Origin of the sequence: Corynebacterium sp. ES2730-CONJ (assembly GCF_024834055.1) — a bacterium.
Classification (GTDB): domain Bacteria; phylum Actinomycetota; class Actinomycetes; order Mycobacteriales; family Mycobacteriaceae; genus Corynebacterium.
In genome coordinates, this window is the sequence record NZ_JANUXZ010000004.1 from 230,687 (window position 1) to 288,357 (window position 57,671).

At 53.6% G+C, this 57,671-nt stretch carries 53 protein-coding genes and 1 tRNA gene (1 of these 54 cut by a window edge); 14 read left to right on the plus strand and 40 right to left on the minus strand.

The features are described 5' to 3' along the window. From pks13 to glf, 11 genes are all read right to left on the minus strand, one after another. Positions 1–2,584, minus strand: the 5' portion of a protein-coding gene (gene pks13 / locus NXS13_RS06540; RefSeq protein WP_259289530.1) for a polyketide synthase Pks13. Its footprint begins 2,147 nt before the window's first position; only the first 2,584 of its 4,731 coding nucleotides appear in the window; it begins with the start codon at positions 2,582–2,584; its stop codon lies beyond the left edge, outside the window. A 205-nt stretch (positions 2,585–2,789) separates the two neighbouring features. Then, positions 2,790–4,634, minus strand: coding sequence for a FadD32-like long-chain-fatty-acid--AMP ligase (locus NXS13_RS06545; protein ID WP_259289518.1), 1,845 nt, complete (start codon positions 4,632–4,634; stop codon positions 2,790–2,792). Between the two features lie 143 nt (positions 4,635–4,777). Then, positions 4,778–5,686 (minus strand): cutinase family protein, encoded by a 909-nt coding sequence (locus tag NXS13_RS06550; RefSeq protein ID WP_259078579.1) that lies wholly within the window; start codon positions 5,684–5,686, stop codon positions 4,778–4,780. Between the two features lie 18 nt (positions 5,687–5,704). Next, positions 5,705–6,190, minus strand: coding sequence for a DUF732 domain-containing protein (locus NXS13_RS06555; RefSeq protein WP_259078577.1), 486 nt, complete (start codon positions 6,188–6,190; stop codon positions 5,705–5,707). An 11-nt stretch (positions 6,191–6,201) separates the two neighbouring features. After that, the gene (locus NXS13_RS06560) at positions 6,202–8,130 is read right to left on the minus strand and encodes an alpha/beta hydrolase-fold protein (RefSeq protein ID WP_259078576.1); all 1,929 of its coding nucleotides are present in this window, start codon (positions 8,128–8,130) and stop codon (positions 6,202–6,204) included. Between the two features lie 302 nt (positions 8,131–8,432). Beyond that, entirely contained in the window at positions 8,433–9,449 is a 1,017-nt protein-coding gene (locus tag NXS13_RS06565) for an alpha/beta hydrolase family protein (protein ID WP_259078575.1), read from the minus strand. A 206-nt stretch (positions 9,450–9,655) separates the two neighbouring features. Continuing rightward, positions 9,656–10,624, minus strand: coding sequence for a decaprenyl-phosphate phosphoribosyltransferase (locus tag NXS13_RS06570; protein ID WP_259078573.1), 969 nt, complete (start codon positions 10,622–10,624; stop codon positions 9,656–9,658). A 6-nt stretch (positions 10,625–10,630) separates the two neighbouring features. After that, on the minus strand, positions 10,631–11,122 hold the full coding sequence (locus NXS13_RS06575; RefSeq protein ID WP_259158474.1) for a phosphatase PAP2 family protein: 492 nt from the start codon (positions 11,120–11,122) through the stop codon (positions 10,631–10,633). Then, positions 11,115–13,058, minus strand: coding sequence for a glycosyltransferase (locus NXS13_RS06580; protein WP_259078569.1), 1,944 nt, complete (start codon positions 13,056–13,058; stop codon positions 11,115–11,117). Before NXS13_RS06580 ends, NXS13_RS06575 begins: the two co-directional genes overlap by 8 nt. 264 nt (positions 13,059–13,322) lie before the next feature. Further along, positions 13,323–13,862 carry a phosphatase PAP2 family protein gene (locus NXS13_RS06585; RefSeq protein ID WP_259158475.1) on the minus strand — a complete coding sequence of 180 codons (540 nt, stop codon included), beginning with the start codon at positions 13,860–13,862 and terminating at the stop codon, positions 13,323–13,325. 100 nt (positions 13,863–13,962) lie between these two features. Continuing rightward, positions 13,963–15,129 (minus strand): UDP-galactopyranose mutase, encoded by a 1,167-nt coding sequence (glf, locus tag NXS13_RS06590; protein WP_259158477.1) that lies wholly within the window; start codon positions 15,127–15,129, stop codon positions 13,963–13,965. A 223-nt stretch (positions 15,130–15,352) separates the two neighbouring features. Here glf and NXS13_RS06595 point away from each other — a divergent pair, with 223 nt between their 5' ends. Beyond that, positions 15,353–17,230 (plus strand): N-acetylmuramoyl-L-alanine amidase, encoded by a 1,878-nt coding sequence (locus NXS13_RS06595; RefSeq protein ID WP_259289519.1) that lies wholly within the window; start codon positions 15,353–15,355, stop codon positions 17,228–17,230. A 305-nt stretch (positions 17,231–17,535) separates the two neighbouring features. Here the strand turns inward: NXS13_RS06595 and NXS13_RS06600 are convergent, their stop codons facing one another. Genes NXS13_RS06600 through serS form a run of 3 tightly spaced genes read right to left on the minus strand, consistent with a single transcriptional unit; the run spans position 17,536 to position 20,660 of the window. Beyond that, positions 17,536–18,348, minus strand: a complete 813-nt coding sequence (locus NXS13_RS06600) for an HAD family hydrolase (RefSeq protein ID WP_259158481.1) — start codon at positions 18,346–18,348, stop codon at positions 17,536–17,538. 44 nt (positions 18,349–18,392) lie between these two features. Continuing rightward, positions 18,393–19,382 (minus strand): 1-acyl-sn-glycerol-3-phosphate acyltransferase, encoded by a 990-nt coding sequence (locus NXS13_RS06605; RefSeq protein ID WP_259078561.1) that lies wholly within the window; start codon positions 19,380–19,382, stop codon positions 18,393–18,395. A gap of 18 nt (positions 19,383–19,400) precedes the next feature. Then, complete coding sequence (serS, locus tag NXS13_RS06610) at positions 19,401–20,660, minus strand: serine--tRNA ligase (RefSeq protein WP_259078560.1); 1,260 nt, start codon at positions 20,658–20,660, stop codon at positions 19,401–19,403. A gap of 102 nt (positions 20,661–20,762) precedes the next feature. On the opposite strand from serS, the gene NXS13_RS06615 reads away from it, so the two are divergent. Both NXS13_RS06615 and NXS13_RS06620 read left to right on the plus strand, forming a co-directional pair. Further along, positions 20,763–21,779 (plus strand): septum formation family protein, encoded by a 1,017-nt coding sequence (locus NXS13_RS06615; protein WP_259078558.1) that lies wholly within the window; start codon positions 20,763–20,765, stop codon positions 21,777–21,779. A gap of 16 nt (positions 21,780–21,795) precedes the next feature. Further along, on the plus strand, positions 21,796–22,140 hold the full coding sequence (locus NXS13_RS06620) for a metallopeptidase family protein (RefSeq protein WP_259078557.1): 345 nt from the start codon (positions 21,796–21,798) through the stop codon (positions 22,138–22,140). Positions 22,141–22,148: 8 nt separating this feature from the next. Here the strand turns inward: NXS13_RS06620 and NXS13_RS06625 are convergent, their stop codons facing one another. Together NXS13_RS06625 and pheA are read right to left on the minus strand one after the other, a co-directional pair. Continuing rightward, positions 22,149–22,814, minus strand: coding sequence for a histidine phosphatase family protein (locus NXS13_RS06625; protein WP_259078555.1), 666 nt, complete (start codon positions 22,812–22,814; stop codon positions 22,149–22,151). A gap of 52 nt (positions 22,815–22,866) precedes the next feature. Continuing rightward, positions 22,867–23,784 (minus strand): prephenate dehydratase, encoded by a 918-nt coding sequence (pheA, locus tag NXS13_RS06630; protein WP_396124763.1) that lies wholly within the window; start codon positions 23,782–23,784, stop codon positions 22,867–22,869. A gap of 82 nt (positions 23,785–23,866) precedes the next feature. Between pheA and NXS13_RS06635 the strand changes: the two genes are divergently transcribed. From NXS13_RS06635 to NXS13_RS06645, 3 genes are read left to right on the plus strand one after another with little or no spacing between them, the layout of a single operon-like run. After that, positions 23,867–25,027, plus strand: coding sequence for an amidase (locus NXS13_RS06635; RefSeq protein ID WP_259078551.1), 1,161 nt, complete (start codon positions 23,867–23,869; stop codon positions 25,025–25,027). Next, the gene (locus NXS13_RS06640; protein WP_259078549.1) at positions 25,024–25,764 is read left to right on the plus strand and encodes a CPBP family intramembrane glutamic endopeptidase; all 741 of its coding nucleotides are present in this window, start codon (positions 25,024–25,026) and stop codon (positions 25,762–25,764) included. The genes NXS13_RS06635 and NXS13_RS06640 overlap by 4 nt, the downstream gene beginning before the upstream one ends. A 37-nt stretch (positions 25,765–25,801) precedes the next feature. Next, positions 25,802–26,929, plus strand: a complete 1,128-nt coding sequence (locus NXS13_RS06645) for an LCP family protein (protein ID WP_259078546.1) — start codon at positions 25,802–25,804, stop codon at positions 26,927–26,929. A gap of 38 nt (positions 26,930–26,967) precedes the next feature. On the opposite strand, the gene NXS13_RS06650 is transcribed toward NXS13_RS06645, so the two are convergent. From NXS13_RS06650 to NXS13_RS06675, 6 genes are all read right to left on the minus strand, one after another. Further along, positions 26,968–28,473: a sodium:alanine symporter family protein gene (locus NXS13_RS06650; RefSeq protein WP_259158490.1), complete on the minus strand. Its 1,506-nt coding sequence runs from the start codon at positions 28,471–28,473 to the stop codon at positions 26,968–26,970. A 313-nt stretch (positions 28,474–28,786) separates the two neighbouring features. Beyond that, a complete protein-coding gene (locus NXS13_RS06655) occupies positions 28,787–29,692 on the minus strand; it encodes a DUF5926 family protein (protein ID WP_259078542.1) in 906 nt (301 codons plus the stop codon). A gap of 5 nt (positions 29,693–29,697) precedes the next feature. Continuing rightward, a complete protein-coding gene (locus NXS13_RS06660; RefSeq protein WP_259078541.1) occupies positions 29,698–30,423 on the minus strand; it encodes a glycerophosphodiester phosphodiesterase family protein in 726 nt (241 codons plus the stop codon). Between the two features lie 64 nt (positions 30,424–30,487). Continuing rightward, positions 30,488–31,438 (minus strand): L-lactate dehydrogenase, encoded by a 951-nt coding sequence (locus NXS13_RS06665; RefSeq protein WP_259078539.1) that lies wholly within the window; start codon positions 31,436–31,438, stop codon positions 30,488–30,490. A 343-nt stretch (positions 31,439–31,781) separates the two neighbouring features. Continuing rightward, a complete protein-coding gene (topA, locus tag NXS13_RS06670) occupies positions 31,782–34,703 on the minus strand; it encodes a type I DNA topoisomerase (RefSeq protein WP_259158491.1) in 2,922 nt (973 codons plus the stop codon). 230 nt (positions 34,704–34,933) lie between these two features. Beyond that, entirely contained in the window at positions 34,934–35,137 is a 204-nt protein-coding gene (locus NXS13_RS06675) for a cold-shock protein (RefSeq protein ID WP_259078531.1), read from the minus strand. 391 nt (positions 35,138–35,528) lie between these two features. Here NXS13_RS06675 and NXS13_RS06680 point away from each other — a divergent pair, with 391 nt between their 5' ends. Further along, on the plus strand, positions 35,529–37,874 hold the full coding sequence (locus tag NXS13_RS06680) for a DEAD/DEAH box helicase (RefSeq protein WP_259078530.1): 2,346 nt from the start codon (positions 35,529–35,531) through the stop codon (positions 37,872–37,874). Here NXS13_RS06680 and NXS13_RS06685 read toward each other — a convergent pair. The 7 genes from NXS13_RS06685 to ssd all read right to left on the minus strand — a co-directional run bounded on the left by NXS13_RS06685 (position 37,845) and on the right by ssd (position 42,216). After that, complete coding sequence (locus tag NXS13_RS06685) at positions 37,845–38,156, minus strand: Rv3654c family TadE-like protein (protein WP_259078528.1); 312 nt, start codon at positions 38,154–38,156, stop codon at positions 37,845–37,847. The genes NXS13_RS06680 and NXS13_RS06685 overlap by 30 nt on opposite strands. Then, positions 38,149–38,481 (minus strand): hypothetical protein, encoded by a 333-nt coding sequence (locus NXS13_RS06690; RefSeq protein WP_259078526.1) that lies wholly within the window; start codon positions 38,479–38,481, stop codon positions 38,149–38,151. Before NXS13_RS06690 ends, NXS13_RS06685 begins: the two co-directional genes overlap by 8 nt. Then, positions 38,456–38,638, minus strand: a complete 183-nt coding sequence (locus NXS13_RS06695; protein WP_259078524.1) for a DUF4244 domain-containing protein — start codon at positions 38,636–38,638, stop codon at positions 38,456–38,458. The genes NXS13_RS06690 and NXS13_RS06695 overlap by 26 nt, the downstream gene beginning before the upstream one ends. Before the next feature lie 23 nt (positions 38,639–38,661). After that, the gene (locus NXS13_RS06700; protein ID WP_259078522.1) at positions 38,662–39,231 is read right to left on the minus strand and encodes a type II secretion system F family protein; all 570 of its coding nucleotides are present in this window, start codon (positions 39,229–39,231) and stop codon (positions 38,662–38,664) included. Next, positions 39,228–39,863, minus strand: a complete 636-nt coding sequence (locus NXS13_RS06705) for a type II secretion system F family protein (protein ID WP_259078520.1) — start codon at positions 39,861–39,863, stop codon at positions 39,228–39,230. Before NXS13_RS06705 ends, NXS13_RS06700 begins: the two co-directional genes overlap by 4 nt. Before the next feature lie 152 nt (positions 39,864–40,015). Then, complete coding sequence (locus tag NXS13_RS06710; protein WP_259078519.1) at positions 40,016–41,167, minus strand: TadA family conjugal transfer-associated ATPase; 1,152 nt, start codon at positions 41,165–41,167, stop codon at positions 40,016–40,018. Further along, positions 41,164–42,216 (minus strand): septum site-determining protein Ssd, encoded by a 1,053-nt coding sequence (ssd, locus tag NXS13_RS06715; protein WP_259158494.1) that lies wholly within the window; start codon positions 42,214–42,216, stop codon positions 41,164–41,166. The genes NXS13_RS06710 and ssd overlap by 4 nt, the downstream gene beginning before the upstream one ends. 329 nt (positions 42,217–42,545) lie before the next feature. On the opposite strand from ssd, the gene NXS13_RS06720 reads away from it, so the two are divergent. Beyond that, a complete protein-coding gene (locus NXS13_RS06720; RefSeq protein WP_310470428.1) occupies positions 42,546–43,388 on the plus strand; it encodes an HAD family hydrolase in 843 nt (280 codons plus the stop codon). On the opposite strand, the gene NXS13_RS06725 is transcribed toward NXS13_RS06720, so the two are convergent. Further along, on the minus strand, positions 43,385–44,023 hold the full coding sequence (locus NXS13_RS06725; protein ID WP_259078514.1) for a hypothetical protein: 639 nt from the start codon (positions 44,021–44,023) through the stop codon (positions 43,385–43,387). The two genes, NXS13_RS06720 and NXS13_RS06725, sit on opposite strands and share 4 nt — an antisense overlap. A gap of 226 nt (positions 44,024–44,249) precedes the next feature. On the opposite strand from NXS13_RS06725, the gene NXS13_RS06730 reads away from it, so the two are divergent. After that, a complete protein-coding gene (locus NXS13_RS06730; protein ID WP_259158496.1) occupies positions 44,250–44,750 on the plus strand; it encodes a phage holin family protein in 501 nt (166 codons plus the stop codon). A gap of 84 nt (positions 44,751–44,834) precedes the next feature. Continuing rightward, the gene (locus NXS13_RS06735) at positions 44,835–45,746 is read left to right on the plus strand and encodes an alpha/beta fold hydrolase (protein WP_259078511.1); all 912 of its coding nucleotides are present in this window, start codon (positions 44,835–44,837) and stop codon (positions 45,744–45,746) included. Here NXS13_RS06735 and NXS13_RS06740 read toward each other — a convergent pair. Genes NXS13_RS06740 through nth form a run of 4 tightly spaced genes read right to left on the minus strand, consistent with a single transcriptional unit; the run spans position 45,743 to position 49,013 of the window. Continuing rightward, a complete protein-coding gene (locus tag NXS13_RS06740) occupies positions 45,743–46,954 on the minus strand; it encodes a MarP family serine protease (RefSeq protein WP_259078509.1) in 1,212 nt (403 codons plus the stop codon). The genes NXS13_RS06735 and NXS13_RS06740 overlap by 4 nt on opposite strands. Next, on the minus strand, positions 46,951–47,712 hold the full coding sequence (locus tag NXS13_RS06745) for a CoA pyrophosphatase (RefSeq protein ID WP_259289520.1): 762 nt from the start codon (positions 47,710–47,712) through the stop codon (positions 46,951–46,953). The genes NXS13_RS06740 and NXS13_RS06745 overlap by 4 nt, the downstream gene beginning before the upstream one ends. 6 nt (positions 47,713–47,718) lie before the next feature. Further along, on the minus strand, positions 47,719–48,273 hold the full coding sequence (locus tag NXS13_RS06750) for a TlpA disulfide reductase family protein (protein WP_259289521.1): 555 nt from the start codon (positions 48,271–48,273) through the stop codon (positions 47,719–47,721). A 2-nt stretch (positions 48,274–48,275) separates the two neighbouring features. After that, entirely contained in the window at positions 48,276–49,013 is a 738-nt protein-coding gene (gene nth, locus NXS13_RS06755; RefSeq protein ID WP_259078505.1) for an endonuclease III, read from the minus strand. Between the two features lie 442 nt (positions 49,014–49,455). Here nth and glxR point away from each other — a divergent pair, with 442 nt between their 5' ends. Continuing rightward, entirely contained in the window at positions 49,456–50,139 is a 684-nt protein-coding gene (gene glxR, locus NXS13_RS06760; RefSeq protein WP_259078503.1) for a CRP-like cAMP-activated global transcriptional regulator GlxR, read from the plus strand. Positions 50,140–50,173: 34 nt separating this feature from the next. Here glxR and NXS13_RS06765 read toward each other — a convergent pair whose 3' ends face one another. From NXS13_RS06765 to NXS13_RS06780, 4 genes are all read right to left on the minus strand, one after another. Next, positions 50,174–51,004, minus strand: a complete 831-nt coding sequence (locus NXS13_RS06765; protein ID WP_259078502.1) for an MBL fold metallo-hydrolase — start codon at positions 51,002–51,004, stop codon at positions 50,174–50,176. A 59-nt stretch (positions 51,005–51,063) separates the two neighbouring features. Further along, positions 51,064–51,519: a RidA family protein gene (locus NXS13_RS06770; RefSeq protein WP_259078500.1), complete on the minus strand. Its 456-nt coding sequence runs from the start codon at positions 51,517–51,519 to the stop codon at positions 51,064–51,066. Positions 51,520–51,522: 3 nt separating this feature from the next. Further along, a complete protein-coding gene (locus NXS13_RS06775; RefSeq protein WP_259078499.1) occupies positions 51,523–51,678 on the minus strand; it encodes a DUF4177 domain-containing protein in 156 nt (51 codons plus the stop codon). A 101-nt stretch (positions 51,679–51,779) separates the two neighbouring features. After that, positions 51,780–52,118 (minus strand): WhiB family transcriptional regulator, encoded by a 339-nt coding sequence (locus tag NXS13_RS06780; protein ID WP_259078497.1) that lies wholly within the window; start codon positions 52,116–52,118, stop codon positions 51,780–51,782. 183 nt (positions 52,119–52,301) lie between these two features. Between NXS13_RS06780 and NXS13_RS06785 the strand changes: the two genes are divergently transcribed. Beyond that, positions 52,302–54,686, plus strand: a complete 2,385-nt coding sequence (locus NXS13_RS06785) for a transglycosylase domain-containing protein (RefSeq protein WP_259289522.1) — start codon at positions 52,302–52,304, stop codon at positions 54,684–54,686. 31 nt (positions 54,687–54,717) lie between these two features. On the opposite strand, the gene NXS13_RS06790 is transcribed toward NXS13_RS06785, so the two are convergent. Continuing rightward, complete coding sequence (locus tag NXS13_RS06790; protein WP_259158503.1) at positions 54,718–55,179, minus strand: GatB/YqeY domain-containing protein; 462 nt, start codon at positions 55,177–55,179, stop codon at positions 54,718–54,720. Between the two features lie 71 nt (positions 55,180–55,250). Here NXS13_RS06790 and NXS13_RS06795 point away from each other — a divergent pair, with 71 nt between their 5' ends. After that, a complete protein-coding gene (locus NXS13_RS06795; protein ID WP_259289523.1) occupies positions 55,251–56,183 on the plus strand; it encodes a metallophosphoesterase in 933 nt (310 codons plus the stop codon). Between the two features lie 96 nt (positions 56,184–56,279). After that, positions 56,280–56,353: transfer RNA gene (locus NXS13_RS06800), tRNA-Pro, on the plus strand. Positions 56,354–56,787: 434 nt separating this feature from the next. On the opposite strand, the gene NXS13_RS06805 is transcribed toward NXS13_RS06800, so the two are convergent. Then, on the minus strand, positions 56,788–57,387 hold the full coding sequence (locus NXS13_RS06805; RefSeq protein ID WP_259289524.1) for a superoxide dismutase: 600 nt from the start codon (positions 57,385–57,387) through the stop codon (positions 56,788–56,790). Positions 57,388–57,671 lie beyond the last annotated feature (284 nt).

Sequence of the window (57,671 nt, forward strand, 5' to 3'; positions counted from 1 at the left end):
GTTCCACAGAACTGAAAAGGGGAATTGTGAGTGGACGAGGATTAATCGCTGATATTTCCGCAGCCAGTTCCCCCAGGATAGGATCGACGGCGCTGGTGTGACCTGCAGCATTAACGTTGAGTAATCGGGCGAATTTCCCTTCCTTTTGGCGCAAATCTACCAGCTTGATAACGGCATCTCGCGGCCCGCCAATAGTATTCATGCCGGGAGCGGCGTAGACGGCCGGCTCAATTGCCGCGAACTCAGGATGCTCAGCGCCAAGCTGCGCAATCTCCTCAGCACTATAATCAACAACTGCCATTGCGCCATAGTCTTCTTCGCTGAGGGATTTTTCCCCTTCACCCATGAGCCGCGAACGATGGCAGGCAATGAGCATGGCATCGTTAGCGCTCAAGCCGCCACAGGCATAGGCGGCAGCGATTTCACCCATCGACATCCCCACCACAGCGCGCGGGCGGGCACCGAGTGCGCTCAGATAGTCGGTGAGAGCGATCTGGATGGCCGTAATCGCAACCTGGGCGGTTTCGGTATCGTAGGTTTGGGAATCGTCGGCGACAATATCGAGGATCGACCAGCCTGATTCAAAACGCACCACCTCGTCTAATTCCGCTAAGCGCGCTTTAAATGAAGGTGCGATTGCCATTAGGTCTTTGGCCATCTTGCGGTGCTGGGACCCAAAGCCCGAGTAGATGAAAACGGGACCCTGGGTATCGGGGGCATCTTGAGCACACACATGCTGGGTAATCTTGCCGTCCGCAACCACACCCAGCCGCTTGATCGCCTCATCATATGTACGAGCGCTCACCACGGCGCGGGAGCGACCATGATTGCGACCTGCTAGGGAGCGTGCGAACTTTATGAGATCGGTTTTGGGATGCTGTTGCAGATAGTCCCTAACCGAGGCTGCCGCTTGCCGACGCCGCGACGGTAATAAACCCGACACCGGCAGTAGCGCTGGGGCGCCAAGGAGTTCTGGTTCCCGCGGACTCTCACTGAGTTGATAATCGCTCGCCTCAAAGGACGAGACCACGATATGAGCATTGGTTCCGCCAAAGCCGAAGCCGGAAATACCAGCGAGTTTACGGCCTGAATACTCAGGCCATTCGCGAGGGTCTTCTACCACTTCGAGATGTTCCCGCTCGAAGTCAACGTAGCGGTTCGGGGCAGAAAAATTCAGCGACGGCGGCAGGATATCATGCTCCATTGCCAGCGCCACCTTGATCACACCGGCAGCGCCCGCAGCGGCTTCGGTATGGCCAAAATTGGTTTTGGCAGACCCCAAAAGGGTCGGGTTATGCGGATCGCGCCCAGAACCTAAAACGGTGCCAATAGCGGTGGCTTCAATGGGATCACCTAAGATCGTGCCCGTCCCGTGGGCTTCAATATAGTCCACCTCCCGGGGATCAATCCCAGCATCAGCATAGGCGCGTTCTAAGACATCTATCTGAGCATCGGGATTGGGGGCGGTCAAACCATTGGAGTGTCCATCCGAATTCACGGCGGAGCCCTTAATCACGGCAACGATTTTGTCACGATCTTTGATTGCATCGGCTACTCGCTTGAGCACCACAACGCCAGCGCCATCGGCACGCACTAGGCCATCGGCATCATCAGAGAAGGCGTGAATCTTGCCTGTTGGGCTAAATACCCCGAGCTGCCCAAAGGCGGTAGAGGCAAAAGGCGCCGCCAGAATATTAACACCACCGGCAATCGCCATATCACAGGCTCCCTCACGGAGATCGCGCACAGCCTGATGGATAGCTACTAAGGACGAGGAGCAAGCAGTATCAGTACTAATAGAAGGTCCGCGGAAATCGAAGGCAAAAGATACGCGGTTCGGAATGATCGAACTCGAGGTTCCTGTAAGCGCATAGGGGTGTGACTCTGCAGGATCGGCAGCAATGAGCATGCCGTAATCGTTGTTCGTTGAGCCCATATACACGCCCACTGGGCTGCCTTTGAGCGATGACGGCGGGATATGAGCGTTTTCCAGAGCCTCCCATGTCAGCTCTAGGATGATGCGCTGCTGCGGATCAACATTAGCGGCTTCCAGGGGGGATAGCCCGAAAAATTCAGCGTCAAACGAGGCAATATCGTCGAGGTAGCCACCAGTCATATCGATATTCTCGATGAGCTCGGTAGTATGCTTATCAGCCGCGTACTCTGACCAGCGGCCTACCGGCAGTGGACCGATTCCGTCGCGGCCTTCGAGGAAGAGATCCCACATCTGCTGCGCATTCTCAGCCCCAGGGTAACGCCCTGCTAATCCCACAATGGCAATATCGTGAGTGGCAGGCTCTTGGATAATGGCGGTGGTTCGGGACTTAGAGGAGGGGCGCTCGTCAGTGCGGGGGCCATTGATCAGACGCTGTGCTAGGGCCGAGATCGTGGGATATTCATAAGCGATGGTTGCATCAAGTGGTACATCGAGGAGATTTTCTAGCTCGCCGGAGAGAATGACCACATCGCGCGAGGACAATCCGAAGGATTGCATCGATTGGGTATCAGAGATCTCCTCTTCAGGTAACCCCGTCGTGCGCATAATCCAATCACGCAACCAAACGCTGAGTTTGTCCACGCTCATCGGTTCACTAATCGTACCGTCAGCACCATGTTGATTAGTCAAAATCTACCCTTTGTCTCGTCTTTTCGCTCACACTGGGACGCCACCTTAGGACAGCGCCCAATCGCTCTATTTTATATCGCATATTGTTTAATAGCTGTTTCACACCTCAAGACCCCACGATCACTACCCATCATCGTGGGGTCTTGAGGAAACTGCGGAGGATTTAGGAATTCTCGTAGCGCTTTTTATTCACCCGGCGGGCAATCTTACCGGCAGACGAGCGCGCAATTTCATCTGGATTCAGGATCTGAATATCCGCCGGAACTACTCCATGAGCATCGGTTACAGCTTGTCTAATAGCCGCAATAGCGTGGGCGTCATACGCAGGATCGGCATCGAGATCTCGCTCGGCGAGAATAATGAGCTTTTCTACATCCTCACCTGTAGTGGCGAATGCGGCAACTGCGGTAGGGCGCACCTGAGAGCTGGCATGCTCAACGGTATATTCAATATCTTGAGGATAGTGATTCCTGCCTGCGACGATGATGAGATCCTTGAGTCGGCCGGTGATATAGACTTCGCCGTTGATAATGGTGGCGAGGTCCCCAGTAGCCATCCATCGATCATCATCAGGCGCCCCGACAACCCGAGATCCCTCAACAAGGCGCTGACCTAAGGTATTGCGGAAGGTCGCCATGGTTTCTTCGGGGCGATCAAGATAGCCGGCAGCCATATTATCGCCATGGCACCATAGTTCACCTATATGGGAATCTCCGAGCTCGGCACGGGTCTCAGGATCAACAATCGTGAGGTACTGCGGGCGCACCGCCTGCCCACTGGACGTGAAGGCGACGGACCGATCACTGCGCTCCACGATCTCGGCGAGACCCTGAGCCAGCTTATCGCGATCAAAGTGGCTAATCAGTGGTCGACTTTCCGTTTGCGGGGTGGTAACCAAAAGCGACGCTTCCGCCAGTCCGTATGAAGGGCGCAGCGCTGACTTTTTCAGCCCGTATTCCTCGAAAGTTTGAAGGAAGATTTCCACTGCCTTCTCAGTTACTGGCTCCGAACCCACGATTAGTCCATCAACTGTAGAAAGATCGAGCTCGTGTCCAGCTTCAGGCTTGGCAAAACGGGCCGCCAATTCAAGAGCGAAGTTGGGGACAACGGTGTAGATATGGGTACCCGACTCCCGTTTATCAAGGAGCTGGACCCAACGTGAAGGCTGCTGAATGAAATCACGCGGCGCCATTAACTCAAAATCGAGTCCTAGAATGGTGACAAAGGTTGCCAGAATGATGCCCATATCATGGTGCAACGGCAACCAAGAGACTAAGGTCAGAGGGGTTTTAAGCTGAGCCGCGGTAAAAATTTGCAACACATTGGTCAGGATCGAGCGATTGGTGAGCATAACACCAGCTGGAGTGCGTGTAGAGCCCGAGGTATATTGCAAAAAGGCGGGCAAATCGACCGGAGCTTTTTGTAGGGTGGCAAGCATGCGCGCAGCCTCAGGGGAGGTAAGCGGATTGCTAAAACTGGCCGCCAAACTATCGGGCACAGCATCAACGAGTAGAATGCGGGGGCGCTCATGGCCTGGACGATCAGCGAAGAATGCCCGCACGGAGCGAGCAGATGCCTTATTAGTTAGTACCGCAGACGGTTGTGAATCGCCGATAACGGCCGCAAGATGTTCAGCGTGACCTGGCTCATTGGGATCATAAAGCGGAATGGGAACCATTCCAGCGTACATGGCCCCTAGCATGGAAAATAAATACTCTGGAGAGTTATTAGCAAGGATCATCACGCGATCACCGATGGAGCCCACCTGCTGCAAGCGAGCGGCAACGGCCTTAATCCGAGTATTGACCTCCGCGCGACTGTATTCCTTGAGCTGCCCGTCACGACGTTCAGAGTAATCCCAAAATTTCAGCACGATGCGATCGGTAGTTCCAGCCATTTTTTCCGTCTGGAACATCATCTCGCACATCCCTGCGAGGGTAATCTCCGGCGGTAAGGTAATCTCGTGCTTCTCGTTGAAAAATTGGCCAATTACTTTATTAAGATCCATTATTCTCCTTCATATCAGTGCTGTCGCGCGAAGCTTCACCCTCTAGTGCAAGAACCCACAAGGCAGTGTCCCTTAGTTGATCGGTACTAACCAGAAGATTATTACTTTTGCGAAAAAAATTATTTTACACCCTATAGGGCCGCTTATCCGCGATTAATCAAATCACTAGCCCATTCCACAACCCAGCTCGGTGCGGTGGTGCCTGGAACGACATTCGGATTCGTGGCGTATTGAGCATGAATACCATTGGCTTCAATGAGATCAAAAGCGCGGCCGAAAGCATCGCTCACATTCTGCGGAGCATCGCAGATAGTGTCATCAGGAGCACAAATATCAAAGACCCGATCATTAAGAACTCCGAAGCCGCCGGTGCGCGGGCCACGCATGGTTGCGCCAGGAACAATGGGTTGAACTACTAGATTCAACGGTGCCAGCGAAATCTCGGCCCCTACCCCACCCACGGGTGTGCCCACAGCCTGGCCCACACCCGGCTGTCGGCGACCATCAGCGATCAGGGCGACACCCCTGACCACGTGGGAGGGAATAGGAGTTTCATGCACTCCAATTTCATTGGCAAGATCACCCATAATCACAGCGCCTTGAGAAAAGCCAGTGAGAATAAATTCTGTCAGCGGACATTCGCGGTGTGTCTCATTGATTTCTCGCTTAAGGGTGGCCATCCCCTCATTGCGAGAATCGTCGTAGCTCATTTCCTGTTGGGCGTTGATATTGCGAAACTGCGCAGTATACGGCAAGGTCCATATCTTTATATCCCCATGAGGGTAGCGCTGCTTGAGAGGATTAGTAATGGTCAGCATCAAAGAATTGGGGTTGGCCATCGGGTTAAGGGGATCATCGACGCTCGCAGATTCCCACGTCCCCGGAGCTGCGATGACCTCCACCCGTGGGCACCATTCAGGTTGCGTTGGACCCGCTTGATTCGAATCTGGTGCACCTGGAATATTATCGGTGCTACGCAGCCAACCCACGACCCCCGCGATAATAATCCCAATAACAATGAGTGCTACTACCGCGGTGAAAAACTTTTTCATACTGCCTTCAATCTAGATTTAGCAATAACTCTGGCGTGCTGCCTGCTCAATAACCGTAGTTATCTGCTCCACCGCCAGGGTGGAGCGGCCTTGCTCGATGAGCTGACCGGCCACAGCAGGGGTAGCGGCAGCAAAGTTATTGGCACAAACGACCTGCGCAACGCCGATCATTTGATTCTCTGCACCTGTGACCGTGATCCCCGCTAATTCCAAAGCTTTGAGAAATTCCCGATCTTGTTCAGTCAGGGATAGCCCTGGGGTGGGCACGTCACTGACTTCTCGGGCGGCCTGATCACCAGCCGAACGCGCGGGCGGGTTCTTCAAAGGTGGAACGCTGAGATCGATGCTCGTGCTCGGTTCTGCGCGTGCAGATGCACTAGGCGTTTTCGACATTTGGGCGGCCCGAGTGAGCGGCGCTACGGTCATCTCAGTGGGCTCCTCAGTGACACTGGAACTCGAGCACCCAGCTAAAAATCCCAGTGCCACCAGCAGTGCGCAGGGCATAGCCTTATACACTATTTCTTCTCCTCAACGATGAGACCATTGATTTGAGAAATGGTGCCACGTTCGAAGTGAACGATCTCGCCGCCCGCTGGAATTAGGGCATGATCTTGGGTTGGGAAGCCAAATTCGCCCTGCTCCCAATTTTTCTTAGCCCATGCGTCAAAGATATCACCGTAGTTAATCACGTGTGCATCAGTTGCAGGTGACCAGTAAATATTGCCCCGCTCGAAGCGTTGGAAGGCACCACCATTGATGGCGATTTCATCCGTTGTAGGGAATCCCAGATTGCTGGTCGCGGTATTGATGGCTCGGTACTTCGCAGCGATCGCTCCTCGAACATGGAAATTTTTGTTATCGGGAGTACGGACTACATAGCCACCTTCAAACTGCTGCACGAAGCCGTCGCCGATCTTCTCAGCTGCAGAAACTGGGTACCCGAGTGTGCCATTTTCCCACTGCAACTCACCCCACTTATCCACAATATCCTTAGGCACGGCCACGGCACCCAGTGCTGGAGTCCAGTAGATATTGCCATGCTCGAAAGCTACGTAGCGGCCACCCCGTACCAATTCACGCTCGGTGCTTAAGGGGAAGCCCAACCAGCTAGCGGGACCGCCCATTTCGGTATAGAGAGCACCGATACGGCCATAGAGAGCGAAGGCTCCATGCTCCGGAGACCAGTAGGCACGACCCCTAGTGAAGTCTTCAGCCTTACCACCGGGTACATCGTATTCGTTGTTGACGCAGTTACCAATTATTCCAGAGCGTGTGGCTTCAGCAATGGCGCCGATAGCGGTGCAATCAGCGCCGCGGTCTTCCTTGGAGATATTCAACGCTTTTGCCATATGCGGCCATGCTTGTCCCAGTTCGTACTGCCAGTACGGCCAAGCATGTACGCCGGTGGGGCGGAAGACGGAAATGACCTCAACCTGCGCACGCTTAGCGTAGTCGACGAAGGTCTGGGTGGTCATCCGGGAGATTACTTCCAGACCAATTCCAGCGGAATTGGCCCCATGCTTGGCTACGGAATCTGGCTCACCGAAATCATCGCGACCAGAGCCGGCTGATACATATACGGTTTTGCCTTTAAGGGATTCAATACCGAGTTTCGGATCGTGATCAATCCAATCTTGAGAACCTTCAGGGCCCCACATAGCCTCCGCATCGTAGCCGCCACCGTCTTGAAGGGCAGCCTTGACGGCAGCTGGCATACCAACGCTGGTCATATCGAGGTAACCAGAGAACGAGCCAACGAATTTAAAGAGCTGAGGGTGGCGTTCAGCTAGGTTAATAGCGGCGGTGCCGCCCATAGAAAGGCCGAAGATCGCGCGCTCCTCATTGGAGCGGTAGCCATTACGCAGGATGGGTACGAGCTCTTGGGTGAGGAAGGACTCCCACATATAGTGCTTGCCGTTATTTTCACGCTGCCAGTCCGAGTAGAACGAAGACTCGCCACCGATTGGCAGAATAACGTTGACATTCTTATCGGCAAAGAGCTGTTCGATATTAGTCTCGGAGGTCCAGCCATTCTCAATATCTGTGGCGCGCAAACCGTCGAGGGCCCATACTTCAGGGAAGGTACGCGTGGGATTCGAGTGCCAATCGCGCGCTAACAGGATTTGAACTTTCACTGGCGCACCTGGCATCACGGCGGAGCGGATATACAGTTGTATACGGCGATCGCTAATCCAGTTCACGCGCTCAACTTCAACTCCGGCGGGTAGGCCCTGGATATTGGGGTTTTCATCCACGCGTATGGGGGTGCGTTCCTGGGAGTTTGGATCGAGGTAATCCGTGAGGCCGGGAAAGAAATTCGAAGATCCCGAAGATTGGGCCATGGTGGTAGCGGGGATAACTCCCACTAATCCGAGGCCGATGACTACAGGGAGCGTACTAATCCAACGGGTACGTCGAGTCGAACGGGATGCGGTGTCGCGCATAATAGGTTCCTTTTTGTGTTAGCGATTTTTTAGGTACTCCAGGTGCTCAAGCGCTGCTGCTTTTCCCACCTATCCCACGGTATAGCTATATGTGGGGTATAGCTCCACTGTGGCACAAGACTATGCTCAAGTTTAAGTTGAACTTGAGAGTTAGGGTTGAGACACACCGATTTACAGCTGTTTATTTTGTTTTCACCTTTAACATAGCTAACAACGCTCACATCGTTACATGACCAGGGCACCGCAATAAAAAACCCCGCGGCCTGTGCGGCAACGGGGTTGTTCTTACGGCGGAATGGTTCCTACCAAGCGTTCATATAATCTAGAATTCGCGGCTTCGTCTTCTCTAGCTGCGAGATCCATTGTTCCCAGCTGTGAATACCTGCCGGCGGATAATCTACCGTTACACGCAAGCCCTCAGCACGTGCCTTAACCTCCCATACCGAGGTGGAGTACAGCGAGACACCTTCGAGTACGGAGCCGACGATCCGGTCCCCAAATTTAATCCCTGGGCCGTCATAGCCTGACCAGAATCCGGTGGCCGCAGAGATATAGATATCGGTATTGCGCAGACCGCTCATATTCCACAGCGGGTCATTTGAAAAGCGTTCTGGGCTAAAGAAGAAACCGTACATGGCGTTGATATTAAAGCCGCCCAATTCAACGAGTGCCAACCGCAGGAGGGAGTGCATCCCAGGCAGGGTCATGGATGGGTAGCCCGACCAACTCAAGGTCTGTCGGAATTGATTGGGGTGGCGGGCCGCGAGATTGAGCGCAGCGGTGCCGCCCATGGAGAGACCTGCAATTGCGTTATTATTGCGCGCGACGCCAAAATTTTGCTCAAGGTAAACGGGAAGCTCTTGAGTAAGGAATGTTTCCCACTTGAAGTGGTAGCCTTGTCCGTTGTAGAAGGCTGGCCCCAACCAGTCCATATAAAAAGATCCAGCGCCACCGACGGGCATGACGAGGGTGATATTATGTGGCGCATATGTGGCAGGAGCATTAGCTGAGGTCGTCCATGCACTAGCTCGTTCACTCGCACGGGCGCCATCAAGAAGGTAGAGACCAGCATTGCCCCCACGTTGTGCAGGCTGGATCTGAACAGTAATGGTTCGGTTATTAGCGGGTGACCACACATCACAGCGCTGTACCCAGTTTCCTACTTGGTCCCATTCGCAAGTCCCGGTGGCATCAGCGCGCAGCCAGTCACGATTGGCAGCCTCCGCCACTCCCTGTCCAGCGACCATAAGGGCACCAGCGGTGACCACTGCTGTCACTGTGGCTTGAGCCTTTCGTAGAGCTTGGGCGAAAACCTTCATGCTTCTCCTTGTCCAATTCCTATACCTTGGCGCGACATCATGGTACCCGCCTCATGACGGAATACAAAGGCACCTACTATATTTAGCGCTTATTATAGGCACGACACGCTACAGCAAAGACTTTATAACAGATTGGTAAAGCACGGGTAGTTTTCCTGCCCTTCACGCAGCAAAGGCCACCCCCACCTTGGTTTATGTTGGGAATTTTAAACGAGATAAACCGCTATTACTACGCTGGTCACCCACAACACGGCGAGTACTTGCAAAGTGCGATCCGTCAGTGCCAACTCATCTGGGGCGCCACCATCGCCACGGTCAACATCGGCAGCATAACGCAAGATAGCAACGGTGAAGGGTACCATCGAAATTTGGTACCAGACCCCAGCCACTGGGCTTGAAAGCCGAGCCATCTCAAAACCCCAGAGTGCATAGCTCATCACCACGGCAGTAGCCGCTAGAGTCCACACAAAACGCAGGTACGTGGGCGTATAGCCTTCAAGAGCCTTGCGGATCTTAGCCCCTGATTCTTGTGCCAGGAGGATTTCAGCATATCGCTTTCCGGAGGCCATAAAGAGAGATCCAAAAGCTGCAACCAAGAGGAACCACTGCGATAAATCAATGCCGGCCGCCACGCCACCAGCCATAGCTCGCAACATAAAACCAGAGGAGACCAAGGCAATATCGATAACCGGCTGATGTTTCCACCCAAAGCAATAACCCAACTGTAGAGCTATATACACCGTCATAACGATGGCCAAACTCCTGCCTGAGCTGGCGAAGAAATAACTCAGTACAATAGCGCCGATGATAAAGGCCACGGCCATAAAAAAGGCGAGGCCCACGGGAAGTACTCCCGCCGCAATAGGGCGATAGCGCTTAGTGGGATGCTGGCGATCAGCCTCGACGTCCTTAGCATCATTGATGAGATAAATGGCGGATGCCGCCATGCAGAAGGCTAGGAAAGCAACTGCGATATCGGTGAGGATACGCGGCTGCAGCAGGGCTTCAGCACCAGCTGCCATCGGAGCTGCTAGAACTAAAACATTTTTAACCCACTGCTTGGGCCGCAGCCCCTTAATCATGGCATCAGGAAGGTTCTTAGGCGGATGCAGCTTCCTATTATCTTCTAAGCCTCGAGTGTGTGGCTCAGATCCGATGAGGGATTCATTCGACATTACTCATTAAGCCTTCCGGGAATGACCAAGCGCTCGACTAGTTGCCCACCCCACGAGCGCACCTGTTAATACATCAGAGGGGTAGTGTACCCCTAAAAGCATCCGTGAGAACATCATCACGGGGACCCCAATCAAAGGCACACGGCTTTTCACAATAGCCGATAGGCTGGTGAAAAAGGCCGTGGTGCTGGTGGCGTGGGAACTCGGGAAACTCAAAGAGCTGGGAGTTTTTACCCCAATAGTGATGCGGGGATCATGGGGGCGTTGACGTCTGACAATCCTCTTAATGATCACCGATAATGCGTGGCTTATGAAGGATGCTGCAATAAGTCGCAGCCACTGCGGACGACGGTGTTTATCCCACAGTGCAGCCAGCGCACCAATTCCCATCCACCCCAAGGCATGCTCCCCAAAGTGGGATAGGGCACGGGCTATGCGCAGCGTTATTGGATAACCGACGGTGCGTTGGATCTGCACCAAGATGTCATTTTCAGTCATGATCGAATACCTTGCTCCATGCTTCGCGGCTAATCAGGTCGGGATAGGCGGCGCGATAGGCGGCGCGCAAGTGCTCAAAACGTTCCCGAACTAGTTTATGTCGTTCCCGTGACTGCTTATATAAATGTTTGGCCATGTCGAGATCGCGCTTGCGGTATGCCACACCGCGTCCATCCGCCGTGGCAACGGTGGCGCCATCGACACGCGAGAGACTAAACCACCGTGCCTCTATGGGCGCAAAATTGGCCTGTGGAATCTCGTGATGTTGGCGATCTGCGGGACGAAGGGAATGTTTGAGCCCTTTTAGTAGCCACACCGATTTTTTCAGCGGTGCCAAGCGCCCGCCGATATCCTTAACCGGTACCCCAGGTGCTCCCGTTGGGGTGGGGAAATCCGTGGCGGAGTCTAAAATGACCGCATCGGGGTATTCCTTGCGGATTTTTGCTATGCGCGGTAGCGATGTTTCCAAAATATCGAAAAGCTGATCAGGGCCAGCAAGGAAATCATCGATAGCTTCGATTTGGATCGCTGCGGTGGAATACTCAAGGCACAGAAGGTGTTTGACCAGTGCCTTATGCATACTACGCAGGAGCCCATCGATTGGGCCATCATGGTTGAGCGCCGCCACAATCAGTCGATTTCGTAGGTGGAAATAGGCTTGCCAGTCAATGGCGTCGTCCTTATCACTCCATGCCATATGCCAGATAGCGATACCAGGCCAGGTAGCAGTAGGGAAACCATGGCGCCCGGCGCGCAGGCCGTATTCGGCGTCATCCCACTTGATAAAGAGCGGCAGCGGCTGCCCGATCTCCTCGGCTACTAGCCTCGGAATCATGCACATCCACCAGCCGTTATAGTCCACGTCGATCCGGCGGTGCAGGTCACGTGAATGCTGAGCATCGGGCTTATCATCAACGGCTCCGCGATCACTAAGCGGGTGCTCGTCGAAATTGTGGTCGTAGTGCACGTGGGGGGCTTTAGTCCACATGAAGGTGCTACGGTCGATCACCTCACCCATAGAGTGCAAGTGGCTACGTTCCTGCAAATTGAGCATTTGCCCGCCTACGAGAATAGGGCGCTTAGCATAGCGGGCTGCTTGCAGGGCACGAAGGATTGAGTCAGGTTCGATGGCGATATCATCGTCCATATAGAGGATATAGGGGGATTTTTTTGCCCCTGCCGCGCCGTCGCCGAGGGCTTCGTACATAATGCGGGAATATCCGCCTGATCCGCCGAGGTTTCCCTGGCGGAATTCGAAGAAGCGGTCACCGAAGTGCTCCACCGCATCCTGATAGCCTGGTTCATCCGCTGGGTGCTTGGTACCTTGGTCGGGCATGATGACCGCATCGATCACACCATCAACCTCTGCATCACTAGCCAAAGCCTGTAGAGCTGCGACAGCGTCGGTGGGGCGGTTAAAAGTAGGAATACCGACAGTGACGCGGGCTTCGAAGGGGCCAACAGTGGTGCCGTCGGGGAGAATTTGGGCGCGTGGCGCATGCGGAGCGTACCAGCCTGCCTCATTAATGGTGACGTCGGTATCGGTAGTGATATCCCACCATAGCCAACCGCCAACTTCGAAGGGCGCGAGAGAGAGTTCGAATTCCGCGACATCATCGGTTACGAGCTTATTGCTGATGCTCAGCCGGGTTCCGTCGGGCTTTGAGCGGTAGATATTAATTCGGGCAGTGCCGGTGATATCCACTTTCAAAATGACGGTGTCGAGCTGTGACCATCGGCGCCAGTACGAGGCGGGGAAGGCGTTGAAATAAGTGAGGAAGCTAAGTTCGCTGGCGGCTGGAATAGTCAGTGAGCTGCGATCATGCCATCGAGGCTTCTCGAGATTATCCTCGTGTTCTAAGATATAAAGCTTGCGCACATCGCTAGGCTCCCCGATGTGGGGAAGCAGGAAGCGTTGCAGCTGGTTGTCCTTCATTGCTCAAAAACCTTTCGTTTCCGCCCCAGGGTGGTGCTCAAGGGGTATAGTTCCGCCACTTAAGGGTAGTCGCTTCGCCCCAGCCTCGCGGAGATAGCCACGCTCAGTTGCGCTAATCAGCTCACGAATGCGCGGAGAAATCGCCTGAAATGGTCAGTTCGGGCTCGCGATTTAGCACCAATAAACGCTGAAGGGTCAGCGCTTTTACTTATATCTATACTGGGACACGTTATAAGCAGCTATTGGGTACATACCTTCAAAATATTATTCCTCGGAGTGTTTTTCGGGGCGCGAAGACAGACGAGAAATTCCCAGTAGGCGTGCGATCAAGGCGCTAATGATGAGCCCTAGGATAATACCGCCAATAATATCGCTCATCCAGTGCACCCCGGTATAGAGCCTTGATATATACACGGCAATCGCCACGATATAAGTCCACCACGTCTTTTTCCAGCCCCATATTATTGTGGCCATACTCGCGCAGGCAGTGATTGCCGTAGCGTGTCCGGAAGGGAAGGCAAAGCTAGTGACTTCCACAAGGTGGCCGGCGATATCGGGGCGGGGTCGGGCAATAATCATCTTGATACCTTCTGCACTCAGACTGGCGAGCGCGACCGAAATAGGCAAGGCAAATATGACCCGAAGCGGACTTTTTAGCCTCGGCAAGCAGGACCAGAGTACCGCCATAATAAATAGAGAGATCGTGAGATATACCGGCCGCAGTGCGGTAGTAAAAGCGATAACGGCGGGGGTTAGTGGAGAATCGTTCAGCGCTAAAAAGCAGTTGTTGATGACGATATCCACACTATTTTCCTTGTACAGCTATAGAGAGCTAACAGGGTGCGGATTTTCGCGCACCCTGTCGGGGATTTTTTATGTACTTCTTAGGTACCTCTGTGGACTTTTATGCGCGCAGTGCCGGGCTGATCACATTATCAAATAGAGTTAGCGCCGAGGCAATAGCCATATGCATATCCAGGTACTGGTAGGTTCCCAGGCGTCCCCCGAAATAGACCTTATTCTCGGCGGTCTCTCGGGCGACGTGTTCGCGGTACTTTAACAGCATCTCGCGGTCTGCAGGGGTATTGATTGGATAATAAGGCTCGTCCCCGGCTTCCGCAAAGCGTGAATACTCGCGCATAATGACGGTTTTATCCTGAGGATACTGGTTGTCGCGCTCGGGATGGAAGTGGCGGAATTCGTGGATTCGGGTAAAGGGGAACTCAGCATCGTTGTAGTTCATGACGGGAGTTCCCTGGAAATCACCAGTTTCGAGAACTTCGGTCTCGAAATCAAGCGTGCGCCACCCTAGGGCTCCTTCGCGATAATCGAAATAACGATCAACGGGACCGGTATAGACCACGAGCGCCTTCGGGGAGGCGGCGCGCACCTCATCGCGAACCTCAAACCAATCAGTATTTAGACGCACGTCGATATTGGGGTGATCGGCCATTCGTTCTAGCCATGCGGCGTATCCGTCTGTAGGGAGGCCCTCGTAGGTATCGTTGAAATAACGGTTGTTGAAGTTATAGCGCACCGGCAGCCGGGTGATATTACCGGCTGGGAGATCCTTGGGATCCGTTTGCCACTGCTTCGCGGTGTAATCGCGAATAAAAGCTTCGTAGAGGGGACGGCCGATCAGAGAGATAGCCTTTTCTTCTAGGTTTTTAGCATCTTCGCTCTTGATCTCGGCAGCCTGCTCAGCGATGAGGGCGCGAGCTTCGTCTGGAGAGAAGTACTTTCCGAAGAACTGGCTAATAAGCCCGAGCCCCATGGGAAATTGGTAGGCCTGGCCTTTGTGCATGGCGAAGACGCGGTGCTGATAATTAGTGAAACTGGTGAATTGATTGACGTATTCCCAGACTCGCTTATTGGAGGTGTGGAAGAGATGGGCTCCGTATTTGTGGATTTCAATGCCGGTCTCTGGTTCGGCCTCGGAATAGGCGTTGCCGCCAATATGATCGCGGCGCTCAATAATGAGTACCTTCTTATTCAATTGGCTGGCTGCGCGCTCCGCTACGGTCAAACCGAAGAGTCCGGATCCAACAACGATTACATCAAAGTCAGTCATAGCTAAAACCCTAGCCATATAAGGTGCGTTTCGCTCTGCAGGACACACCGAGATATTCACTGATCCGACACGCCGGGAAAATAATTCTTATGCCCTTTACATGCACTTTCTTATTCACATGAGCAACATGCATCCCTTTTACCCCATAAATACACTACAGTTAAGCCCGATAGGTGGCACGACTGTGCCCATTTATCAATCACAATAAAGTTGGGAGATTAACGTGAAACAACGCCGCCGCCTTGGCATTACCTCGGCGCCCCCGATCACCGCAGCAGTGTTAGCAATGACCCTCATTGCTGGAACCGCTATTGGCGTGGGCACCACCTCAATACTGAAAACCGAATCTGATGGCATCGAACCCATCACTGCAACCACCAGCACCGAGAACTTCAACCTCGGCCAAAACGTGCTGGTCAACGATGCAGCCCTCGCCACTCAAAGTGACGAGGAGGGGCCCGTCGAACGCACGGTAAAACAATTTAACCGCGAGGAAGAATTCTCCATCTTCGCTATGACCTGGGCGGGAGAGAAAGATATCGCCGCCTTCGTCCGCAGCCAGCGCGCCGACGGTACCTGGACCGAATGGTTTGAATCCGAGGCCGTTGACGCTCGCGAAGTAGCTGACTACGAACGCCAAGGCACCGAACCCATCTATGTGGAACCGACTAAGTCTGTGCAGGTCTCCATCCTCGGTGTCGATCTCTTTAATCCTGAGGAAGCTGCAAAGCTCGACGCTGTCTTTATTGATGGTGGCGAATCCCCTATCGTCGATACCCAGATCACCTTGGCTAATGACGCGGTTGGCTTGCCGCGCGTGATTTCCCGTAAGGGCTGGGGCGCCGACGAATCGATTCGTTGCAAATCGCCAGAATACGCTGATGGGGTATCAGCGGTTGTCGTGCACCACACAGCTGGTTCCAATAACTACACCGAAGCCCAAGCTCCAGGCATCGTGCGTGGCATTTACCAGTATCATGCCCAGCAACTCGGCTGGTGCGATATCGGATACCACGCGCTCGCCGATAAATACGGAAACCTCTACGAAGGTCGCTACGGCGGACTAAACAAAGCCGTCATTGGTACCCACGCAGGCGGCTTTAACCAAAATACCTGGGCCATTTCAATGCTCGGCAACTACCAAACTGCTCAGCCCACTGCCGCAATGCTGAAATCAGTCGGCGAATTGGCTGGCTGGCGCGCTAAAGTTGCGGGTTTTAATCCGTCTGGCAATAATACCCACTATTCCGAGGGCACCAGCTATACCCAATACCCCTATGGTACCGCTGTGCAATTGCCCAATATCTTCGCCCACCGCGACGTTGGCCTCACCGAATGCCCCGGCGGCTATGTATACAACAAGATGGGCACCATCCGTCAGATCGCTCAAGCTAAATATGATCTGCTTACTTCCAACGCTGTTCGACCTAACCCACAGCCAAAGAACACCATTCCACCGGTTGTTCCGCAAACACCGAACCGACCAATCCAACCGAGCCAACCAAGTGCAACCGGTAGCTCGTCCGAAGGAGCGGACCTTTTCACCAAGCTCTTAAGTTCCAATAATGGTGATGCAACTACGATTATTGTCTCGGCAGCCTCGCTCATCGTGCTCGGCATCGGTGTCGCTGGCGCTCTTGGTGTACTGCCTGAAGGCGGTATTGAGAGGATTGGCAATATCGAGGTAGTCAAAGGCTTGAAGCTGGAGAAGATCCCGGCGCTCATTAGTGCTTCAACTCAGCTGTCCTCCGACTCGGAGTTGAGTCGACTGTGGAACCAGCTCTCCCCAATCTTGGGCAAACTGCGCTCTGGTGCGATTACCTACAGTGGCGCCGATGGTCGCGATGTGACCTATCAGCTCTTCGACAACGGGATCATCGTCGATTCCGAGACCACTGGACCCCAGGCGCTGTGGGGTGTCATTGGTGACACCTGGGCTGCTCAGGGCTTCGACTTCGGGCCGCTAGGACTTCCCATTAATATGGAGCACCCCGATGACGGTAAGATCCGCGTCGATTTCGAACACGGCTATATCACTTTCGATCCTGCCACTGGAGCTGTTGATGCCCAGGCTTATGAGCCTGCTCCCGTAGCTCCTTAATAATCTTGGCGCGGGGATATTCTCCCAGATCCCCGCGCCATTTGCCGCCCTAAGCCACCACAGAAAGTGGTGGCTTTTCGCATTCGGGGCACGTCGAGAAAGAAAAACTGGTGCTGTATCTTTTCTCCCCGTAAAGGTAAGCGCTCACCTATATTACCGCCAGCCACAAAGACCGTAACGACAACGAGAGAGTATTAATCACCCTCGAGAGAAAGCACACTCCCTTCGACCTCTCTGAAAACCACGTCTGAAGGGCCGCCCGCAGTTTCGCCTTCTCTCTGGCGGTGGGGTATCGAGCGTTAATTTTACTGGCCAAAAACCCTCTCGAGAATCCGCGCGACACCGTCATCGTCATTGCTCGCGGTAACTTCATCAGCGCAAGCCCGCAGCTCTTGTTGGGCATTAGCCATGGCCACTCCGTGGCCCGCCCACTCGATCATTTCGCGATCATTGCGCATATCGCCAAATGCGAGGACATCTTTAGCGGCGATTCCCATATCATCACAGAGCTCTTTCAAGGTCTGGGCTTTGGTAATATTCGGTGCGGATACTTCAAGTAAACCTTCATTAATGGAATAAGTGATGTGAACCAGATCGGTCGGGATCGCCGGGCGAATCAGGTCAAAAAGCTCCGGCGCTGTTAAGGCTTCATAACGCAGGAGTAGTTTCACTGCTGGTTCAGCAAGTGCGGAATCCAGATCCACGACGCTGTGTTCCGTAGAATCCCACGCGTGGGCATAATCCTCGGTCACCACATAACAGCCCTGGTTAATATCTAATACGGAGGTGCCACAGCGCTCTACAGCTACCCCAACGGGAAGGACTTCTCGCGCTTTACTCACCACAGCACGCAATACCTCCGCCTGAATACTGTGGTTTTTTATAATACGATCGCGAGCCGAATCATAGACAACAGCTCCGTTAGCGCAGATGCACACAGGTTTGAAGGGTAGTTGATTTACCAGTGGAATTACCCAGCGGGCAGGCCTACCAGTAGCTATGACAAAGTGATACCTGCCATTTGTGCACTCAAGTGCACGGTAGAGCCGAGGGCTAATCCGCTCGGCGCTGTTAATGAGCGTCCCATCCACATCGCTGGCGACCAACTTATATGTCATATCGTCTATCCTAGCGATCCCTTTCCGAGATGCGGACCGGCGATTTAGGAATCTTTCCACTTAAAGTAGATGACCTTGAGCTTCTCGAAGAAGGAAAGTTCCTTGGCTACAAGGAATTTTAATTCGCGTCTCTTTTCGCGGCGGTGCCGACGAGCCGCGCGACGCTCCCGCTTCGCAGCTTTCTTAGCCTCCTTTTCGGCGCGCTTGAGGCGTCGTTTTTCGCGGATCGCTCGAGTTTTAGCGGCAGCCTCTTCGCTGGTAGGAGCACCCCCACCGAGTGAGGCGGGTCGCCAATTCTCACCGCCTGGGAACGGTCCGTTGAACTCCTCGTATGCTGCGCGCACCTCGTCAAGAAGATTGCTAATCGCTTGCTCGAGGCGGCGGGTATCTTCATGGATATCGCCAGTTCTCACGACTGGTTCGCCCACCTTTAGCCACACAGGAAAATGGTTCCTACCTAAACGTTTAGGGAGGTCCTTGGCCCAGATCCGTTGAGAGCCCCACAGTGCCATGGGAATGAGCGGACAATCGGCTCGATTAGCAATCCTGGCCGCGCCCGTTTTAAACTCCTGTAATTCGAAGCTCGGAGACGTGGTTCCCTCGGGAAAAATTCCCACAAGGTTACCGTCCCTGAGACTCGCCACAGCTCGATCGAGAGCACTTCGGCCAGCGAAGCGATCTACCTCGATATGTTTCATTCGTGCTAAGAGCCGCCGCGCTCCTGGAATATCAAACAGCTCTTTCTTAGCCATAAAGCGCACCAATCGGCGGCCTCTGGAATAAGCGGAGCTACCCACGAATATGAAATCGTAATAGCCCATATGGTTACACGCCATGAGCGCCGGGCCCTGGGTTGGGATATTCTCAGCCCCAAAAATAGTGACCGTAATTCCTTGGGCCTTCAATAGGGCCTTCACCCCCACGATGATGCGATTATAAAAACTCTCGCGGCTATCGGGATGGAGGGGAACGTCCTCGACTGAATCCTCTACGAGGAAAATATCTTCAACGCGGTGAAAACCTGGGCGGCTCATGGCTTATAACCTCAGTTCTTAGTTTTTCGGTTCCAAGATATCCTTGCCCACAAAGGGCCTTAAGGCCTCAGGAACAACCACGGAACCATCAGCTTGCTGATTATTTTCCAAGATGGCAACCAACCACCGGGTTGTCGCTAGCGTGCCATTGAGCGTCGCGGCGATCTGTGGCTTGCCATTCTCGTCTCGATAGCGGGTGTGCAAGCGGCGGGCTTGGAAGGTCGTGCAGTTCGAGGTTGAGGTGAGTTCTCGGTACGTATGTTGGGTGGGCACCCACGCCTCGGTGTCGTATTTACGCGCCGCGGAGGACCCGAGGTCACCCCCAGCGACATCGATAATTCTATAAGGGACTTCGACGGCGGAGAGCATATCGCGCTCCATATCTAACAAAGCCTGGTGCTGGGCTGCGGCCTCCTCTGGTTTGCAATATACGAACATTTCCAATTTATCGAATTGGTGAACGCGCAAAATACCGCGTGTATCTTTGCCATAGGAGCCAGCCTCCCGGCGAAAGCACGACGACCAGCCGGCATATTTCTTCGGCCCCTGCGTGAGGTCAATAATTTCGTCTTGGTGATAACCAGCTAGCGCTACTTCGGAGGTGCCCACTAAATAGAGGTCGTCCCGTTCGAGGTAGTAAATCTCGTCGGAATGTTCCCCGAGAAAACCGGTACCGCGCATGACATCGGGGCGCACTAAAACTGGCGGGATCATTAATTCAAAGCCAGCGGCACGAGCCTTCTGGGCAGCTAATGTGAGCATACCTAGTTGCAAGAAGGCCCCATCACCAGTGAGGTAATAGAAACGGGCACCACCAACTTTAGTCCCACGTTTAACATCAAGAAGCCCTAAGGATTCGCCCAAGTCGAGGTGATCTTTAGGTTCGAAATCAAACGTTGTGGGTTCGCCTACATGCTCCAGCACGATAAAGTCGTCTTCGCCACCGGCCGGGGCACCCTCAACGATATTGCCCAATTGCATCTGCAAGGAGTTCACTGTCTCCTCTGCTGCCTTCTGGGCCTCCTCCGCTTCTTTAACCTTAGCTTTGAGCTGGTTGGAGCCAGCTAAAAGCTGAGGGCGCTCGCTAGGATCGGCTTGTCCGATCTTCCGCCCAAAGGTTTTTTGCTCGCTGCGCAGCTCGTCAGCTCTTTGGATTGCTTGTCGCCGGGCTTCGTCGGCTTCGATGAGAGCATCGACAAGCTCAGGTGACGCGCCGCGGGTGCGCTGGGATGCGCGGACGATATCAGGATTTTCGCGGAGGAATTTTAGATCAATCACGATCTTTAGCCTACCGCTAATCCTTGTAATACTTAAAGAATACGGGCCGAGAAAACGTAGTACGCTGGGGTCAACATAGCGATACGAGTACCTGAGGTTGAGATGGAGATAGAGTTTAGATCCGCCACGGCAACGCGGATTATATTAGTAGCCGCCCTCTCGGCATCATGTGCCATGGGTGCCTATCAATATCAGCGAGCCCAATTAAGTTCTCCACTCGTCACCCCCGTCGACATGACCACCAAGGTACCGGCCGCATCTACCGCTTCTTTTACCACCGCCGATGTCGGCTCGTGCGTGACGTGGACTGTTATCGACGGCACCGTTAGTAATTTTGAACAGGCAGATTGTGCCAGTCTGCACCGTTTTGAAGTCTCCTCCCGCGAAGATCTTGGCACCTACCCCAGCAGTGAATTTGGCCCTAGTGCGGCTATGCCTAACCAGACGCGGCAAGCGCAATTGCGAGAAGAACTATGCTTAGCGCCTACAATGCGCTACCTTGATGCGAAATTCGACCCCTTGGGCAAGTATTCCATCGCCTCAATCCTGCCACCCCAAGAGTCGTGGGATTTGGGCGATCGTACACTCTTGTGTGGGATTCAGGCCACGAATGAACTCGGCGAGGTCATTGAAACCAAAGGCAGAGTCCAAGATCAAGATCAGGCCCGCATCTCACCCGTAGGAACGTGCCTAGCTCTCGACGCCTCTAATTCCACGAAGCAGGTTGCCTGTGGAAAGCCGCATCAGATGGAGATCACCGCCGTTATTGATCTGCTCCCGGTTTTTCCGCAGTCGATCCCGTCGACCGAGGAGCAAGATAATCATCTCAGTCGTGTATGCACCCAAGCGGCCCGTGATTATCTCGGAGGCGATGATCCTCTGTATTTCTCCACCCTTAAGCCTTTTTGGACGACGATTGCCCCCAGCTCTTGGGATACTGGCTCCCACAGTGTGAATTGCTCGCTCGTCTTCCCCGTTGATAATCGCTTTGCGGTGCTCGAGGGCAGCGCCAAGGGCGACTTCACTATCAACGGGAACCCCCCTGAGCAGCGCCCCGAACGCGCCCCCATTATTAATCCCGAGGCTCTTGATGGTGTGGCTCCACCGCCACCACGCTAATCACTAGACTTGATATATGGTTGAGATTTCTGAAGCAGACTTTGCGGATCTAGTTGATGCAGCACTGGCTACAATTCCCCCCGAATTTCGGGATCATATGAGAAATATAGCCATATTGATTGAAGATCTGCACCCTTCAGGACCTGGAGTGCTCGGGCTGTATACGGGTATCCCACTTCCGGAGCGTCAATTTGGTAACGCCGGATACTTACCCGATACCATCACGATTTACCGTGAGGCATTAAAGCGTTTTTGTACCTCTAGGGAACAATTAGCAGAACAGGTGCGCATTACGGTGATTCACGAAGTGGGTCATTATTTTGGCTTCGACGATGAGGAGCTACACGCTCGCGGTTATTAGGGTCGCTCCTAGGGTACTGGTTGATCGGCAAAATACTTGCACGTCCAGGTACCGAAAGCGCCGCGGGGTTCGATGATACTCAAGGAGCCATTGGCGATATAGCTCTCGCGAACATAATCACCGTCAAGTGTTGTCGCATGCAGCCCAAGGATGCGGATAGCCGCCCCATGGATAACCATTAAGCTATCTTGGTTGGTGTCGTGGCAGCGTTGAGCAACCGCTTCTAGGATGGGGGTCGCTCGATTGAGATAATCCTGGGCGGTCTCTCCACCCGGCATTCCCGCATGTAGATCGCCCTCATTCCACTGCTTCAACGTCGCAATATAAGCATCGTGGGCTCGATCATCACTGCGCCCCTCGAGATCACCCGCTCCCAGTTCGTGGATGCCTGGCAGCACCGTCATAGTCATTTTTGGCTGGGCGATCTGAGGCACCTCACCCTCGTCCCCACAATATGCGGCCACCGCGAGGAGCATGGACTGCTGGGCCCGTAAAGCCTGGGAGCTCGCAGCGTAGCCTACGTTATCGCTAAGCGTGCGCAGCCTGCGTCCGGATTCGCGTACTTGGTGTCTGCCTATAACCGATAATTCCGCACCAGGTAGCTGAGTATCAAAAATTCCGCGAGCATTAGAATGCGTCCGGCCATGGCGCATCACAATAATTCGACCACTCATAGATTCCCCTCTTGTCTTACTCAGTTCATGGGTGCTGATCCACGAGCATAGTCTAGCCCACTGGTGTGCCTTTCAATAAGGACTGAATCCACGACTGAGCACTCCGATAACGCGGCTCTTGGTCAACGCGGTCTATGGGGGCATCAATACGCGGCCATGAACCTAGAAAGATAAGATCAGTGGCGCGGCGGTACAGTGCCGCGAGGGCCTCTTGGATATCCGGGTCAGATATATGCCCATGAAGATCCACGTAGAAGCGGTAGCTACCCAATCCCTGGTGCAGGGGGCGGGATTCAATACGGGTTAAGTCCACACCCCGTACCGCACATTCATTTAAAGCCCCTACCAGAGATCCCGGGGTATTCGGCAGCGTGAACGCTAAACCTGTACGATCATGACCGGTCCGTGGGGTGGGGACTCCAGGGAGACCGACGAGAACAAATCGGGTCATGGCATGGGCCTGATCTGCCACGTGAGTGGCCTTGATCTCTAATTCGTAGATCTCGGCCGAGAGGGCTGGTGCGACTGCAATATCTGCCTCACCTCTAGCTACTGCTTGTGCGGCAGCAGCATTCGAGGATGCGGGGAGAAATTCGTGCTCACCAATATGATCTTTTATCCACACCTTCGTTTGCTGGTATGCCACCGGATGCGTGCTTAATATTGGGCGCTTGCCATAGCTGTGGTGAGGGCGAGTCATGAGGGCGAAAGAGATTTCTAGGTCGTACTCATAATAAATTTGCACCCCCCTCGTTAGCGCGTCAAAGGTGGCTGTAATGGGCCCATCAACCGAGTTTTCCAAGGCTACACATGCATAATCGGCCTGGCGATCAAGCACAGCGGAGATAGCCTCGCTGGGAGAGTCAGTAGGGAGGGAATTGCTTTGAACCCCAGAAAAATGCGCACGTCGAAATTCGGCGAGAGCCATCTCAGTGAAGGTCCCCGCTGGTCCAAGATAGGACATTGTCACTGGCTGGTTCACCGCGTACTCCCATATATGCTCATGATGCTCGATGCTACCGCAGCCTAGGCGGACTCGGTACGCTAATCCTATGGTTGTTTCTGCAGTCTCTCAGCTGGCAAGCCAGCTACAGGCACTCACCCCTAAGGATCATGGGTTTTCCTATTTTGACCCCCACGCCCGCGCGCATGCTCACGGGCGGCTAAGTGGTTGGATTATTCCTGCCAAAGACTTAAGCGATATAGCGGGCATGCCCACTACTTTGGGCAATATCAACCGCACCTATATGGCCACAGAAACGGATGCCTTCCTCGCCTCTATCCTCAGCCAAGGGGCTATCATCCCTGGCAAATCTCTCACGCCGGAAATGGGACTATCTGCCTATACCGAGCCGGTGGGGCAGGCGCGCCCCGATAACCCACTCTTGCCCGGTCACACGCCTGGCGGTTCCTCGGGCGGAGCGGCTGTTATGGTGGCTCGCGGGCTGGTACGAGCGGCCCATGCCTCTGACGGGGGCGGTTCGATTCGCGTTCCTGCAGCGGCGACGGGGTTGATAGGGTTTAAGCCAGCACATTCCACCGCGGGAGCAAATCCCGTGGTGCAAGGTTTCCTCACACGCACGCTTGCTGACGCCGCCTATGTGCATGCAATCAGGCCTGTGACCCCACCTCCCCTGCACATTGGGGTGCTCACCCAACCGCTCCACGCCGAGACCCCCGTGGCCGATATGATGCTTGAAGCAGTCGATAGCGCTGCGACGCAGCTAAGTCAGAAGGGTCATAAGATCTCGGTGCTTGCTCGGCCTTATGGCGATTCCCCTTTTGAGGCCTTTAGCACTATTTTGGCCTTGCGTGCTCAGCGTATTCCAGGCGCAGCCTCTTCATTGGTGGAGTGGCTGCGTGAGCGTGGAGCACAACTATCACAGGCCTCCAGACGGCAAGCGGTTGCGGAGTTTATGTCGGTGAAGGATCAAATCCTCCGCGCTTGGGAGGTTGATGTGGTGCTCAGTCCCACCTTGGCATTTTTGCCCCCAGTCCACGGCTATTTTTCCTCTTATTCCCCCGAGGAGGATTTTTATCGGCAGACCCAGTGGACTCCTTGGGCGACAACCTACAATATGGCGGGTCTCGCGGCTTTATCCTTGCCCCACCTGTCGCCCTTGAGTTCTATCCATCTCGGAGCATTACGAATCAGTGCGGCAGAACTTTTTGGCCTCGCCATGCAATTATCAACACCTGGAGGTTCCACATGAGCATATCTGCAACTCAGTCTGAGCAGCGTCCGTGGGAGCCTGGTCTAGGGGCAGAGATTGTGGTGGTGCTCCTTGCTACCTTTGGTACTTCGGGGCTGAGAGCACTGTTGAATTTGGCCCGCTCGTTACTCGACACCAAACCGCTGAATGCGCAGCAGGTCGCAATTGTTCCCTCGAGGGCACCATTGCCACTGATCGATATCGGTTTTCAGCTCACCTCCATCGCTCTGGTTTTTTCCTGGGGCTTCTTGTGCCTCTACCTCCTTAAGATTCGGCTATGGCCAGTAGCACACCTCGTCTATTCCGCACGTTTAGGGGTGGGCCTGGCCGCGCTTATTGGGATTCCGGGACTGCTTTTCTATCTAGGTGCCCTGCATCTAGGCCTGAGTAAGCAGGTTATACCGGTTCCAGCTGATAGCCCGTGGTGGCATATCGGATTAAGTGTGGGATTCGCTGCCGCAAACGCTTTTAGCGAGGAAGTAGTAGTGGTGCTGTGGTTGATGACGCGCCTGAAAAGCGCTGGGGTCTCGCAGGTAAAAGCGATAGCTTCTTCGGCTCTACTCCGCGGCTCTTATCACCTCTACCAAGGCATATCCGCTGGGGTGGGCAATATTATTATGGGGATAGTATTTGGGTATGTCTACCACAAAACGAATAGAGTGTGGCCGCTCATCTTCGCGCATTTCTTTATTGATCTCGTGGCATTTGTTGGATCTGTATATCTGAACCTTAAATAGTTTCAAGGCCTCAGCTGTTACTACTACTGTTAAAGCTATGACTAACCAGGGCAACCATATCGAGTATCTGCGTGATGCTCAGGGCAGGATCGTCACTGATCGTTTCGGTCGCCCCGTTCGAGCGCGTCCTAGGATGCAGCCCCCACCACAGCGCCCGATCCAGCGACCTTCACGTACCGACCCTATAAGACCACGCCAAGAATTACCCGTTCAGCGTCCAGCTATAATTCCACAGCCGCCTCGTCGCTTAGCCCCGCGGCGCTCTCCGGCACGACGATTCTTCAAATCGTTGAGTCTGATTCTGGCCACCATTGTGGTGTTTTCCTTGGTGTCAGTGCTGTGGCTGGATATGAAGATCAATCGCACTCCTTTCGCCTCCGCGGCGCCCATCGCGTCTACGTCGGGAACGAATTGGCTATTGGTGGGTTCAGACTCTCGAGCTGGGCTTAGTGAAGAAGAAGCGAACCGTTTAGGTACGGGTGGTGATATTGGTTCCCGGCGCACAGATACCATTATGGTCATGCATATTCCGCTGCGTGGACAAGCCACCTTGGTCTCTATTCCGCGTGATTCCTATGTCAATATTCCAGGTTACGGGATGGATAAAATCAACGCCGCATTTACCTATGGATCCGCGCCGCTCCTTACCCAAACAGTGGAGGAATCAACAGGCTTAAGTATCGATCATTATGCGGAGATCGGAATGGGTGGCTTAGCCCATGTGGTGGATGCACTGGGGGGCATTGAGGTATGCCCCGATCAGCCCATTGAAGATCCGCTCGCGCAACTCAATATAGGGGCAGGTTGCCAACTTGTCGACGGTCCTACGGCCCTTGGTTATGTGCGCACCCGCCAAACAGCGATGGGTGATCTCGACCGCGTGCAGCGGCAGCGGGAATTCTTCTCGGCATTAGTTAATAAAACCACCGACTTAAGTATCATTTTCAACCCCTACCGTCTGATACGCACAATTCTTACAACCGTTGATAGTTTCACGGCGGGTTCGGGTGATCATCTATGGCATCTGCTCCGCGTGGCTTTTGCTATGCGCTCTGGGGTGCGAACTGAGACGGTACCAGTTGGTGGCTTCGCTGAATATGATGTGGGTAGCGTGGTGCTGTGGGATGAAGCGGGAGCAACGGCATTATTTGATTCTATGCGTTAACAAAAAAGTGGGCCTATACAGGCCCACTTTTTTCCTATTTAGACGCGAGTTGTGCGCTTTCGGGTGCGCTCTTCCCAGAAGTCTGCGTTTTTAATGCCAATAGCTGCGGGGTCAAATTGGGGATCCACTCCAGCTTTCTTCTGTCGTTGATAATCACGCAGTGCCTTGTGGGCTGGTATCTGCAGGATCAGAATAGCGATAATATTCAACCACGCTGTCATTCCCACTCCGATATCTCCAAGAGCCCATGCGGTACCTGGAGTAGTCATGCCACCAACAAGGACCGATATAATAATCAACGCACGCAGTGCCCACACCATGGTGCGACGGATTACGGGAGAGCCAATCCAGCGATTGAAGTAGGCGATATTGGTTTCAGCCATATAGTAGTAGGCCAGAACCGTGGTGAAGGCAAAGAGCATAATAGCCACGGCAACGAAACTTGGTCCAACGCCACCGGCGAAGCTGTTAAGACCAGCTTGAACAAATCCTGGACCTACCGGAATACCCTCGGCTAAGGATCCACTATAGATAACTGTTCCTTCATCGGAGCCGCCTTCAAAGACTTTGTACATATCGGTCGAGATGATAATAAAGGCAGTTGCCGAACAGACAAAGAGCGTATCAATATAGACGGCGAAAGCCTGAACGAAACCTTGCTTAGCGGGGTGGGATACTTCGGCCGCCGCTGCAGACTGGGGGCCGGTACCCTGTCCTGCTTCGTTGGAGTAGATTCCGCGTTTGACACCCCACATAATCGCTACGCCGAGCATACCCGCGAAGGTGGCGTCGAGACCGAAAGCAGATCGAATAATGACCATAAAGACATCATCGATTTGATCGTAATTGGCAAAGAGGATCGCAAGCGCAACGATGATGTAGATAACAGCCATAAACGGGACGACGAAGGAGGCGAAATTAGCTATGCGCTTGACGCCCCCGAAGACAATGATAGCCAAGGCTACAGCGAGGATAATCGAGGTGATCGTCACATCGGTACCCCATGCATTCTCGACTGCGGCGGCTACTCCGTTGGCTTGGATACCTGGGAGGAAATAGGAGGTAGCGAGCACCATGGACACAGCGAAAATAATGGCATAGATCTTCATAAAGGGCGCAGCTTTGGTTCCGCGATAGGCCTTTTCAATATAGTAGGCTGGCCCACCACGGTATTCGCCGGTATCGCGGTCTTGTTCTTTGTAAATCTGCGCGAGGGTACATTCTATAAAGGACGTGGCGGAGCCGAGCAGTGCGACGGTCCACATCCAAAAGACAGCACCCGGGCCACCAAAGGCGATGGCAGTGGCTACACCTGCAATATTACCTACGCCCACGCGACCTGCGAGTGAGATCATCAATGATTGGAATGAGGAAATACCGTTTTCGGATTTTTCTCCATCGCGTAATTGCTTAAGCATATCGGGAATACACCGGATCTGGAGAAAACCGGTGGCGATGGTGAAATAAACACCGGCGCCGAGGCATAAGAAGATAAGTGCCGGTGACCAAATAACCGACGTTAGAAAATTAATGAACGCTTCCATTTAGGGGTCCCTTCATATTGTTGACTCCACACTAGAAGGAAAGCTGTGATAACAATCACTTAAAATGAGGTTTGTTCCCAATTCTGCACGAGCCAGACCGCAATTGCCACTATGAAATTATGGGCACGGTTTTAAGTCGCGAATAAGAAAGTCTCAGAAACTAGGAGAAATCTGCAGCTAAGCGGCAGATTTACTAAACCAATACCTCTCGGTTACTACCCGCTTTTCCTACCCCCACCTACTGCCCCCTCTTTCGATCAACCTATAGAAAATAGATCCAAGCTCCCACTCGAAAGAGCGGGAGCAAGTGAATCTAGCGCAGCGTGACTTGACGAGATTTAATATTCTCCAACTGACGGCGCTCATCAGCGCTCAGCGGAGCATCATTATCAATCTCGGCGCTAATCTTGGCATCCAAAGCCTCCAGATCTGCCGCATAGCTAGCAGACTCCCGATGCGGATCGAGATCCCACACCGGCACCACAATGCCATGAGTACGGAATGCGCCAGCGAATTTGGTCTCTGCACCCAATTTCAGCTCGCCACGCGCAGCAATACGAGCAAGAGCGTACAACACCTGATCCTCAGCCTCAGGGCGCACCCACCGAATGTGGGCCTTCGTCCCTGGATTAATCCACCACGCGGTGCCCGAAATCTTGGCCTCTACCTTAGCGCTCGGCAGAACACTCTCGTTAGCAGCCTCAATAGCCTGCAGATGCTGAGGGTCGGACTGGGCCGCCTCGGGGAGCCACCAATTGAAATTGTCATGCTCGTCAAAGACGATGTCTTGGGTGGGATCGAGGATCTCAGTCAAAGCCGGCTCAGTACCATCCGCATGGCCATTCTCCAAGGTTGCACCAGGGTGCGCGGACACAACCCACGCCAGCGCATAAGCAAGATCACGATTCGGGTTACGCGAAGGGGTGCGATGTTGGAGGGCTACCAGCGCCTCCCCATCCTCGCGCACAATTGCAGCCGCGCCACCAGGTAAAACTGTGCACAATAGCACCTTGCGGTCGGTTCCGGTAACAGAGATGGGAGCGAAAGCGGAAGGGACAAATTCCTGAACGGCGATAAGATCAGTTTCGTCCTTCACATCTCCGAAGGGACGAGGATCGCGCTCGAACTTAGCACGTTCTGCGGCGCGGGCCTGTAATTTCGCCTGCCGACGGCTCAATCCATCGGTTCGTTGGTTGTCATTCTTTTTCTTCTTAGCCATGCAGATCAATCTACCGCAGTCATCGCACGCGGGGGAAAATCAGTGGCTATGATCGTCACTTTATGGTCTCGACACCATATGAGATCTTCCACCTCATTGACCGTGAAGACATAGCTGGGCGGAACAATATAATCGGGTCGCAATTTAGCCCCGAGGATCGAAAGCCCCAAACCTTTAGGTTGAGACAATCCGAGTCTCGAGCTATCAAACCAACGTTCCCATTCGTGGCGTAAATAATAAGTGTCAAGATCAGGCACCCGAGCCCGTATACGGCGCAGAGCGGCGTGCGAAAAAGAAATGATATGGATACGATCGCACTGATCAAGGCCACGCTGCTGAAGGAGATCAACGAGATAGATATCGACTTTACGACGCGCGCATAACGGCTGTTTCGTCTCGATAAACAAGTGCTTATCAGTAGCGAGAACCAGATCGATGAGCTCCTCAAGCAGCATAATGCGCTGCGGCGGATATGGCGCGGTTGAGATATTGAGCTTGCTTAGCTCCTGGTAGGTCGAGCTTTCCACACGCAGCGGGCTGCCCGCCGTTCTGAGCATCGTAGGATCGTGGGTTAATACCAGACGGTTATCGAGAGTGAGCCGGACATCGCATTCCACACCAAAAAGACCAGGAAGCTCGAGTGCCTTTTGAAAAGCCAGGCGCGACATCTCCGGATACTGGCCGCTAAAACCGCGGTGGGCGACAATTTTTGGCGTGATATGTGCGCTCATTATTCCTAGCCTACAACGGAGAAAGCCCCACCCCAAGATAAGGGGCGGGGCTTTTTTAGCAGCATTAGTCTTGGAAGAACTTCTCCTGGATAGCGCGCAGCGTATCAGCAGAATGCTTGAAACGCTCGGCTTCATGGTCGTTCAGCTCCAGCTCAACAACGCGGCGAATACCCTTGCGATGGATGATCGCTGGGGTGCCGATATAGATATTTTCTTCGCCATACTCACCGTTGAGTAGCGCCGAAACAGGCAAGGCCACATCTTGGTTACGCAAAACAGCCTTTGCTATGCGGGCAAGACCCATGCCGATACCATAGGAGGTGGATCCCTTAGCATCAATAATCGTATAAGCGGCATCGCGGGTTTCTTCGAAGATCTTCTCTAGCTCCTCCTCCAGCCCCGGAGTCTTCTCCAGCTGCTTACGCATAGAGACACCTGCAACGGTAGCGGAGGAAAGAACAGGCAGCTCAGTGTCACCGTGCTCACCAATAATATAGGAGTGAATAGAGGTCGGAGCCACTTCATAGCGCTCACCGAGCATATAGCGGAAGCGAGCGGAGTCTAGCACAGTGCCGGAACCGATAACGCGGTGCCAGTCAAGACCGGAGTAGCGCCATGCAGCATAGGTGAGAATATCCACTGGGTTGGAGGCGATCAAGAATATGCCATCGAAGCCTGCACCCATCACGGAATCGACGATGGACTTCATGATCTTCATATTTTTATCCACAAGCTGCAGTCGAGTCTCGCCTGGCTTCTGGGGTGCGCCTGCGCAGATGACAACCATGGCTGCATCTTCGCAGTCAGCGTAGGTACCACGGGTGACCTTGGTGCGTGAAGGAGCCCACACCACGCCGTGGTTGAGGTCCATGACGTTGCCCTCAAGCTTCTTCTCATCAATATCAATGATGGCGAGGTGATCACAGGTACCCTGGTTGACGAGGGCATATGCAAAGGCGACTCCGACGTCGCCGGCACCAATGAGAACTACTTTATTTCCAACCGTTTGCTTCATAACGCAATGCGCCTTTCCCTTGAACCTTGAACTCTGGATAGAGTATGAGAAAATATTCGCGGTGCACCTCGTCTAAGCAGGCACTTTAGGCGCGGCGCCCCAGTATGTTGAATATGCTTTTAATTATGCCCGATAAGTTCCGATTTAGCCCGTTTTGCGGGAAATTTGTGGGGAATATCGCACCACGTTTCTCCTGTCCGATATCTAACGAGACATCTGTGACGGGTACATATTATAGGTTGCCCATCTGTGCTTGAGTGCTCGGCTGCAGAATACCTATTTCTGCCTGAGGTGGTCTCATTGGTATATGGGTGCGAACGCCAGCCCCCACCCATATATCGGACTACTTCTTCTTTGCACGTCCTGCTTTAACGACTCGTTTTGTCGTTTTCGCAGGCTTCTTCGTGGTCTTTTTAGTCCCAGAGCGCTTCTTTGGCTGAGCACCGCCATCAGCTAAGTCTTTGGCGCGGCGTTCGGAGATTAACTCATTCGCTCGCGCATCGGTCAGCGCTTGCGGATCGTCGCCGCGTCTTAAGGATGCATTCGTTTCCCCGTCGGTAACATACGGGCCAAAGCGGCCATCTCGGACAGTCATCGGCTTCTCTGAGACGTCGTTATTGCCCAGTTCCTTAATGATCGACTGCGAGGCAGCTCGACCGCGGCGCTTCGGCTCCGCATAAATCTTCACCGCTTGATCGAGCGTGATACTAAAGATTTGATCCTCACTTGAGAGCGAACGGGAATCCGTCCCCTTCTTCAGGTACGGGCCGTAGCGTCCATTTTGAGCAGTAATCACCTGATTATCTTCGGGATCGATACCCACTTCGCGCGGCAGAGAGATAAGTTTAAGAGCCTCTTCCAGGCCCACCGTGCTGGCCTCCATCGAAGAAAACAGCGAGGCGGTTTTAGGTTTGAGGGTCTCTTCAATAATCTGATTAATACGCTTCTCTTTAGCCGCCAAAGCAGTCTTGGTTTCCCAATTCTTCTGCCGCTTACCTTCGGCGGCGCGCTGCGCATCTTCGGCGGCGCGCTCCTCGGCGACGATTTCTTCTGCCTTGGCGGCTGCTTTCTCCTTCTCATCCTCACCCATGATCTCGGTGACATAGGGACCAAAACGTCCTTCCTTCACCACGATCGTGCGACCGTTATCGGGATTGCTACCCAATTCTCGTCCCGACTGAGGGGTAGCAAATAATTTCTCTGCAAATTCCAGCGTCAATTCATCTGGGGTGGTGCTATCCGAGAGATTGGCGCGCTGGTATTCCGGCTCACCGTCTTTTATCCCCACCTGTCGTTCGAGGTAGGGGCCGTACCTGCCCACGCGCACATATACTGGACGCCCTTCGGCATCATCGAAAAGCGGCAGAGAATTAACGGAGCGAGCATCGATTTGTTCTAAGTTATCTCCTACCAATGCTTTGAGCCCACCTTGGCGCGCAATGGAATCTGCCATCGCATCCGAAGCCTCGGCGTCGCCAAAATAAAAACCGCTCAGCCACTCACTGCCAATCTGGGTGCCAGTTGCGATATCGTCAAGCTCATCCTCCATCGAGGATGTGAAATCATAATCCACCAATGCCCCGAAGGATTGCTCCAAGAGCCCAACCACGGCGAAGGCAACCCACGAAGGCACCAGCGCATTGCCGCGGGAATACACATAGCCACGATCCTGAATGGTCTTGATAATGCTGGCGTAGGTAGACGGGCGACCGATACCGAGCTCTTCCATCTTCTTAACAAGGGATGCTTCCGTATAGCGCGCCGGCGGGTTTGTTGTGTGACCATCAGCAGCCAGTTGATCCGCCTGCACGGGGTCACCCTCGCTCAAACGTGGCAAATATTTCTCAGCATTATCTGCAAGATCGCGACCATCTGACAGTTTGGTGGACTCGACATAGGCGCGGAGGAAACCTTGGAAAGTAATCGTGCGCCCGGTAGCGGAGAATTCAACGGCTGTGCCATCATGGGCGTTACCGCCAAGGGTGACCTTCATCGAGGTGCCTTTGGCATCTGCCATTTGGGACGCGACGGTACGCTGCCAAATCAGCTCGTATAGGCGAAATTCTTCGGCATCCAGGCTTGACGCCAATTGACCTGGAGTAGCAAAACTCTCACCGGCGGGGCGGATGGCCTCGTGCGCCTCCTGAGAATTTTTCACCTTACGGTCATAGGTGCGCGGGCTGGGAGAAACATAATTCTCACCATAGAGCGCCAGAGCCTGCTCGCGAGCTGCCTGTAAGCCTTGCGCAGACAGTGCGGTGCTATCAGTACGCATATAGGTAATATGGCCGTTTTCATAGAGCCGCTGTGCGATACGCATGGTGCGCTCAGAAGTATAATGTAATTTTCGTCCAGCCTCTTGCTGCAAAGTGGAGGTCATAAACGGAGCATAGGGCTTACGTGTATAGGGTTTTTCCTCAACTCGAACAACAGCCATCTCAGTGCCCGTGAGGTCCTCGACGAGCTGTTCCGCACGTACCTGGTCGATCACATGTGCCTGCGATGTCAACTGTCCGCGGTCATTAAAATCGCGACCGGTTGCCACGCGCTGTCCGTCGACACTGGTGAGGCGGGCTTCAAAAGCACTCGGATTACCGTCGTTGAGGTTTTTGCCTGAATCAAATTCCCCTTTGATATCCCAGTAATCAGCGGAGATGAAGGCCATGCGCTCACGCTCACGCTCGACAATGACGCGCGTAGCCACTGACTGCACCCGCCCAGCCGAAAGCCTGGGCATGACTTTTTTCCACAGCACAGGAGATACCTCGTAGCCGTAGAGACGGTCGAGGATACGTCGGGTTTCTTGGGCATCGACCAGATTATTATCTAAATCGCGGGTATTTTCAGCGGCCTGCAGAATCGCTGGTTTTGTGATCTCGTTAAAAACCATGCGGCGCACGGGCACGGTAGGTTTGAGAGTTTCCAATAGGTGCCAAGCAATGGCTTCACCCTCGCGGTCGGGGTCGGTCGCAAGGAGAAGTTCGTCGACTTCCTTGAGTTTCTTTCTTAAGTCTGCGACCTTCTTTTTCTTATCGGCGCTGACCACATACAGCGGCTTGAAACCAGCATCAACATTAACACCAAGCCGTGCCCATGATTCTTTTTTATATTTGGCAGGAATATCAGCAGCACCCCGTGGTAAATCACGGATATGACCGACTGAGGCCTCCACAATATAATCATCACCAAGATATGGCGCGATCTTTTTCGCTTTCGTCTGGGACTCGACGATCACAAGTCGCTTTATTCCGCTGCTCTTGGCCATAAGACGAAGAAACCTCAATTTCTAATCAAACAAGTTTAACTGCTTACCCTATCAAGCATGTGCGCACTAAGGGTATATCACACGAAGGGAGAACGTTAAGCACACGGGTATTCATGCGAAAAAGCCGCCGATCCCTTTTCCTTAGCATTCATTCCACCATAGTGATGAGGAGAAAGCGGGAGACAAGGTTCCAGCGGCTTGAAGCTAGCTACCTAGTGGTAGCTATGAAGTTAGATCGCGCGAACGGAAAGAGCCTGTGGGCCCTTGGCGCCGTCGCCAATTTCAAACTCGACTTGTTGGTTTTCTTCGAGGGAACGGAAACCGTTTCCTTCAATTTCAGAGTAGTGAACGAAGACATCAGCAGAACCATCTTCTTGAGAGATGAAGCCGAAGCCCTTCTCAGCGTTGAACCACTTTACAGTGCCCTTAGCCATGTGTATATCCTTATTTCTTTAAAACTATATTGAACACCGCATCCCTCAGATACATGTGAGACGCAAGCATTTAGCAAGCGATCACCCGTAAGAGAACTAACAGACCCTGGTGTAAAAGAGCCCCGCGGTTGCCCCAGAATGAGGAAACCGTGTGAAACTAGCAAGCTAGAATCAGATACGTATGCTTGAACGAGAGTAGGTCAAGGAAACTCTTCATAGAAGAATCTCCAGTTTTTATGCCCAATGGCTCTAAGAAACAACATCCGCCCCGTAAGGACGTGAGGAAGGTTCACTACCGTTTTGCAAAAAATCATTAAAAACTTTAACGAAGACCTATCCCTAGTGTGTCACAGATCTAAGCCCATGCCAAGAGCTACCCCCAGGAGCGCTCATGAATCAGCCCGCCGGCTCCCCTAATGATCACCCTCGTGTCGGCGCCGAACTAGCTGCCATTCTTGCCGACGTACTGGAAGCGCCGAGTGCTTGCCACACCGAATATATACCCCCCCAGACTGCCCGCTACGGCTCGTGGCCCGACTGGGCTTACCCACCCCTTGTGGAGTATTTCTCCGAGCTTGGCATCACTCGCCCTTATGAGCATCAAATACTTGCGGCCGAGAGTATTTACCACGGTAAACACACCGTGATTGCGACGTCGACTAGCTCTGGAAAATCTCTCGGATATCTACTGCCATCTCTCAGCGTTTTGGCAGATGATAAAACGGCAACAGCCCTTTATCTCACACCCACAAAAGCCTTAGGCTCCGACCAATTACGCTCTCTTATGAAGCTTACGAGTAGCACTCCAGGCTTCGAATCGATCATTCCCGCGCCCTATGACGGTGACACTCCCATTGACGCTCGCGCGGATATTCGGGCTCGATCTCGCTTCATTTTTTCTACCCCCGATATGCTCCATAGTGGCATTCTGAGCAACCACCATAAGTGGCGTCATTTTTTGAGCAACCTTCGCTTTCTCATCATCGATGAAAGTCACGTGTATCGCGGGATCTTTGGAGCCCATATCGCCCTAACCTTACGGCGTCTGCTGCGCATAGCGCACCACTATCAAGCGCTCCCCACCGTGGTCCTTGCTTCCGCTACCCAAGCACAACCCGAACTCAGCGCAGCGGCACTGATCGGAGCCCCCGTACAGGCGATCAGCTCCGATACCGCACCTCATGGCGCACGCACCATACTATTATGGGAGCCAGGGATCAGCGACGAGGCAGGGAAAAATAAACGCCCTGCGCTGGGCGATTCTGCCTTGATGATGGCCACGCTTATCAAAGAGGGAGCCAGAACCTTAGGCTTCGTCCGTTCACGCGGCCAAGCTGAACGCTTAGCACTGCGAGGAAAAGAATTGCTTGCCAGCTGGGGTCGCTTTGATTTAACCGAGCGACTAAGTTCTTACCGCGCTGGCTACCTAGCTGAGGATCGTCGCGCATTAGAAGCCGCCCTCAGTAGTGGGGATCTTTTAGGTGTTGCCAGCACGAATGCCTTGGAATTAGGTATCGATATTGGCGGGATTGATGCGGTTATTACTACTGGGTTTCCCCGAACTATCTCAAGCTTCTGGCAACAAGCTGGACGCGCAGGGCGTCGCGGGCAATCGAGCTTAGTGATCTTTGTTGCCTACGATGACCCACTCGATACCTATCTGGTTAGGCACCCCGACAAGCTCCTATCCGCCCCCGTGGAACGCACCGTTTTTGATCCCTCCAATCCCTATATCCTCAGTGATCATCTACTCTGTGCCGCTAGCGAAAAACCCCTTGATGAACACGATATTGATTATTTCCAGGCGGGTGCAATCCTGCCGGCTCTAATCCACAAGGGTCTCTTACGCACACGCCCCTCCGGCTATTTTTTGGCTGCACAACCAGGGTCAGAAAGCCCCCATCAGAGGGTTTCCCTGCGCTCGACTGGCAGTCAGATCATGATCTTTGCAGATTCTCAGCTCTTGGGTACCGCGGGCTCAGCCCAGGCACCACGACAACTGCACCCAGGTGCCGTTTATGTTCACCAGGGCGAATACTACGTGGTGGATTCGCTTGATCTCGAGCGTCGGCTTGCTATCGTGCACCCGGAGAATCCGGATTACTATACGGTGGCCCGCAACCACACCGATATTATGATCACCGCTGAACCCCAGCAGCTCCAGCAGTTACACCCTGGGGTTTGGTTAAGCAGTGTGGAGGTCGAGGTAGTCAATCAAGTCACGGGCTATTCCACCTATAGTTTCGATAGGCAATTGATTAGTTCCCAGTCCCTTGATCTACCCTGCCAGCGTTTAATGACTAAAGCCTGTGCCTATACGGTAGATCCACTCGTGCTACGCGACCTGGGTATCAACAATATTCCTGGTACTCTTCACGCTGCCGAGCATGCTGCAATCGGGATGCTCCCGCTTATTGCCACCTGCGATCGCTCTGATATTGGTGGTGTGTCTATAGCACTGCACCCAGATACCGAGTTGCCCACGGTCTTCGTCTATGATGGAGCTCCCGGCGGGGCCGGTTTTGCCGACCAAGGCTATGAGCACTTCGCCCAGTGGATTCACGCCACCTACGAGACTGTGCGAGACTGCGCCTGTGATCAGGGCTGTCCGTCCTGTGTCCAGTCGCCCAAGTGTGGCAATGGTAATGACCCTCTCGATAAGGAGGGGGCCATGATCCTTTTGGAATTTTTAAGCCAAGTGGCTCATTCACACCCGCCCGGCGCGAGCGCGGGCTAACTGAGTACCCATTCGGACTTGAATATAAATATCACCATCGATCTCCCGACATCCACGTGGCTCGGCCTCGTGAAGCTGGACGATCTCCACCGCGCGGGGGCACCCAGGGTGCCCGGTGGCAAGCTCATAGGCCCCTGCGACCGCCGCGAGGTCGGCAGCATTGCGTGCCTGATGAGCCTCAACCATGATGGTGAATACGTGGGCTAAGATCCCCACGATGACAACGATCATTACGATCATTCCGGCACTCACGATGGTGGTGGAGCCTTCTTCATCATTCATAGCTACTTCCTTCAAGGGCGAAAATAGCCTGAGCCCGCATCGTACCGAAGAGACTAGGCACTTCAGCGGTGGCCGTAGCCAGTGTGCCGGAGGTAGTGATATGCACGTGCCCTCGAGCTGGTTGATAGTCCACCCCGATCACATAGCTACGAGCGGCAGCGCCAGCGATATCAATAGCGCTGAGATAGCTAGCTGCCGATAGGATTGCCCCCACTGCCACACCCAGTACCGTCATGAGGCTAGCTATCCCTATCGCCGTTTCAATCGTGGTGGATCCGTCTTCGGCGCCGAGGACGCGTCTAAGCGGGGACTTGATTGAGCGCATTGCCGATAATGGACTCGATACCCTCAGCAACGGCGCCAGAACTCGCCACCATATAGAGAGCGCCAGCTAAGGCAGCCGCGGCGAGAGCGCCCATGGCATATTCGATCGTAGTCATACCTTCGTCATCGGATAGCTGGAGAAAGAAGTTGGAAGACATAAGGATTGGTCCTTTTCTTGTGTTTAGAAGGGGAGGATGGTTTGTCCCAGACTCAGTACTAGGGGCACGAGGCCTAGCAGTATAAAGGCTGGGAGGAAACATAGGGACAAGGGCACGGCAATGGCCACTCCAGCTCGCTGAGCCCGCGCCTCTGCGCGATTGTCTATCTCGGCTGTGAGTCTGGCGCTGAGGCACTCTAGCTCAGGAGCTAGGCTGGCACCCGAATGCGCTGAATTTTTCAATGCGGAACCGATGTCGTCGAGTTCAGCCCACGCCCGCTCGGGGGCGACACCCAGATCGAGAAGATCTGCCGCACGCAGCCATTGCAAAGATCCACCGCTAGCACCTAAGGCCCTGGCAGCGGAACTGTGACTCAAGCCGGTACGAATTAGTGCTGCAAATAATTCCACATCTTGAGCCTGTGCACGCGCGTGCATATGCGTGCGACGATTTCCACGGCGGAAATATTTAGGCCCATCTCTAGGGTTGACGCCACTCATACCATTACTACCAAGGCGCGTTATGGACACAGGGTAGGGGTGGATGGCAAGTCCAATAAGTGCCAGGACTAATGCCAAAAGGATCCAACTCATTCTGCACCTCCTGTCATAATGCGATGAGTGAAGAAAATTCCCAGAGCTTGTGCAGTAATGCCAAGGAAAAAGACGAGCTGTCCTAAGCTATTGCTCACGTAAAAGGCGAGAGTATTAATGCCCATGGCACCACCCATGGCCACTCCAATGACGGGCAGGAAAGCGAGCATCCACCCAGAAAGTACGGGTCCTTGCATTGCGGCGTGGGCTCGCTCTGCGGATTGGTGCCTATCCTCGAGCATCTTTCGGATACGCGCGGTTATCTCGGTCAGTGCGATACCGTGGTGCAGCGATAAGGTCCACGCGGTGGCGAGAGTGATCAGAGCTGGATTCTGCGAGTCGGCTAACTCTTTGATCCCCTGATTAATATCCATGGCAGCTCTGGATGCTGCTAGTTCCAAGGTCGTACGGAGCTGCTCGTCGCTAGGCTCCGCGGCACCCGCTGCCAGTGCTGCCGCTGGAGTAGCGCCTGCGGATAATTCCGCGGCGATAGTGCCCAGGACGTGGATAGTGGATTGTTCTGTCTGTTTGCGCAGAAATCTTAGGCGATAATCGTGGATTACCCATCCGAGGCTGAGGCTTATGATGACTAGAGCCGCCATGACTAGAAAATATCCTCGCGCGATGCTCATAGCCGCGCCCACTCCCCCGACAACAGCGAAGCATTTTGGGTGTATCAAAAAAGAAGTGTAGGAGCCCTGAGACGAGGCGATGCGCTCGATAGGTCGCATGAGGGGAAGAGAAAAGGCAATGAGTATTAGCCCTAGAGAGCTCACAGTGGTAGTCATCGCGGTTGCCACCCCGCTACACTCATAAGCTCTTCGGGAATCATGGCTCTCCTGTGGTCCCATAAAATATCTACCTGCGGCGGATGGGAATGAATCTGAGCAATCTGCGAGAGGATACGAAGACGGCCTTGGCGCGCAGTACACAAGATAACTGGTTGGGCGGCGGCGAGCTGGGAGTGCAATGCGCTGGTGTCAAGGCCACCCATTGCAGCTAACGCCTCCAGGCGAGCCGGCACTTCCTGGCTGGTATTGGCATGTAGGGTGCCGGCTGATCCCTCGTGCCCGGTATTTAGAGCGCTGAGCAAGTCGATTACTTCCTTGCCCCTAATTTCCCCGATCACTATACGATCGGGGCGCATTCTTAGAGCTTGTTGCAAGAGAGTGCACATACCAATTTCACCCCTGCCCTCGGTATTCTTCGCACGGGTGATGAGATGAACGGTATGAGGGTGGCGGGGTTTTAGCTCTGCAGTATCCTCGATGCAGATGATGCGTTCAGCCTGAGGAACCTGCTCTAAAAGGGCACCCAGGAGAGTAGTTTTGCCACTGCCCGTGCCACCAACGACAAGGAAGGACCGTCGGGCCACGATTAGGGCGTCGAAGACGCGGCGCATTTGAGGTGGGAAACTGCCGCTTTCTTCTAGGTGTCTGAGATTTGCGGTGGCACTGTTTAAAACCCGGATGGAGATGAGTGGACTTGTTTCCGCGGGTGGGGACAAAATGGCGTGGATACGCACATGAGTTCCATCCTCTCGGGCGATTTTTCCGTCCCCATAACTTTGGGCTCCGTCAAGGCGGCGACCGGCGACATGGAGAAGGCGGGTGGCAAGCCGACGTATATCGTCGTGGGTTGAAAAACTCACCGTGGCTTTTTCAAATCCAGCCCCGCGATCGAACCACACCTGATCGAGATCATTAACCACGATATCGGTGATCCCCCTCAGTGCGAGGAGAGGTTCGAGCACCCCCAGTCCCACGGTATCGTAACGCAGTTGGCGCATAATGGTGAGAACATCCACATCACTCACAACCCCCGAGGACTCTGCTCGGATGAGAGTAGCGATCTCCTGGGGAGTCAATCCTTGAGGGTGCTGGGCTATCTGGCGTTGGATAGTGGGGATGAGATCAGCGGCGACGTTGGAATTCATAGGTCGTCCCCCTGGGCTATCCGCATGGCTGCACGTCGGATCCCCCGCGGCAATTTCTGAAATGTTCCAGCGAAACCGGAGGTTTCCTGGCGTTTATTCATGCCAGGGTCCATGGGTACCTCTGCACTAAATGCCGGTTGAATCAGACGCTCCATTTCTTTTCGCGTCAGAGCTGACCACCCGCGGTGATTGATCACAGGGTGCGCCCGCACCGGAAAATTTCTTAACTCTTTGAGCAATTCACAGGCAGCAGCGAGCACGCGTACCTGTGGAGTCATGACTACAACGCAGTGGTCACTGCGCTCAAGTACTGCGTCAAAATAGGGGGCAGACCATGGGGTATCTATGACAATGGAATAATTGCTACGGACAATGTCAAGGACATTATTAAGCTGATTTTCTTTCTGTTGTGACCGCCCGACTCCACGTTGAGTGCTGATCACTCCCAGGCCTGATTCTGTATGAGGTAATGCTTGGTAGAGAGTAGGAGCTGGAGTGCTGCCATCGTCGAGGTTGATATCGGGCCATCGAATCCCGGCAGTATCTTCGAGCCCTAGAACGAGATCGAGTCCAGCCGAGAAGGGGTCGGCGTCGACAAGTAGCGCAGGATCATGATCGTGGAGGGCAAGCGCGAGAGCTGCAGCCACACTACTGGTGCCCACACCCCCAGCGGCCCCCGTAACGGCCCAGATGGGGTGAAATTTGGAGCGTGATTCTGCACTGCGAATATGCCCGAGATAGGTGAGAAGTTCTTGGGCTTGCGCTGGCAAAACATAGGCATCACGGATGGGGGTGCGGGCGACGAACTTCCAGTCTATATGCGCAATATCGGCACAGACTAGGTAAATCGGAACGGTGGGAGCTACCTGAATCACGTGCGCGGCGATGGTGGGATCGACAAGGATGCAGTGCGCCTTTTTAGCCCAGCGTATAATCGAACGCGGGTCGGTGGTATCGATAGTTTTTAATCCGGTTGCAGCTGCGACGGCGATAGCTTCAGGATGCACGACGGGATCCGCGACGGCTACGAGGATGGACGTGGAGTTCATATCCTCAGTGTGGGCGTGTTATGCAGCGGGCTCAACGGGTACGACGTCAGGCGAAGTAAATCTGTGGATAACGGATAATCAGCTGTCCGTAGAGTATAAAGCGGCAGCTCGCGCAAGGGGGGGGGGTAATGAGCGCGAGCTGCCTACCCGGCCATTAAAGGGGGGTTCGCTGGCCGGGGTGTGCCGGCCGCACTGTATATCGGGGCCTGGCTATTGCTATTATGACATATAATCCCAGTCCTGCCAATACTTAAGTGCCCAGCTTATTGCGCCCTTTGGCAGGTAGAATTGAGGGGTGAGATTGGCGTCCAAGCTACAGTTAAGAAATCATGAGAGTTCCCGATTCGTCCCCCAGTGCGGCAATCCCCAATGCCTTGGAGCAGGATGCGATGCACACCACCATAGGGGCTTTCTTCGATCTCGATAAAACCATCATCGCCACCTCTTCGGCCCACGCTTATGGTAAGGAATTTCTCTCCTCAGGTTTAATTTCGGTGCCGAAGGCGGCGCGCCTTTCTCTCCAAAAAGTACTTTATTTATGGGATGGTCTCTCCCGCGACCAACTACACCGCACTCGCAACCAGCTAGCCTCCATGATTAGCGGCTGGGAGGTGGGCGAGGTCGAGCGCATTGTTGAGGAGTCTTTTCATACGGTCTTGTGCCCCACGATCTATGCCGAGGCACGGGAGCTCATTCGATGGCACCGCAATCAGGGTCACCGTGTTGTCATCATTTCGGCAAGTGCGGATATCCTGGTGCGACCAATTGCCCACGAACTGGGAATCGACGATATTATTGCCACTCAATTAGCTCAAGAGAACGGGTGTTTTACCGGTGAGATTCTCTTTTTCTGTCAAGGCGAAGCCAAAGCCGACGCTCTTCACAGATGTGCTGAGCAATTCAGGCTGGATCTTTCTCAGTCCTTCGCATATTCAGATTCCTTCACCGATGTACCCATGTTGGAAAAAGTGGCTCATCCTGTAGCTGTCAACCCTGATAGGGCTTTACTAGCCACGGCACGTGATCGAGGGTGGACAATCCAGTATTTCCATCACCCCATCCCTTTAATCCCTCGCCCTTCCTTTAAGGAGCTTACGGTAGGGACCGGAGTGATTGCCGGGCTTGCGGCGGCTACTATAGGCGTGCGCTGGTGGTTAGGCAGACACAATTAGCCCTCGGCTACCATCCGAGCGATACCTTCTGCCTCAGCGGCCCCGGCCAGGCACGCCTGAAAATAAAATTCTGGCCACTGTGAACTATGCGCTGATATCAGATCGTGATACTCCCGCTTATGCCGGGAAAAATACACCTCAGGTACCCCTAGTCCAATGGGATCGAAGCCAGTCACCATGGCCGCGAGACGCGCGGCGATCGCCGCTATGAGATCGCTGCGTGCTCCGAAAAGCTGCGGGGCTGCGATCGCAAGAAAAGTGTGAGCCGGTACCAGTCCCATATGTGCGTGAGGATCGCGCAGCGCGCGCAGATGGGAAAGGGCTGGACCTGGCGCTCCGACGGGGCGACCACTGCCGCCCACAAGCGTATCAAGCCGCGCGAGAACCTGAGCCGGAGCCCTCTTGAAGAGGGCTGCCGTTTGTTCGCGTTGCTTTGGCCCCAGCATGCTAAAAGCACTCAATGCTTCCTCTATAGTGCACGCGTCGGAGCGAAGCTGATACATGAGCTTAGCGCCTCGAACTGCGGATTCGCTGGTGGTGACGTTATTTTGGCGAAGATTAACCGGCCTGCGGTACACCCGCCGTAGTGCTTCTAGGGCTTGAGTGTAGGTGGGAAAATCTGCGACGGCGTCCATGAGGGTTATCAGTGTAGTCGGGGGTTGACCGAGCTTGAAAAAAATCTGACTCTACTCAGAAAAGTCCCGCTTATTCGGGGGGTTTCTTTCACACAGGTAGTCAAACTGTTAGGATTATGGGAAAGGTCAGCGTATTGCTTCATCCCAGTTTGGTCTGCACCGGAATGCCTGTCATTCCAGCGCTGTCTTAAATAAATGTGAAAGAGAAGAAAGAGGATAGGCACACGTGAAGAAAGAAAACGGGCTATTTACTGAAGGCCCTGAAACCTTCGAGCCACAGGTAAGCTCCATTCCCCTGGCGGCAGCTGATAGCGATATCGAAGGATCCTTCGGCAACTTGGTCAGTAATGCCACCGAACAAGTTTCGTCATTAGTGCGCTCCGAGATTGAGCTAGCCAAGACGGAGATTACTCACGAGGCCAAAAAAATTGCCTTCGGAGGTGGCCTTTTCGGCGTGGCCGGAGTTATCGCTCTGTATAGCTCCTTCTTCTTTTTCTTCTTCCTCGCGGAGCTGCTAAATATCTGGCTCGACCGCTGGGCATCTTTCCTCATTGTCTTCCTCGGCATGATTATCGTGGCCGCTATCTTGGCCCTTATCGGTTGGAAGAAGGTCAAGAGTCTCAAAAAGCCCAAGAAAACTATCGAGAGCGTGGGCGAGCTCAAGAATATAGTTCCGAAGAAGCAGTCACCGGCCGTTGAGCGTCGGCATTCCGGACTTTATAGTTAGCCCTTCGCACGGATCTTTTCAGCCCTCCTAATAGAGTTAGGAGGGCTGATAAATTTTTTACTCATAGAAAGACTTTCTTCAAGGATGCGCGCAGCAAGTCCCAGCACGGTGGCTCTTCACGGCCCGTTTACCCATCACGATCTTTATACGCGTGGGACGCGGCTCCATGCGGCCTGCGCTGGAGAGGCTAGCTCACCTCTAATTATCTTGATCCATGATTCTTTTAGCTGCTGGATCGACTTCGCTGAGGTGATACCCCTCCTTCATGAAGCGGGATTTCATGTTGCCGCTCTCGACCTGCGCGGCTACGGAATGTCAGATAAGCCGCCTCACGGCCATGACCTGAGAACCCTGTGCGGGGATCTTAATGGTGCCATCCAAACCTTAGGCCATAACTCCGCCCATCTGGTGGGAGTGGGTATCGGCGCCACCCTAGCTTGGGCACTTGCCACCTATGAGCCCAAAAGGGTCGAATCGATTAGCAGCTGCGGTTTTATCCATCCCACCGATATGCGGCGCTCCGTTATCCGCTACCCCTGGCTTTTTTTAAACCTCATCGCCTTTAAAGTCTTTCTCGCCCTTCCCTCAGGAGTGCTTAAGAGATTGTCTTTCTTGCTGCCTCGAATCACAGCCCATGATCTGAAGCGCACAACCGTGAAGGAATTTCACTCTTCTCCTGGTTTTATGCGCAATCTGACGCGCCGCTCGACCGCGCTCGCCATCAGTAATACCTTGCCGGCCGTGGTGAGGTCGTCACGTTTATCAGTAGTATCTACTCCGCTCGCGTGGGCGGACCGCACTATTACATGCCCTGTTCTCTTCCTGCCGGGGGAAAAACCCTCACGCCAGCAGCGGGTACTAGAAAGAGCGGCCCGAGAGCGCACCCTCGGTGCTATCCGCACGGTTCGGATCCCCCACACCAAGTACCGCCCACATATAGAAAACCCTGATGATTTTGTAAATACCGTAGTGAGATTTATTCGCGGACTGAGCTAACGTAAAACGCATTCTCCTGTACCTACTGGGGTACTAAGTACGCTGAGATCGCCAACAGCCTCGCGCACTTCCCGAGCACTGAGAACGTAGCCAATATCGGATTCGTCTGAGCTAGCGCCAAAGATCACCCCGATAACCTCGCCGCGCGTATTAATCATCGGCCCTCCGGAATAACCTTGGCGAATGGATCCTCGCACCGTATAGGCTTCGCGTTCCACGCGCTGGTCAGCATAGATATCGAATCCCGTTATAGTTAAGCGATTATTTACGCGCGCAGGCGCTGCCTCGAAGGGGCCGGACTCAGGAAAGCCCATGGAGATGGCATCGTCGCCACTTAAAGCGCTCTCTTCAGCCCATTTCAACGGCTCAATATTCATATCTGGGGATTCTAGAACCGCGATATCGAGTTGGGGGTTATAGTAGACCACCGTGGCTGGGTACGTACCCACAAGCGTATCGAGATTGACGCTATTAGCACCTGCAACAACATGGGCATTCGTGATCACGTGATTACTATCGACTACGAAACCCGAGCCCATGAGCCGTCGAGCGCAGGAATCGGCGGTGGAAGAAAGATGGACCACGCTGGGGCGCAGGGCCTCCACAAGAGCAGTATCTTCCACCAGAAGAGCTGGGGCCTCCACCGTGACGTTATCGGGATTGAGAAAGGGCGATACTAAAGGTGGCAGGCCCGATTCCGAGAGCATGGCGGACACTTTAGAAGGCAGCATGGCCAATTGCTGCGGGGCCCGGTGGTCCACCGCGCTCAAAATCTTGGAGTTACGTACCTGGTGGGCTATATTGCCGGGCAATGCCGTCACCAGAGGAATGGCGACCAACCAGGTAACGATTAAGACAGTGAAGGCTTGAAAGATGGCGCCGATCCCTGAATCGAGCCTTAAAGAGCTGCGCCAGCGCATATGGGATCGCAATCGTGTTCCCAGTACCCCACCGGTGAGATTACCAATACCTACCAGCATGGCCATTGTTGCTAGGGCGAGGAGAAAGCGCAAAGCCACATGGTCGGTTAATTGCATGGCAAAGGGGGCCAGTGCTACTCCGCAGATGAGGCCAGCGACAACCCCGACGGTCGAGAGGATGGAGGCGAATGCTCCTTGACGCCAGCCAGTGTAGAGAGCAATGATGAGCACCACTACGATCGTGGCGTCGGCATAGAAACCCGGTGCGGGGTCAGCTAAGTAGTTCATGCTTCCTTATACTGCTGAGATATTTCGCTGTTTCTTGAGGCCCGCAGGGCGGCCTTGAGATCCAAGGTATGGGAGTGATCCCACGGCCGCTCCCACCCTGCACGATGGATAACGAGGTGCAGGATCTGGGCTGTGAACCCCCATATTATATAGTCACGGATGCGAAATGCCGGCCCTCGCCACTTTTCACCGGCTAAGTGGAGGCGGTTGCAGGGATCAATCAGTTCCTTGAAGGGCACCATAAAAAGCTCATCGACTTCGACGGGGCTTGCCACTGTGACGTCTGGAGGCGTGGGGGCGTAGGCAAGAATAGTATGAACGGGGGCACCCGTTGCCCCAATAAAGGTGCGGCCGATATCAGCCAAGGGTGTGACCGCTGCAGCGTCAAGCCCCACCTCCTCACGAGCCTCTCTTAATGCAGCGGCCAGAGCATGGGAATCCTCCGGATCGATGCGTCCACCCGGAAATGCGATCTGCCCCGAGTGCTGGCGCATGGTGGGGGAACGATGAGTTAATAAAACTGCCGCGTCATCAGGGAGCCGGGAGCCAGTCTCTGCTCCTGTCACCAGCATGAGCACGGAGGCGGCCTTGCTATCGTCTATCGGGGCACGTTGGGCCACATCTTCGTGAAACTGTTGGCGCAGCTGCCCGCTGCGGGCAGCTTTAGTCACCGGTGCCAACCATCTAGGGCCAGGCCAAGATTCGAATTTGGGCGCCTGATATTCGTCCACCATTCCCCTATTCATACGATTATTCATACGATGTTAAGCAACTTTTTCTCTCTCAACCTCTTTGACGACGGCAGAGATAGCCGAGTCAAGATCTTGCTGAGAATCAAAGACCTGCGGAAATATCGCTATGCGCTGAGTCCCTGAAAATACCAGCGTAATCGGAACTACCTTGGGAAGGCCTAATTCAGCGGCAAATACGCCCTGGGTATCGCTGAGCGTGGGAAGCTCTAGACCCAATTCGTCGATAAATTTCGCTCCCGCTGCTGAGTTGGGATCTGCGTGGACACTCATCACACGCCACTGCGGGTGTTGGTGAGCGAGAGTGTCGAAATAAGGTAATTCCTTGCGGCATGGGGCACACCAGAAGGCCCAGATATTGACCACGGTGATCTGGTCGGAGTTTTCCTGGCCCACCTGTCCATGAAGGCAGGGGAGTTCAATGCCACCTACCTGTGCTGGCGGGCATATGGGTTTACTGGCCTGCGGCCTATGAGCTGGGGTATCAGGGGGTGCACTAGTCAGCTGCCAGCCAAGGTAGCCCAAGGCCACAGTAAAGATGAGGGCCGAAAACGCCAGAGCACTACGCACCTTTACACCTCCATTTCTGCGCGTAGGGCTAGAAGATGCTCTTTTTCACTGGGGATGGCTTTAACCAAGTCTTCGGCTACAGCGGGGTTCATCTCCCCCTCACCAGAGCTGGGACAAAGTTTTATAAGATAACAGGCGCCACATGCTGGCCTACGGCTATGGCAGATTCTGCGACCGTGGAAGATGATGCGGTGGCTAAAAAGCGTCCATTCCGGCTCCGGTATATAGCCGGCTATTTCTGCCTCGACTTTCTCGGGGCGGGTCTCGGCCGTGAGCTTAAACCGGCGCACTAGACGTCCGAAGTGGGTGTCTACGGTTAAGCCTGGGAGACCGAAAGCATTGCCACGTACGACATGGGCTGTCTTACGCCCTACGCCGGGAAGCGTCACTAGATCGGCTAAATCCCGGGGTACTTCGCCCTCAAACTCAGAGACGAGCACCTGGCCTATTTCTTTAAGATGGCGCGCTTTGACCGTGTAAAAACCAGTGGGTCTTATGATCTCTTGGAGTTCCACCTCGGCCGCTTGAGCATAATCGATAGCATGAGGGTAGCGCCGAAAGAGCGCAGGGGTTACTGCGTTAACCCGTTTATCCGTGCACTGAGCGGACAAGACAGTAGCTATGAGTAATTCGAGCGGGGTGTCGAAATCTAATTCACAGTAAGCATCGGGGTAGCCGCGCGCGAGTTCCCTATGAAGCGCTCGAGCGCGCCGTTTTTTCGCCAGCGGGGTAGTTTTCATATGCTCTAGCCTAATTGAGAGCGTTCCCTATAAAGTCGAGGACCACCACCCAAACCTATTTTAAGGCTTTCTTATCTTCTATTCAGGAGTCATCGGGGGCACCCAAGAGCGATTGGCGCGCAGCTCCTTGTGGCACTTCGTGAGTTCCAGGCCGCGAGTATTTTCTATGGACTACTAGAAAATGTGCTTTTAGCTCGCAAAAGGGAAAACGATATAAGAAATGACCGCTGCCCCCCGCTAACTACCCCCACAACACAGGGCGAGTTAAGTTTCCCGTTTCCGAGGTGTGATAGTGACGTATTCCATAGTAGGATAACTAATGATACCCATAGAATTCAACGATTAGGCCAGCTTCATTTGTCAGCAATCTCCCTGCGGAGTTTCCCAGCAACGCACCTAAGATTGTCCAGACTCACACGAACTAAAGAGGAGTACGTTTCAGGTGGAAGGCGTTCAAGACATCCTGTCCCGAGCCGGAATTTTCCAAGGAGTAGACCCAGTGGCGGTGGCCAACTTGATTGGGGACCTTGAATCCGTCCGGTTCCCCCGCGGTACTACCATCTTTGAGGAAGGCGAGCCTGGAGACCGGCTCTATATCATCACTGCCGGCAAGGTGAAGCTAGCTCGGCACGCCCCAGATGGTCGCGAGAATCTTCTTACGATTATGGGACCATCCGATATGTTCGGAGAGCTTTCTATCTTCGATCCCGGCCCTCGTACCTCCTCAGCAGTATGCGTGACCGAGGTCCACGCGGCAACGATGAATTCCGAGGTACTTCGCCAGTGGATCGCAGACCACCCCGAAATCTCGGAGCAGCTCCTGCGCGTTCTTGCCCGCCGCTTGCGTCGCACCAACTCGGCCCTTGCGGATCTCATCTTCACTGACGTACCGGGGCGTGTGGCCAAGACTTTATTGCAGTTGGCTAATCGCTTTGGCACCCAAGAAGGTGGCGCACTGCGCGTTAACCATGATCTCACCCAAGAAGAGATTGCCCAGCTTGTGGGAGCCTCCCGCGAAACAGTCAATAAGGCGCTCGCCACCTTCGCCCACCGCGGGTGGATTCGTCTCGAGGGCAAGTCGGTGCTGATTGTCGATACTGAGCATTTAGCTAAACGTTCTCGGTAGAAAAATCCCAACCTCTTGTGAGGTTGGGATTTTTCTAGATATTCGGATGATACTCCCCGGTGCGCTCAAGATATCGCAGTGCTACCCGCGTCGTTTGCTCTGCCGCCCCACGTAAAACAGGATCGACTTTGTCATAGATTTCATCGACGAGCTGTTTTAGGCCGATATCGTGACCGTTTTTATCTAAAGCTTCGCGGATCTGATCAAGTCGCTGTTCCCGGCGGCTAAGATACCAAGCGGCATATTTGGAAAGATCCTCTCCATCAGGCCCATGACCGGGGAGGAGATGGACACCCTTCCCACGATCTTCTAATAAGTGTAGGGTCTTAAAATAATCACCGAGATCTCCGTCAGTTTCAGAGATCATCGTGGTGTGGCGGCCCGCGATAGTGTCGCCGGTAATGACACCTTCTAAGGTGGACTCATGCGGGGTACCTGACCAAATAAAGAAGCTCACGGAATCACCGGTATGACCTGGGGTATGCACCACTTCAATATGTGGGCTCAATCCATCTAAAGTGATGATCTCACCATCTACAAGCGCCTCGCCGTGATGACAATAAGCCTTTTCAAAGGCTCTTACCGGAGCACCAGTGAGCTGCCGAAAACGATGCGCCCCATCGGCGTGATCGTGGTGACGGTGCGTAAGTAAAATGAGACCCACTTTATGCGCCTTGGTATTAAGAACATTAAGGTGACCCTCATCCTCAGGGCCAGGATCGATCACAATACTTACCGGATCATCTTCAGCGCGGATAACCCACGAATTGGTTCCCTCTAAAGAGGCATAACCGGGATTCATACACAGCACGACGGCTGCAGACGGGGTAACGGGCCGCAATTGGCTATAAGCAGGATGCTTCATGGTTTCTTAGCTTAGCCGATCGCTGGGGATGGTAAGGAGAAATATAGCCAATTTGTCTGCTAGTCGAGCTCGAGATAGAGCTCTACTTCCACTGGCGAATTAAGTGGTAGGTCTGATACCCCGACGGCGGAGCGTGCGTGGATACCTTGATCACCAAAAATATCGCCGATCATATGCGAGGCACCGTTAATGACCAACGCCTGATCGGCAAATCCCGGCGCGGAGGAAACAAATCCCACCACTTTAAAGACGCGGCGAATACGGTCGATTCCAACTAGAGCGTCGGCGGCTGAGAGAGCATTTAAAGCACTAGTCCGCGCTAATTCATAGGCTTCGTCAACGCTAAGGTCAGCTCCGACCTTTCCAGTTCTTGGTAAGACCCCATCGACCATTGGAAGTTGTCCGGCGGTCCACACCTGATTACCTACCTGAACCGCCGGCACATAGGAGGCTAGCGGGGGAACTACCGCTGGTAGGCTTAATCCGAGCTCCGCGAGTTTTTCACTGACCCGCATCGGCTAAACGACCTCGCGCTTCAGATAGGCGACTACATTTTCTGGATTCATCCCTGGCACGACGGTGACCAGCTCCCAGCCGTCTTCACCCCAGCTGTCGAGGATTTGCTTGGTGGCGTGTACTAATAGCGGTACGGTTGCGTATTCCCATTTCTTCATAGCTTCCACCTTAATCTAGCTGAGACTAGATAGCTCGCGTAGATCTGAGAAAAACTGAAGGGCTCACTGCAATGAGTGCGCCCTTTTGAAACTTGGTGATTTTAAATACCGTGGAGTTCGCCGCCATTGGCAATATAATCAGCCCATGAGGTGATGTCGGGGTTCTTGCGCAAAAGTGCGCGGCGCTGCCGTTCAGTCAAGCCTCCCCATACCCCGAATTCCACGCGGTTATCGAGGGCATCCACACGGCATTGGAGGAGCACTGGACACTGCCTACAGATCGCCGCAGCACGGCGTTGTGCTGCTCCACGGACAAAGAGGGCGTCAGGATCTTCATTCCGGCAATTTGCGTGCATTACCCAATCGCCACGGTCGATAGAACCGAGTCCACTGGGGTCCAGGAGCGCATTGTTCTGTGGGTTCGCCAGAGATGTTGTCATCTTGGTTGTCCTCCTGAGGGAAACTTATTGAGAAACTGGTCAAATTGACCGGCATTTCGGTCTATACTGATCCGTTGGTCATGTGTAAGTCTATTCACACACCCTAGTGAATGTCGAACGAGTCACACATTAAGGGGGTCTGATTATTCCCACTTTCACACCGTCCTCGGTAATGTAGGGGATGTGTCCCTCTGGAAATCTGTGAACCAATTCATTGGCGCCACGCTCGCAGCTGGTGTGGTGGGAGCCGTTGCGCTCTCCCCTCTCGCTGCTATGAGCGCCCTCGCCATCCAGCGCACCAACGACGTCATGCAGTCGAATATTCAGGATCTCAACTCAACTGAGACCCCAGGGGTGACCACAATGCTCGACAAAGATGGTCACCCCTTTGCATGGTTTTATGCCCAGCGTCGCTTCGAAGTTCCACCTGACCGTATTGCCCAGTCCATGAAGGACGCGATCGTGGCCATCGAAGATCGCCGCTTCTACGAACATAATGGCGTCGATATCCAGGGAAATTTCCGCGCGGTGGTGCGAAATCTCCTCGCTGGTGGGGTGGAACAGGGAGCCTCAACTATTGACCAGCAGTATGTAAAAAACTATCTGCTCTATGTTCGCGCCTCTACTAGTGACGAAAAAGCTGCTGCTGTCGAGACTTCGATCCCCAGAAAATTGCGCGAGATGCGCATGGCTTCTGGAATCGAAAAAGTTTTGAATAAAGACGAGATTCTCTCCCGTTACCTCAACGTTATCCCCTTCGGTAACGAGGCCTTTGGAATCGAGGCTGCGGCTCAAACCTATTTCGGAATCCCTGCCGCAGAGCTCACCATCCCACAATCGGCCATGCTCGCCGGTATGGTGCAGTCCACAAGCTACCTTAACCCCTATACCAATGCTGAGGCCACGATCGCCCGCCGTAATACCGTTCTCGACGCAATGGTCGATGTGGGCACAATTTCTACTGCAGAAGCTGATGCCTTTAAAGCTGAACCCCTGGGAATTTTAGAGTTTCCCCGCGGCCTGCCTAATGGCTGCATCACTACTGGAGATCGCGGTTTCTTCTGCGATGAAGTTCTCAACTACCTGAGCGATAAGGGGCTTAGCCTCGATGATCTACACAAGGGCTCGTATACCATCGAAACGACCCTAGATCCAGTGGCCCAAAATATTGCCCACGAAGCCGTTGTTCAACACGTCAACCCGCGTGAGCCTGGAGTCTCCGAAGTTCTTAATCTGGTCGAGCCCGGCAAGGAGTCAAGGCGCATCCTCGCGATGACCTCCTCCCGCGATTATGGTCTCGATCTCGAAGCTGGTCAGACTGTTCTCAATCAGCCCGCCACCTTAGTAGGTAGCGGCGCCGGGTCGGTCTTTAAGCTCTTCACCGCCGCCGTCGCTCTCGAACAGGGCTATGGCCTCGATACCCAGCTCGACGTTCCCCCACGTATAGAGGTGTCCGGCATGGGCGAAGGGGGAGCAAAGAACTGTCCACCAGGCAAATACTGTGTGGAAAATGCCGGCGTCTATGCCCCCACCATGAGCCTGCGCGATACCTTAGCGCAGTCGCCCAATACCACCTTTGTGAGCCTTATCGAGGATGTGGGCGTGCCTGAGGTAGTGGACATGGCCGTAAAATTAGGTCTCCGTTCATATACCCAGCCCCAGACCTTCGATGCTGATAACTCCATCGCTGATTATATGAAAGATCATAATCTAGGATCATTCACGCTTGGGCCGGTGGCAGTAAACCCTCTTGAACTGTCAAATGTGGCAGCAACGCTCGCCTCCGAAGGAGTGTGGTGTGAACCCACACCGGTTAATCGTGTACTCGATCGCTTCGGGCGCGAGGTATTTATTGATAAACCCGCGTGTGACGAAGCCCTTGCCCCCGAAGTGGCCAAGGCCTTAAGCGCTGGCTTAAGTCTTGATGCTACGAAGGGCACGGCAGCTGATGCTGCGCGGGGCGCAGGCTGGAATGCTCCTATTGCGGCCAAAACAGGAACGACCGAGTCCCATCAATCGGCGGCTTTTCTAGGATATAACGACCGCTTTGCTGCAGCTCCTTATATCTACAACGATGGCACCACGATTACACCATTGTGCACCGTACCAGTGCGTCAGTGCCCCGACGGCAATCTCTTTGGCGGTTCTGAACCTGCACGCACCTGGTTTGCGGCAGCTTCTCGCCTCAATGCCTTCGAGGGAGGGTTACCGGAATATAATCCGCGGTTCAATGCTGGTACCTCAGCCACCTTCGGTCAGGAATATATTGGTCGCAAATACGGCGATGTTAAAAGAGAACTGGTGGCCAGGAAATTCAACGTATTACAACAGATCGTGGCCGGCAACGGTGCCGAGAAGGGAACGATCGTCCGCGCCAGTGCCGATCTCCCACTCAAGAAAGGGAGTACTATCATTCTCTTCGTTTCGGATGGTTCTGCCCCTCCCCCACCACCAGCGGTTAATCAGACTCAACCGCAACCAAGAACCGCCTTTAATGAAGAAGATCAATTTCGTTCGGACGTGGAGGAATTAACCAACCAGATTCGCGATCTTCTGCAATCGCCATAAAAAGTGGGGCCGTTATCGGCCCCACTCCTTGTTACTGCAACGCAGCTCGGACCGCGGTGGATAAGCGTTTGCCGTCCGCAGTGCCGGCGGCTCGTTCGGTAACGACCTTCATAATCTGACCCATGCTCTTCATATTGATCTCAAGTCCTTCGCCGTGTAGCTCTTCGATGGTTTGGGCTACTAGGGCTTGGATTTCATCATCAGAAAGCTGCTGCGGGAGGTACTCGTTGAGGACAGCGGCCTCAAGGAGCTCCTGATCGGCCAATTCTTGACGCCCATTGGCAGCATAGACTTCAGCAGACTCCTTCCGTTTTTTAATCTCACGTGCTATTACCTTGAGAATTTCTTGGTCTTTCAATTCGTGCTTTGTGCCAGAGGTTTCTTCAACCTGTATGGCAGCGAGCAGCATTCTGAGAGCTCCGGTGCGCTCTTTTTCTCGCGCCTTCATAGCAACTTTGATATCGTCTCGAATTTTTAGCTTCAGTTCACTCATAGTGTCTCCATTCTACTCGGATCGCATCCTCATAGAGCTACCTGTGCGCTGAAGCAGGTAAGGTCTAAAGGATGAACAAGGATTTCACATCTTCATGCCCGCGTTGGGCATCTCAGCTTCTGAAAATCGGTAGTCTGGGAGCTATAGCTGGTACCGCAGCACTCTGGTGGGGCTATAAAGAGTGTGAACGCTTCGAACTCGAAGAAGTCGAGGTACCACTCCTTTCGCCCGGCACCCTTAGATCACGTGAAGCTTTTAGAATTTTGCACATCTCGGATATTCATATGGTGCCAGGGCAAAAGAAGAAGCAGGAGTGGATTGCAGATCTGGCGCGACTCAAGCCCGATCTAGTGGTCAACACTGGCGATAATCTCTCCGATCTCCATGCAATCCCGAGCCTGCTTGCCGCTATTCAACCTCTGTTCGCTTTTCCCGGACTCTTCGTCTTTGGATCCAATGATTACTTTGGACCCAAGCCAGTCAATCCTTTTCTTTATCTGGTTGACAGGAAGCGAAAAGTATCACGTGTAGAACTACCGTGGAAAGATATGCGCGCAGTATTTTTAGAGCATGGTTGGCGAGATGCCACACATCAAAGGCACGAATTTAAGGTTAGCGGCCTCAAAGTAGCGGCCACTGGGGTCGACGACCCTCACCACGATTTAGACGACTATGAGAGCATCGCGGGAGCGCCTAATCCTCAGGCCGATATGAGTCTTGCCTTAGTGCATTGTCCCGAGCCGCGGGTACTCGCCCGTTTTGCTGCTGACGGTTACCAGCTTTCCCTTTCTGGGCACACTCACGGCGGACAAATTTGCTTGCCTGGATCTATAAGCTTGGTAACTAATTGCGGTATTGATCGAGCGCGGGCCAAAGGTTTGCACCAGTTTAAACACATGGCGATGTATGTGTCCAAGGGGCTAGGAACTAGCAAATTTGCCCCTATACGTCTCTTCTGTCGCCCCTCAGCTACTCTGCTAAAAATTACCGAAAAGTCGAGCTAGGTTACCGTTTCTATCTTCTAAAATAGGGCGCTTGAAATGTCGCTATAAGAGGACTAACATCTGTTGATGGTTGTTCGGTAGTTATCGACACGCCACCGGGATATAGCGCAGCTTGGTAGCGCACTTCGTTCGGGACGAAGGGGTCGCAAGTTCAAATCTTGTTATCCCGACGATTAAACCCCCTTGCTGTACAAGGGGGTTTAGTTTTTATGTATCTTTGGCAGAATTACGTTGTCATCTCTCAACTGCAACGGCCCCGATATCGACCGGGCGAACTACGAATGGAATACGTATCCTCTTCACTCGGTGACGCTCCTAGATTGCCGCGAATGGTACTTCCCGCACCTATTGAAACTCATAGTAAGATGCGACAGCGATCAACGAGGCTCATCACAGTTCAACCTTTTAGCGATCCGCCACCAGGGCTACTCTCAAGCGGGAAGAGAATCTATCAGGGGCGTTCCTCAGAAGAATCTTTAATCCTTATCCATAGATAGACAAAACCCCTGCTAGCAAACCCACACTTATTCGTTCAATGGGGTTAGCTAGCAGGGGTTTAATTGCCTACTGCTTGCTACTTAGGTCACCTAAGTTCAGTGGCTTCCTATAGGGCAGCTTCCAAGCGAGCATTTACTTCGTCCCAGTTATATACATTCCATGCGGCCTTAACGTAGTCGGCCTTTACATTCTTGTACTGCAGATAGAAGGAGTGCTCCCACATATCAAGAAGTAATAAAGGAGCAGCTTGGTGCGGGTAATTATTCTGGTGATCCTCAATCTGTTCCACAAGCAGGCGGCCACCGATGCGGTCATAAGCAAGCACAGCCCAGCCAGAGCCCTGGATGCCAAGAGCCACAGCAGCAAAATGAGCCTTGAATTTATCGAAAGAACCAAAGTCGCGGTCGATGAGCTCAGCAACTTTACCACTAGGAGTGCCACCACCATTGGGGGACAGGTTCTTCCAGAAGAGGCAGTGGTTAGTGTGGCCGCCGAGGTGGAAGGCAAGATCCTTCGACAGGCCGGTTACTACAGAATCAATGGTGCCATTCTCGCGAGCGGCCTCCATCTTCTCCAGCGCCGCATTGGCACCTGCTACATAACCAGCATGATGCTTGGAGTGGTGCAATTCCATAATCTCGGCGCTGATATGAGGCTCGAGAGCGTCGTAGGCGTAATCGAGTTCGGGAAGGGTGTACTGTGCCATGTGAAATGGGATCCTTTCATAGGGGATTGTTTTTTCAGTGTGAGCTTCGCAACTCTTATGCTCAATGATAGGCAAAAATTAAATTTGCGCAATAGCTTAATAAGTTATCTCCGCATAACCTGCACTTCTAAGGGTGGACTTATCCTCAGCTCCGTGCCCCTATCTGCCCCCTGCACGTCGCTTGTTCAATTACCGCTAGGATTAACCTCAATCAGGTGCCGCTGCCAACAGCTCGGGTACCCTCCATCGAAGCTTTCGCCAAATATGAAGTTACAAGGAGTATC

Bases quoted from the DNA above. Each gene is read 5' to 3' on its own strand.
- NXS13_RS06545 (WP_259289518.1), bottom strand. From the start codon at position 4,634: ATGGATCTTAATAAAGTAATTGGCCAATTTTTCAACGAGAAGCACGAG.
- NXS13_RS06550 (WP_259078579.1), bottom strand. From the start codon at position 5,686: ATGAAAAAGTTTTTCACCGCGGTAGTAGCACTCATTGTTATTGGGATT.
- NXS13_RS06555 (WP_259078577.1), bottom strand. From the start codon at position 6,190: ATGCCCTGCGCACTGCTGGTGGCACTGGGATTTTTAGCTGGGTGCTCG.
- NXS13_RS06560 (WP_259078576.1), bottom strand. From the start codon at position 8,130: ATGCGCGACACCGCATCCCGTTCGACTCGACGTACCCGTTGGATTAGT.
- NXS13_RS06565 (WP_259078575.1), bottom strand. From the start codon at position 9,449: ATGAAGGTTTTCGCCCAAGCTCTACGAAAGGCTCAAGCCACAGTGACA.
- NXS13_RS06570 (WP_259078573.1), bottom strand. From the start codon at position 10,624: ATGTCGAATGAATCCCTCATCGGATCTGAGCCACACACTCGAGGCTTA.
- NXS13_RS06575 (WP_259158474.1), bottom strand. From the start codon at position 11,122: ATGACTGAAAATGACATCTTGGTGCAGATCCAACGCACCGTCGGTTAT.
- NXS13_RS06580 (WP_259078569.1), bottom strand. From the start codon at position 13,058: ATGAAGGACAACCAGCTGCAACGCTTCCTGCTTCCCCACATCGGGGAG.
- glf (WP_259158477.1), bottom strand. From the start codon at position 15,129: ATGACTGACTTTGATGTAATCGTTGTTGGATCCGGACTCTTCGGTTTG.
- NXS13_RS06600 (WP_259158481.1), bottom strand. From the start codon at position 18,348: ATGACATATAAGTTGGTCGCCAGCGATGTGGATGGGACGCTCATTAAC.
- NXS13_RS06605 (WP_259078561.1), bottom strand. From the start codon at position 19,382: ATGAGCCGCCCAGGTTTTCACCGCGTTGAAGATATTTTCCTCGTAGAG.
- NXS13_RS06615 (WP_259078558.1), top strand. From the start codon at position 20,763: ATGGAGATAGAGTTTAGATCCGCCACGGCAACGCGGATTATATTAGTA.
- NXS13_RS06620 (WP_259078557.1), top strand. From the start codon at position 21,796: ATGGTTGAGATTTCTGAAGCAGACTTTGCGGATCTAGTTGATGCAGCA.
- NXS13_RS06625 (WP_259078555.1), bottom strand. From the start codon at position 22,814: ATGAGTGGTCGAATTATTGTGATGCGCCATGGCCGGACGCATTCTAAT.
- NXS13_RS06635 (WP_259078551.1), top strand. From the start codon at position 23,867: ATGGTTGTTTCTGCAGTCTCTCAGCTGGCAAGCCAGCTACAGGCACTC.
- NXS13_RS06640 (WP_259078549.1), top strand. From the start codon at position 25,024: ATGAGCATATCTGCAACTCAGTCTGAGCAGCGTCCGTGGGAGCCTGGT.
- NXS13_RS06645 (WP_259078546.1), top strand. From the start codon at position 25,802: ATGACTAACCAGGGCAACCATATCGAGTATCTGCGTGATGCTCAGGGC.
- NXS13_RS06650 (WP_259158490.1), bottom strand. From the start codon at position 28,473: ATGGAAGCGTTCATTAATTTTCTAACGTCGGTTATTTGGTCACCGGCA.
- NXS13_RS06655 (WP_259078542.1), bottom strand. From the start codon at position 29,692: ATGGCTAAGAAGAAAAAGAATGACAACCAACGAACCGATGGATTGAGC.
- NXS13_RS06660 (WP_259078541.1), bottom strand. From the start codon at position 30,423: ATGAGCGCACATATCACGCCAAAAATTGTCGCCCACCGCGGTTTTAGC.
- NXS13_RS06665 (WP_259078539.1), bottom strand. From the start codon at position 31,438: ATGAAGCAAACGGTTGGAAATAAAGTAGTTCTCATTGGTGCCGGCGAC.
- topA (WP_259158491.1), bottom strand. From the start codon at position 34,703: ATGGCCAAGAGCAGCGGAATAAAGCGACTTGTGATCGTCGAGTCCCAG.
- NXS13_RS06675 (WP_259078531.1), bottom strand. From the start codon at position 35,137: ATGGCTAAGGGCACTGTAAAGTGGTTCAACGCTGAGAAGGGCTTCGGC.
- NXS13_RS06680 (WP_259078530.1), top strand. From the start codon at position 35,529: ATGAATCAGCCCGCCGGCTCCCCTAATGATCACCCTCGTGTCGGCGCC.
- NXS13_RS06685 (WP_259078528.1), bottom strand. From the start codon at position 38,156: ATGAATGATGAAGAAGGCTCCACCACCATCGTGAGTGCCGGAATGATC.
- NXS13_RS06690 (WP_259078526.1), bottom strand. From the start codon at position 38,481: ATGCGCTCAATCAAGTCCCCGCTTAGACGCGTCCTCGGCGCCGAAGAC.
- NXS13_RS06695 (WP_259078524.1), bottom strand. From the start codon at position 38,638: ATGTCTTCCAACTTCTTTCTCCAGCTATCCGATGACGAAGGTATGACT.
- NXS13_RS06700 (WP_259078522.1), bottom strand. From the start codon at position 39,231: ATGAGTTGGATCCTTTTGGCATTAGTCCTGGCACTTATTGGACTTGCC.
- NXS13_RS06705 (WP_259078520.1), bottom strand. From the start codon at position 39,863: ATGAGCATCGCGCGAGGATATTTTCTAGTCATGGCGGCTCTAGTCATC.
- NXS13_RS06710 (WP_259078519.1), bottom strand. From the start codon at position 41,167: ATGAATTCCAACGTCGCCGCTGATCTCATCCCCACTATCCAACGCCAG.
- ssd (WP_259158494.1), bottom strand. From the start codon at position 42,216: ATGAACTCCACGTCCATCCTCGTAGCCGTCGCGGATCCCGTCGTGCAT.
- NXS13_RS06720 (WP_310470428.1), top strand. From the start codon at position 42,546: ATGAGAGTTCCCGATTCGTCCCCCAGTGCGGCAATCCCCAATGCCTTG.
- NXS13_RS06725 (WP_259078514.1), bottom strand. From the start codon at position 44,023: ATGGACGCCGTCGCAGATTTTCCCACCTACACTCAAGCCCTAGAAGCA.
- NXS13_RS06735 (WP_259078511.1), top strand. From the start codon at position 44,835: ATGCGCGCAGCAAGTCCCAGCACGGTGGCTCTTCACGGCCCGTTTACC.
- NXS13_RS06740 (WP_259078509.1), bottom strand. From the start codon at position 46,954: ATGAACTACTTAGCTGACCCCGCACCGGGTTTCTATGCCGACGCCACG.
- NXS13_RS06745 (WP_259289520.1), bottom strand. From the start codon at position 47,712: ATGAATAATCGTATGAATAGGGGAATGGTGGACGAATATCAGGCGCCC.
- nth (WP_259078505.1), bottom strand. From the start codon at position 49,013: ATGAAAACTACCCCGCTGGCGAAAAAACGGCGCGCTCGAGCGCTTCAT.
- NXS13_RS06765 (WP_259078502.1), bottom strand. From the start codon at position 51,004: ATGAAGCATCCTGCTTATAGCCAATTGCGGCCCGTTACCCCGTCTGCA.
- NXS13_RS06770 (WP_259078500.1), bottom strand. From the start codon at position 51,519: ATGCGGGTCAGTGAAAAACTCGCGGAGCTCGGATTAAGCCTACCAGCG.
- NXS13_RS06775 (WP_259078499.1), bottom strand. From the start codon at position 51,678: ATGAAGAAATGGGAATACGCAACCGTACCGCTATTAGTACACGCCACC.
- NXS13_RS06780 (WP_259078497.1), bottom strand. From the start codon at position 52,118: ATGACAACATCTCTGGCGAACCCACAGAACAATGCGCTCCTGGACCCC.
- NXS13_RS06790 (WP_259158503.1), bottom strand. From the start codon at position 55,179: ATGAGTGAACTGAAGCTAAAAATTCGAGACGATATCAAAGTTGCTATG.
- NXS13_RS06795 (WP_259289523.1), top strand. From the start codon at position 55,251: ATGAACAAGGATTTCACATCTTCATGCCCGCGTTGGGCATCTCAGCTT.
- NXS13_RS06805 (WP_259289524.1), bottom strand. From the start codon at position 57,387: ATGGCACAGTACACCCTTCCCGAACTCGATTACGCCTACGACGCTCTC.